40 protein-coding genes (2 of these 40 running past the window's edge) are annotated in these 57,671 nt (G+C 44.2%); 18 read left to right on the forward strand and 22 right to left on the reverse strand.

Translation table 11 applies throughout. The features are described from left to right. On the forward strand, positions 1–1,129 hold the 3' portion of the coding sequence (locus ACESPU_RS03215) for an SGNH/GDSL hydrolase family protein (RefSeq protein WP_048928395.1). Its footprint begins 611 nt before the window's first position; 1,129 of the gene's 1,740 nt are visible here — the last part of the coding sequence; its start codon lies off the left edge, out of view; its stop codon occupies positions 1,127–1,129. A 12-nt stretch (positions 1,130–1,141) separates the two neighbouring features. Here ACESPU_RS03215 and ACESPU_RS03220 read toward each other — a convergent pair whose 3' ends face one another. Together ACESPU_RS03220 and tsaD are read right to left on the reverse strand one after the other, a co-directional pair. Then, a complete protein-coding gene (locus ACESPU_RS03220; protein WP_081024263.1) occupies positions 1,142–1,678 on the reverse strand; it encodes a CinA family protein in 537 nt (178 codons plus the stop codon). 40 nt (positions 1,679–1,718) lie between these two features. Next, the gene (gene tsaD / locus ACESPU_RS03225; protein WP_005865403.1) at positions 1,719–2,738 is read right to left on the reverse strand and encodes a tRNA (adenosine(37)-N6)-threonylcarbamoyltransferase complex transferase subunit TsaD; all 1,020 of its coding nucleotides are present in this window, start codon (positions 2,736–2,738) and stop codon (positions 1,719–1,721) included. A gap of 139 nt (positions 2,739–2,877) precedes the next feature. On the opposite strand from tsaD, the gene ACESPU_RS03230 reads away from it, so the two are divergent. Further along, a complete protein-coding gene (locus ACESPU_RS03230) occupies positions 2,878–7,341 on the forward strand; it encodes a translocation/assembly module TamB domain-containing protein (protein ID WP_373133140.1) in 4,464 nt (1,487 codons plus the stop codon). On the opposite strand, the gene ACESPU_RS03235 is transcribed toward ACESPU_RS03230, so the two are convergent. Genes ACESPU_RS03235 through mtgA form a run of 3 tightly spaced genes read right to left on the reverse strand, consistent with a single transcriptional unit; the run spans position 7,298 to position 9,643 of the window. Continuing rightward, a complete protein-coding gene (locus ACESPU_RS03235; RefSeq protein WP_158532470.1) occupies positions 7,298–8,230 on the reverse strand; it encodes a tRNA-dihydrouridine synthase family protein in 933 nt (310 codons plus the stop codon). The two genes, ACESPU_RS03230 and ACESPU_RS03235, sit on opposite strands and share 44 nt — an antisense overlap. A 1-nt stretch (position 8,231) precedes the next feature. Then, complete coding sequence (gene lipB / locus ACESPU_RS03240; protein ID WP_008771720.1) at positions 8,232–8,897, reverse strand: lipoyl(octanoyl) transferase LipB; 666 nt, start codon at positions 8,895–8,897, stop codon at positions 8,232–8,234. Continuing rightward, positions 8,843–9,643 (reverse strand): monofunctional biosynthetic peptidoglycan transglycosylase, encoded by an 801-nt coding sequence (gene mtgA / locus ACESPU_RS03245; RefSeq protein WP_158532471.1) that lies wholly within the window; start codon positions 9,641–9,643, stop codon positions 8,843–8,845. Before mtgA ends, lipB begins: the two co-directional genes overlap by 55 nt. A 140-nt stretch (positions 9,644–9,783) precedes the next feature. Here mtgA and ACESPU_RS03250 point away from each other — a divergent pair, with 140 nt between their 5' ends. After that, positions 9,784–11,442, forward strand: a complete 1,659-nt coding sequence (locus tag ACESPU_RS03250; protein WP_005855687.1) for an AMP-binding protein — start codon at positions 9,784–9,786, stop codon at positions 11,440–11,442. Between the two features lie 50 nt (positions 11,443–11,492). Here ACESPU_RS03250 and ACESPU_RS03255 read toward each other — a convergent pair whose 3' ends face one another. Continuing rightward, positions 11,493–12,002, reverse strand: coding sequence for an RNA polymerase sigma factor (locus tag ACESPU_RS03255; protein ID WP_005855686.1), 510 nt, complete (start codon positions 12,000–12,002; stop codon positions 11,493–11,495). 265 nt (positions 12,003–12,267) lie between these two features. Here ACESPU_RS03255 and ACESPU_RS03260 point away from each other — a divergent pair, with 265 nt between their 5' ends. Further along, entirely contained in the window at positions 12,268–13,647 is a 1,380-nt protein-coding gene (locus ACESPU_RS03260; RefSeq protein WP_158532472.1) for a nodulation protein NfeD, read from the forward strand. A gap of 6 nt (positions 13,648–13,653) precedes the next feature. Here the strand turns inward: ACESPU_RS03260 and ACESPU_RS03265 are convergent, their stop codons facing one another. Continuing rightward, a complete protein-coding gene (locus tag ACESPU_RS03265) occupies positions 13,654–14,289 on the reverse strand; it encodes a helix-turn-helix domain-containing protein (RefSeq protein WP_005865390.1) in 636 nt (211 codons plus the stop codon). 70 nt (positions 14,290–14,359) lie between these two features. Here ACESPU_RS03265 and ACESPU_RS03270 point away from each other — a divergent pair, with 70 nt between their 5' ends. Both ACESPU_RS03270 and kdsB read left to right on the forward strand, forming a co-directional pair. Further along, on the forward strand, positions 14,360–16,630 hold the full coding sequence (locus ACESPU_RS03270; protein ID WP_044546197.1) for a cation:proton antiporter: 2,271 nt from the start codon (positions 14,360–14,362) through the stop codon (positions 16,628–16,630). Between the two features lie 17 nt (positions 16,631–16,647). Next, positions 16,648–17,400: a 3-deoxy-manno-octulosonate cytidylyltransferase gene (gene kdsB / locus ACESPU_RS03275; RefSeq protein ID WP_005865386.1), complete on the forward strand. Its 753-nt coding sequence runs from the start codon at positions 16,648–16,650 to the stop codon at positions 17,398–17,400. 16 nt (positions 17,401–17,416) lie between these two features. Here the strand turns inward: kdsB and ACESPU_RS03280 are convergent, their stop codons facing one another. The 3 genes from ACESPU_RS03280 to ACESPU_RS03290 all read right to left on the reverse strand — a co-directional run bounded on the left by ACESPU_RS03280 (position 17,417) and on the right by ACESPU_RS03290 (position 22,909). Further along, complete coding sequence (locus tag ACESPU_RS03280; RefSeq protein ID WP_036630262.1) at positions 17,417–19,141, reverse strand: DUF6057 family protein; 1,725 nt, start codon at positions 19,139–19,141, stop codon at positions 17,417–17,419. Positions 19,142–19,389: 248 nt separating this feature from the next. Beyond that, complete coding sequence (gene yidC / locus ACESPU_RS03285; protein WP_158532474.1) at positions 19,390–21,291, reverse strand: membrane protein insertase YidC; 1,902 nt, start codon at positions 21,289–21,291, stop codon at positions 19,390–19,392. A 10-nt stretch (positions 21,292–21,301) separates the two neighbouring features. Beyond that, positions 21,302–22,909: a CTP synthase gene (locus ACESPU_RS03290; RefSeq protein WP_005865380.1), complete on the reverse strand. Its 1,608-nt coding sequence runs from the start codon at positions 22,907–22,909 to the stop codon at positions 21,302–21,304. Between the two features lie 417 nt (positions 22,910–23,326). Between ACESPU_RS03290 and ACESPU_RS03295 the strand changes: the two genes are divergently transcribed. The 9 genes from ACESPU_RS03295 (at position 23,327) to galE (ending at position 31,525) form a co-directional block, all read left to right on the forward strand. Next, positions 23,327–24,871 (forward strand): DUF3078 domain-containing protein, encoded by a 1,545-nt coding sequence (locus ACESPU_RS03295; protein ID WP_008778497.1) that lies wholly within the window; start codon positions 23,327–23,329, stop codon positions 24,869–24,871. Positions 24,872–24,972: 101 nt separating this feature from the next. Further along, on the forward strand, positions 24,973–25,389 hold the full coding sequence (locus ACESPU_RS03300; protein WP_122115013.1) for a SoxR reducing system RseC family protein: 417 nt from the start codon (positions 24,973–24,975) through the stop codon (positions 25,387–25,389). 9 nt (positions 25,390–25,398) lie between these two features. Further along, positions 25,399–26,331, forward strand: coding sequence for a Fe-S cluster domain-containing protein (locus tag ACESPU_RS03305; RefSeq protein WP_122379115.1), 933 nt, complete (start codon positions 25,399–25,401; stop codon positions 26,329–26,331). Positions 26,332–26,342: 11 nt separating this feature from the next. Continuing rightward, entirely contained in the window at positions 26,343–27,674 is a 1,332-nt protein-coding gene (gene rsxC, locus ACESPU_RS03310) for an electron transport complex subunit RsxC (RefSeq protein ID WP_005865372.1), read from the forward strand. 12 nt (positions 27,675–27,686) lie between these two features. After that, positions 27,687–28,655, forward strand: a complete 969-nt coding sequence (locus ACESPU_RS03315; RefSeq protein ID WP_005855664.1) for an RnfABCDGE type electron transport complex subunit D — start codon at positions 27,687–27,689, stop codon at positions 28,653–28,655. A gap of 2 nt (positions 28,656–28,657) precedes the next feature. Then, positions 28,658–29,272: an RnfABCDGE type electron transport complex subunit G gene (locus tag ACESPU_RS03320; protein ID WP_008771710.1), complete on the forward strand. Its 615-nt coding sequence runs from the start codon at positions 28,658–28,660 to the stop codon at positions 29,270–29,272. A gap of 17 nt (positions 29,273–29,289) precedes the next feature. Then, positions 29,290–29,874: an RnfABCDGE type electron transport complex subunit E gene (locus ACESPU_RS03325; RefSeq protein ID WP_008771709.1), complete on the forward strand. Its 585-nt coding sequence runs from the start codon at positions 29,290–29,292 to the stop codon at positions 29,872–29,874. Between the two features lie 12 nt (positions 29,875–29,886). Further along, complete coding sequence (gene rsxA / locus ACESPU_RS03330; RefSeq protein WP_158532476.1) at positions 29,887–30,459, forward strand: electron transport complex subunit RsxA; 573 nt, start codon at positions 29,887–29,889, stop codon at positions 30,457–30,459. A 25-nt stretch (positions 30,460–30,484) separates the two neighbouring features. Then, complete coding sequence (galE, locus tag ACESPU_RS03335) at positions 30,485–31,525, forward strand: UDP-glucose 4-epimerase GalE (protein WP_005855657.1); 1,041 nt, start codon at positions 30,485–30,487, stop codon at positions 31,523–31,525. A 70-nt stretch (positions 31,526–31,595) separates the two neighbouring features. Here the strand turns inward: galE and ACESPU_RS03340 are convergent, their stop codons facing one another. The 8 genes from ACESPU_RS03340 to ACESPU_RS03375 all read right to left on the reverse strand — a co-directional run bounded on the left by ACESPU_RS03340 (position 31,596) and on the right by ACESPU_RS03375 (position 44,773). After that, complete coding sequence (locus tag ACESPU_RS03340) at positions 31,596–33,977, reverse strand: hybrid sensor histidine kinase/response regulator (protein ID WP_158532477.1); 2,382 nt, start codon at positions 33,975–33,977, stop codon at positions 31,596–31,598. Between the two features lie 38 nt (positions 33,978–34,015). Next, on the reverse strand, positions 34,016–34,648 hold the full coding sequence (locus tag ACESPU_RS03345) for an HAD family phosphatase (RefSeq protein WP_057327143.1): 633 nt from the start codon (positions 34,646–34,648) through the stop codon (positions 34,016–34,018). Between the two features lie 122 nt (positions 34,649–34,770). Next, positions 34,771–36,018, reverse strand: a complete 1,248-nt coding sequence (locus ACESPU_RS03350; protein WP_005865361.1) for a DUF1015 domain-containing protein — start codon at positions 36,016–36,018, stop codon at positions 34,771–34,773. Between the two features lie 72 nt (positions 36,019–36,090). Then, complete coding sequence (locus tag ACESPU_RS03355) at positions 36,091–37,014, reverse strand: NAD(P)-dependent oxidoreductase (protein WP_005855649.1); 924 nt, start codon at positions 37,012–37,014, stop codon at positions 36,091–36,093. Positions 37,015–37,031: 17 nt separating this feature from the next. Beyond that, the gene (serC, locus tag ACESPU_RS03360) at positions 37,032–38,099 is read right to left on the reverse strand and encodes a 3-phosphoserine/phosphohydroxythreonine transaminase (RefSeq protein ID WP_005855647.1); all 1,068 of its coding nucleotides are present in this window, start codon (positions 38,097–38,099) and stop codon (positions 37,032–37,034) included. 132 nt (positions 38,100–38,231) lie between these two features. Beyond that, positions 38,232–39,503 (reverse strand): replication-associated recombination protein A, encoded by a 1,272-nt coding sequence (locus tag ACESPU_RS03365; protein ID WP_005865358.1) that lies wholly within the window; start codon positions 39,501–39,503, stop codon positions 38,232–38,234. A gap of 481 nt (positions 39,504–39,984) precedes the next feature. Beyond that, a complete protein-coding gene (locus ACESPU_RS03370) occupies positions 39,985–41,553 on the reverse strand; it encodes a SusD/RagB family nutrient-binding outer membrane lipoprotein (protein WP_008771706.1) in 1,569 nt (522 codons plus the stop codon). Positions 41,554–41,575: 22 nt separating this feature from the next. Continuing rightward, entirely contained in the window at positions 41,576–44,773 is a 3,198-nt protein-coding gene (locus ACESPU_RS03375) for a SusC/RagA family TonB-linked outer membrane protein (RefSeq protein ID WP_122297420.1), read from the reverse strand. 692 nt (positions 44,774–45,465) lie between these two features. Here ACESPU_RS03375 and ACESPU_RS03380 point away from each other — a divergent pair. Further along, positions 45,466–48,639 (forward strand): SusC/RagA family TonB-linked outer membrane protein, encoded by a 3,174-nt coding sequence (locus ACESPU_RS03380; RefSeq protein WP_057327139.1) that lies wholly within the window; start codon positions 45,466–45,468, stop codon positions 48,637–48,639. Between the two features lie 15 nt (positions 48,640–48,654). Continuing rightward, positions 48,655–50,184, forward strand: a complete 1,530-nt coding sequence (locus ACESPU_RS03385) for a SusD/RagB family nutrient-binding outer membrane lipoprotein (protein ID WP_005865349.1) — start codon at positions 48,655–48,657, stop codon at positions 50,182–50,184. Between the two features lie 90 nt (positions 50,185–50,274). Here the strand turns inward: ACESPU_RS03385 and ACESPU_RS03390 are convergent, their stop codons facing one another. The 4 genes from ACESPU_RS03390 to ACESPU_RS03405 all read right to left on the reverse strand — a co-directional run bounded on the left by ACESPU_RS03390 (position 50,275) and on the right by ACESPU_RS03405 (position 56,859). Continuing rightward, positions 50,275–51,453, reverse strand: a complete 1,179-nt coding sequence (locus ACESPU_RS03390; RefSeq protein WP_373133128.1) for a site-specific integrase — start codon at positions 51,451–51,453, stop codon at positions 50,275–50,277. 188 nt (positions 51,454–51,641) lie between these two features. Then, on the reverse strand, positions 51,642–52,142 hold the full coding sequence (locus tag ACESPU_RS03395; RefSeq protein WP_008771702.1) for a lipid-binding protein: 501 nt from the start codon (positions 52,140–52,142) through the stop codon (positions 51,642–51,644). A gap of 43 nt (positions 52,143–52,185) precedes the next feature. Further along, positions 52,186–53,658, reverse strand: coding sequence for a SusD/RagB family nutrient-binding outer membrane lipoprotein (locus tag ACESPU_RS03400; RefSeq protein ID WP_005865342.1), 1,473 nt, complete (start codon positions 53,656–53,658; stop codon positions 52,186–52,188). A gap of 27 nt (positions 53,659–53,685) precedes the next feature. Beyond that, positions 53,686–56,859 (reverse strand): SusC/RagA family TonB-linked outer membrane protein, encoded by a 3,174-nt coding sequence (locus tag ACESPU_RS03405; protein ID WP_057327196.1) that lies wholly within the window; start codon positions 56,857–56,859, stop codon positions 53,686–53,688. Positions 56,860–57,259: 400 nt separating this feature from the next. On the opposite strand from ACESPU_RS03405, the gene ACESPU_RS03410 reads away from it, so the two are divergent. Next, positions 57,260–57,671, forward strand: partial view of a SusC/RagA family TonB-linked outer membrane protein gene (locus tag ACESPU_RS03410; RefSeq protein ID WP_087880993.1) — the start only. The gene runs 2,531 nt beyond the window's last position; only the first 412 of its 2,943 coding nucleotides appear in the window; it begins with the start codon at positions 57,260–57,262; its stop codon lies beyond the right edge, outside the window.

Raw genomic sequence — 57,671 nt, forward strand, 5'->3', positions numbered from 1 at the left:
TTGGGGCACGATCTTGCAGCGTTCTCTGGGATATCCGCTTATCAACCTAGGCTTCTCCGGTAACGGACGTTTAGAGAAAGAGGTATTGGATTTTATTTGTGAGATAGACGCACGCCTTTATATCCTTGACTGCCTGCCCAACCTCACGCCAAAGAGCAAAGATGAGATCACGCAACTCGTATCGGACGCAGTCAAGCAAATACGTGCCACCCACTCCTCTCCGATCTTATTAGTGGAGCATGCCGGATATAGCAACGCACCCGCCGACGATACGAAGTTACAAGATTATACACGCATGAACGAAGGAGCTAAAAAAGCATTCGAGGAATTGCAGGCACAAGGGATAAAGGATATCTACTACCTTACACGAGAAGAGCTGGGACCGCACCCGGACGCTTGGGTAGATTACGTCCATCCTTCCGACTGGGGCATGGAAACACAGGCGAATGCCGTAGAGCGGAAAGTACGGGAAATATTACGCATCCCCGAAGGAGACCTCTCTACTACAAAGCCTGTCACCCAGCGCCGGGAACCCAATAATTACGAATGGCAAAAACGTCACCGGGATATTCTCTCGCTGAATCAAAGCAACCCGCCTCGACGGGTGATCCTAGGTAATTCCATCACGCATTTCTGGGGAGGAGAGCCCAAAGGACCGTCCGTGCGAGGTCTGGAAACATGGGAGAAAATCATGCGTCCAGCTGGGTTCCACAATCTCGGATATGGTTTCGACCGTATCGAGAACGTACTTTGGAGAGTCTATCATGGTGAATTGGATGGATACAAGGCTGAGGAAGTAGTATTGATGATCGGCACGAATAACATCGGAATCAACAATGACAATGAGATCGTGGAAGGCATTCGTTTCTTGCTTTCCGCCATCAGGCAACGGCAGCCGGAGGCCAAGATCAAGGTAATCGGCATCTTGCCCCGCCGTAACCAAGAAGAACGGGTAAGGAACCTCAATCTCCGTATCCGTCAAATAGCCGAGACCGGATGGTACACGTTCAAGAACCCGGGTACGAAGTTGCTTCAAGAAGACGGCAAGATAAACGAATCCTTATTCTCAGACGGATTACACCCGAACGAGGAAGGCTATAAACAAATCGTGGACGAGATCGCCCATTAAGCGATAATCCCTTTACTCACGAATCAATCCGAGCAACATACGCAACGCCGCCTCTGCCGACAAGCGAATGTTCTCCATACGAGGATTCTCCCCGAAATGATAGCACTCGGAGAGAATCCTCTCCTTATAAGCGGCGGCAATCCATACCGTTCCCACCGGTTTCGAGGGAGTCCCGCCTCCCGGCCCGGCGATCCCGGAGGTAGCGACGGCACAATCACATTCCAATACCCGCATAGTTCCACGGGCCATCTGCTCCACGACCGGCTGGCTTACGGCCCCGAAAGTGTTCAAGTCCGCCTCGGAGACACCGAGCACATGATGCTTCACCTCGTTGCAATAGGCTACCACGCCCCCGGTGAAGTATTCCGAGCTGCCCGCCATGGAGGTTATCATGCTGGCAATCTTTCCGCCTGTACAACTCTCTGCCGTACCCATCATCAGGTGTCCTGATTTGAGTGCGTCCGCTACTTCTAACTCTATTGGTAAATCATCTACTTCCATTGTTATAATGATACTAGGAGTTTCATTATGGGAAAACAATAGTTTCATTAGGAAGAAACTTTTGTTTCTCTATAGTAAAACTATTTTCCTATAAGACAACCCTAGAAAAAGGAGCGGCATCCATCGGACAGAACTCCTTATCCATATACTTATAATATCCCGTGATAGCTACCATAGCGGCGTTATCCGTGGTGAACGAGAACTTCGGGATATGCACTTTCCAGCCATAACGTTTGGCGTGATCCAAGAATGCCTCACGCAAACCGGAATTGGCCGATACACCTCCGGCGACAGCTACTTCCTTTATATGCAAATCCTTCGCCGCCTTACGCAATTTACTCATCAAGATATCGATTACCGTAGCTTGCAAGGAAGCGCATAGGTCTCGCTTGTTCTTCTCAATAAAATCCGGATCATCTTTCAAATGATCACGCAAGGTATATAAAAAGGAGGTCTTCAGGCCACTGAAGCTATAATCATATCCGGGGATATGCGGCTTGCTGAACGTAAAGGCATTCGGATTACCCTCGTTCGCCAAACGATTCACGACTGGGCCACCGGGATAACCCAGTCCCATCACCTTGGCGCATTTGTCGAAAGCCTCTCCCGCAGCGTCGTCGATCGTCTGGCCGATCACCTCCATATCATTATAAGCGTTCACCTTTATGATTTGCGAGTTACCGCCCGAAACCAACAAGCAAAGGAAAGGAAACGAGGGAGCATGGTCATCGTCCGGAGTCTCCTTGATAAAATGAGCCAACACGTGAGCCTGTAAATGATTGACCTCGATCATCGGGATATCCAAGGAAGCGGCCAACCCCTTGGCGAACGAGGTCCCGACCAATAAAGAACCCATCAAACCCGGCCCACGAGTAAACGCCACGGCACTCAACTCGGACTTATCGATGCCGGCACGCTTGATGGCCTCGGCTACTACCGGAATGATATTCTGCTGATGGGCACGGGAAGCCAACTCGGGGACAACCCCGCCATAGGCCTCATGAACGGCTTGACTGGCTATTACGTTGGACAGCATCACGCCGTCACGGATCACCGAAGAGGAAGTGTCATCGCAAGAAGACTCGATTCCTAATATTGTTATACTCATATCTTCGTCTTTTTTTCCGCGAATTAACGAAATCTATCGCGATATTGTTGTAGATTTGCGCTAAATAAATAGAAAAGATATCAGAGGACTTAAATACATAATCATTACCCTACTTACGTTATTCTGGATATTCTATGCGCTGCCGGGCATCTTGCTGAGAATCCCTTACATTCAAACCCAAGTCTCGGAAGTAGCCACGACCCAGTTATCCAGCCATCTCGGTGTGCCCGTAAAGATAGGTAACGTGGATATCGAATGGTTCAATCGTCTGGTACTGGAAGGGCTTTATCTGGAAGACCAAGACGGGAAAGTCATGTTCGAGGCGAACCATGTGGCGGCGGGATTCGAGATCATGCCGTTACTGGAAGGGAAGTTCGTCTTCACGACGGTACGTTTGTTCGGTTTCTCCTTCAACCTACGAAAACATACGCCTGAAAGCCCTTTGAACCTACAATTCGTGATCGACGCTTTCGCCAGTAAGGATTCGATAAAGAAAGAGAAGAATATCGATCTCCGTTTCAACTCCATCATGATCCGAAGAGGTAATTTCAGCTATAACGTGGATAGCGAGAAAGAGACCCCGGGAAAGTTCAACGCCAAGCATATCGATATCAAGAACCTGAGTGCCAAGATATCCCTCAAGGCTTTTAACAAGGACAGCGTGAACGCCCATATCAAGAAGATGAGTTTCGATGAGGCGTCCGGTTTCTCCTTGAATAAGTTATCGCTGAACGTGGTCGGGAACCGGGATAGCGCTTTCGTGCAGGACTTCGAGGTACGCTTGCCGCAGACAGACTTGAAGATCGGGCGTGCCCGGATCGATTTAAGCGAGATCGATAGCCTTCCCGCTCTCTTGAACAACGCTCCGATCGATTTGAATATAACGCCTTCGCAAATCTGCCTGAAGGACTTATCCCCTTTCGTCCCGGCGTTCAAGAACTTCGCCGACACGATCGAGTTATCGGCCGAGGCAAACGGCTACATCAATAATTTTAACTTGAAGCGCCTCACCTTGAAGTATAGCGATAAGATGCTGTTTATCGGCCAGATGGAATTAAAGAACATCACCCATCCCGAGGAAACGTATCTTTTAGGGAAGGTGAATAAGATGTATATCACGACAGACGGCATCTCCAGTTTGGCCAATAACTTCAATGAGCGTCCGAAGAGTCTCCCGGCCCCGGTCGTCAAATTGGGGACGATCAATTTCACGGGCGAGATATCAGGCTTTTTTGATAACCTAGTCGCTTTCGGAAAATTATCGTCTTCCATCGGCTCCATACAGACAGACTTGATATTTGGTAGCAACAAGGATAAGAATATAGCCGCTTACCTACGGGGACGCATCGCCTCCAGCAACTTGCGGCTCCATGAGTTATTTGGCGAGAATAATCCTTTCGGGGAGGCTCGCTTCGACATCAATATCGATACCCGTAGACCTGTTGGCGGAAATTTCTCCGGAAATATCCAAGCACAAGTCAAGGAGTTCGATTATAAAGCTTATAAATACAAGGATATAAATCTTTCCGGTAATTTCAAGAAGAGTAGTTTCGATGGGACTATCCATGTAAACGATCCCAATGGCGAGTTATACGCCCAAGGTATCTTCCAGCACCAAGGGCAAAACTCCTTGTTTAATTTCACCGCCCGCCTCGATCATTTCCGGCCGGACCGATTGAACCTGACGGACAAATATGAGGCGCCGAATATCTCCTTGGCTTTAAACGCGGATTTCACCGGAGATAATATCGATAATCTGGAAGGTAGCATCACGTTGGACAGTCTTTCTTTCGAGACCACTCCCAGCAGCTTCTTCCTTAAGAAATTCGAAGTAGTTGCCTCGGGGCATAGTCTCGACCGGCAATTAACCATAACGTCCGATATCTTGAATGGAGAGGTCACCGGGTCTTACTCATTCAACACGCTAATCCCCAGCCTTATGAATACGTTCAAGGGATATGTGCCAGCCTTGATCAACACGACCCAGAAAAAACAAATCGTGAAGGAGAATAACTTCGCCCTCCTATTAACGATCGAGAATACGGAAGCGCTTTCTACGACATTGAAACTACCGTTCACGATGGTGCAACCCGGACGGATCACGGGACATTATAATAATATTTATAATAAGTTCCGTATCGAGGCGTGGCTTCCGAAGTTCAATCTCGGGAAATCCATGTTCGAATCCGGCTACTTGGTTTGCGACAATCCGAACGATAAGGTAAACCTCCAATTAAAAACGATTAATTACAACGACAAGGGACTGCGTAATTACCTTGATCTCAAGGCAGACGCTAAAGACAATCTGGTGAATACCATGATTGGGTGGGCGAATAATAAAGAGCGGTTATTTAAGGCCGACATCTCCGCCTCTACCCTTTTTGTCGAGGAGGAAAGCGAGAAAGGGCCGGCCAAGTTACGTACGGAAGTCACGTTGAATAAAAGCCCCCTCATTATTAAAGACACGCTCTGGACCATCAATCCAGCGAATATAACAATTCGTGAGGGCAAGATCGGTATCGAGCATTTCCGGGTAGATCATGAGACCCAGTATTTATCTATGGAAGGGACGATCTCGAAAGATCCGGCAGATACTTTATTAGTAGACTTGAAGCAAATAGAGCTGAGTTATGTCTTCGACGTATTGAATATCCCAGTCTTGCAATTCGGGGGTGAGGCGACCGGTAAGTTCTATGTAAACGACTTGTTCAATAGCCGCATGCTAAATACGGATCTGGAAGTAAAGAATTTCTCGTTCAATCAAGTCACCTTAGGTCGTCTCAATCTTTTCAGCGAATGGGACGACGCACAGAAAGGCATCCTTATGCTAGGAAGTATCTACAAGAACGACAGCACTTGGACGGATGTGAACGGTTATGTATTTCCAGTCGGGCCCAATGCGGGGCTATCCTTGTATTTCGATGCCAATGATATCAATCTGGCCTTCTTGCAACCCTTTGTCGATACGGTCGTAAAGAACTTGCAAGGCCGGGGATTCGGAAGTATACATTTGCACGGCCCCTTTAAGGAGCTGAATGTCGAGGGAGATGCCTATGTCATGGATGGAGGAGTCGGCGTTGATTTCTTGGATACTTATTATACCTTCTCCGATTCCGTCCACCTTGACTCTACGTCCGTCAATTTACGGAATATCACGGTCAAGGATCAATTCGGCAACTCCGGAAAAGTCAGCCTTAAGTTCAATCATCTGCATTTCCGGGATTATAGCTTCCTCGTAAACGTGCAGGGTAATAAGATGTTGATGTATAACGCCAACCAGAAAAAGAATCCGCTGATCTATGGAACGGTATTCGCCAGCGGAACGGCGCAAATCAAGGGCAACGGTAAGTTGATAGACTTTGATATTAACATGAAAAGCGAACCTAAGACCGCTATTTATCTGGACTTCATGAATAATAACTCGGCTACGGACTATGATTTTATCACGTTCGTCGATAAAAGCAAGTTGGCAGCTAACGTAGATTCCACGTCCACACACCCATTGAATATCGTACACGAGACAGACGAGGGAGCCGAGCTACGAATGAACTTCCTCCTTGATATCACACCCGATGCCGATATAGAGCTAATCATGGACCCGATAGCGGGAGACCGTATCAAAGGAAACGCCAGTGGAAGTTTACAAATACAATATGGAACAAGAAGTGATCTTCGTATGTATGGCGACGTGAATATCGTACAAGGAAACTATAATTTCAGCTTACAGCAAATCATCCATAAAGACTTTAAGATCAGAGACGGTAGCACGATCAATTTCCGTGGCGATCCCTTTAATGCCCATATGGATATCAATGCGATCTACAATCTGACCGCAAATATCGGAGACTTGGATCAGAGTCTCTTACTAGAAAGTTCTCGAACAAACATACCCGTCAATTGCGTCTTAAACCTTGAAGGCGCATTGCGCAGCCCGTCTATTTCCTTCGACTTAGAATTTCCGAACTCTAACGAGGAGTTAGAGCGTCAAGTCAAAGCGTTTATAGACACAGAGGATATGATGACCCGGCAAATCGTTTATTTGTTGGTGTTAAATAAATTCTATACACCCGAGTATGCCCAAACGACTTACAAGTCTAGCGAGTTAAACGCCGTGGCTTCATCCGCTATCTCAGCGCAATTATCCAATCTGTTAGGTAGTTTCACGGATAAAGTGCAAATAGGGACAAACATACGAGCGGGACAGGACGGTTTCAAGGAAGACACGGAATACGAGATGATATTATCCAGCCAGTTGCTAAACAACCGCTTATTGATCAATGGTAATTTCGGTATGAGAAATACGGTTACTACAGGCAAAAATAACACCTTTATCGGGGAGTTCGACCTAGAATATAAGTTGACCCCCTCCGGTGAGATCCGGCTAAAGGCTTATAACCATGCCAGAGATATGTATTTCGGCCTGAAGCAAGCATTAACCATACAAGGTGTAGGAATCATGTACCGGAAAGACTTTACAAATTTCTCTGAGATTTTCAGAAGAAGAAAGAGACCTCTTTTACCCTTGATCCCCAAAGACTCTACGAATGTCCCTCCCGTAGTCAAAGACTCAACAAATCTTTCACTGCCGACTGATAAGAAGTAAGGGAAGTACTTTTCAATACTTTCTTGCGAAGCCTTTTATCGGCCTCCGGCAAAAGATAATCCCAGATTGTCTTCATTTTAGATAATACCTGATGCTCGCCACCTTCCAACCGGGCAGCATATTCATCCATCAACGACTCATGGAACATGACTAGTTTATCCCGCCTCTCATTCACGGTCAAGACTTGTCCGGACACAAACTCAGTGGCCAGCCAAGGAGAGGCCAATAACCCTCGTCCTAGCATAAGCCCGGCAAGCCCCGGAAAACGCACCTTTATACCTCGGATATCTTCCAGCCCCACTAAATCTCCATTATAATATAAAGGAAGTTTACATTCCTCATAAAAACGGGAGAATCCATCCCAATCGATAGCTCCTTTATATTGCTGTATCCCTAACCGGGGATGCAAGGTTATATGCTTCAAAGGTAACTTATTTAATAAGGACAGAAGCACGAATGACTCGTCCGCACACTCCCACCCCAAACGCATTTTCACAGAAAAAGAAATATCCGGGAACTCCTCAATCGTACGTAATAAAGACTCGGCCTCTTCCTTGTACCGCAAAAGTCCCGAGCCTCTATGGGCACGGACCTGCATAGGGAAAGGGCATCCTAAATTAATATCCGCTTCCCGGTACCCATTCTCTTGGAATAAACGCACGATCGACCGAAACTCGTCTGGTGTGGAAGCGATCAATTGCGGTACGACATGTACCTGCCTATTTCTATCGCAAGCGATATCCTTCAAGTCCTTATTCCGGAAACCACCTTTCTCTATCCTTACAAAAGGAGTATAATAGGTATCTACGCCCCCGAATACTCGGGTATGCGCCTCTCTATAAACCGAATCCGTATATCCTTGCAAAGGAGCGAAATGAATGACTGCCATATCAAGCGAAGATTTCCATGAAAATCGATCTCAATTGACTTTTTGCCAACTCAAAGTCTTGGGGTGCCCCCAACTCCATAGCCAAGGAGGTAACGCCTTTATCCGTAAAGCCACAAGGGTTGATCAATGAAAAGTAACTCAGATCCGTATTTATATTCAAAGCAAAGCCATGCATCGTAACGAACCGGCTGCTTTTCACGCCAATCGCACAGATCTTACGGGCACGCCCCGGTACTTCAGGGTCTAGCCATACACCCGTCGCCCCTTCCAAACGTTCCCCTTTCAAGTCGTAAAGCGACAGGAAACGGATGATCGTCTCTTCCAGCATATAGATGTATTGTTTCAATCCCAGATTCCAATATTCCAGATCAAATACCGGATAACCGGTAATCTGTCCCGGCCCATGATACGTTATATCCCCCCCTCTGTTTATATGGTAAAACGAGACCCCTCGTTCCCGTAAAGTTTCCTCGGGGATAAGCAAATTAGAGTCCTTGCCACTTTTACCGATCGTCAAGACCGGTAAATGCTCACAAAAGAATAATTGATTATCCTCTTTCTTTCCCGTTGCCTTCGCATCCAATAAGACCTCGAAAGCAGCTGTCTGATATTCTAACGCATCGGCATAAGCGATTCGTCCCAAGTCATGATAACGGAAGCTCTCCATTTCTTTCTTTTTTTAACCTTTCCGGTACCGGGATCAACTTGCCCGGCACCATATCCCATTTCTACTTTTATCAGTTTTCCCATTAAGGAAATTATTTTCGCTTGTCGTTTCAGCATATAAGGTGACGGTTTAGCGGAATTAAACTTCCGGGGGTTTGGAAGTGTGGCCGCTATTAGGGCTGCCTCGCTTTTGGTCAATTGGTAGGCATGCTTACCGAAATGAGCCTCCGCTACCGCCTCCGCACCATAGATGCCCTCCCCCATCTCTATCGAGTTCAGATAGACTTCCATAATACGTTCCTTTCCCCATATCCATTCGATCAAGAAGGTAAAATAGACCTCGATGCCTTTCCGTAAATAACTTTTCCCCGGCCAAAGAAATACATTCTTAGCGGTCTGCTGGGAAATCGTGCTGGCACCTCTCACCCTTTTACCTTTCTCGGCCTCGGCCCGTGCCTTCTGGATTTGTTCCACATCAAAGCCATTATGCTCCATGAACAGGTTATCCTCCGACGCTATGACCGCTTGAACCAAAGGCTGGGCGATCTTGGATATAGGAACCCACGTATGATCGAGTTTCATTTTCTTCCCATCCTGATGCTGCTCATACATACGAATAAACATCAATGGCGTATAATATACGGGTACAAATTTATATACCACTACCGCCAATATACTGGATACAAACAGGAAGATCAACAGATTCCTGCACCAGATCCATATCCGTTTTACCAGAGGTGCTATCATATTCTTCTATTTGGAGAGACAAAGGTAAAGAATATTTCAGTTTCCGGCAGACTGAAACTCATAATTTACAGAAAAGGCACTATCTTTGGCTTTTGACAACTTTCCACCCTGTCATATGGTTATTTGATAAATAAATTAGTATGGAGAATCGTTTTTTAGGACTCATAGAGAATAGCATCAAGGAGCATTGGGATCTCCCGGCGTTCTCCGATTATAATGGACATACCTTCCATTATAAAGATGTAGCTCGTCGAATCGAGAAATTTCATATTATCCTAGAGCATGCCGGCATTAAAAAGGGGGATAAGGTGGCTTTAGTTGGACGGAACTCCTCCAACTGGGCGATCTGTTTCTTCGGGATCTTGGCTTATGGAGCCGTAGCCGTGCCTATCCTACATGAATTCAAACCGGATAATATACATCATATCGTAAATCATTCCGAGGCAAAGGCAGTCCTTGCCGCTTCCAGCAACTGGGAGAATATGAATGAACGCATGATGCCTGACGTGAAACTGTTCATGATGCTGGATAACTTCTCGATCATTCACAGTAAAAGCAAAGAAGTCCGGGTAGTAAGAGACCGGATCAATGAATATTTCGGTAAAAAGTACCCTCGTTCATTCACGTCGAACGATGTTCGGTATCACGTGGAAAAGCCGGAAGAATTAGCGGTACTTAATTATACTTCCGGAACCACCAGTTTCTCGAAAGGGGTTATGATCCCCTATCGAAGCTTATGGAGTAATACGCAATTCGCTTACGACAATTTACCGTTCATCCATCCGGGAGATAATATCGTATGTATGCTTCCGATGGCCCATATGTACGGATTGGCATTCGAGGTATTGAATTCCGTGAATAAAGGCTGCCATGTACACTTCCTCACACGTACCCCCAGCCCGAAAATCATAGCGGAAGCTTTTACGACAATCAAGCCGGCGCTGATCCTAGCCGTACCTCTGATTATCGAGAAAATCATCAAAAACAAGGTATTCCCCGAACTGGAGAAGCCTTTGATTAAATTGCTCTTGAAAGTCCCCTATATAGACCAGAAAGTGCTGGATACCATTTCCGCCAAGTTAACGGCGTCTTTCGGAGGGAACTTCGGGGAGATCGTTATCGGAGGAGCCGCTATCAATAAAGAAGTGGAGACGTTCCTTCATTCCATCCATTTCCGATATACCGTAGGCTACGGGATGACCGAATGTGGCCCGCTAGTCTCCTATGCGCAATGGGATGAGTTTAAGCCCGGTTCCGTAGGACGTATCGTCGACCGTATGGAAGTCCGCATCGATTCAGAGGACCCGGAAAACAAGGTGGGAGAAATATTGGTGAAGGGTATGAACGTGATGCTCGGTTATTACAAGAATCCGGAGGCTACAAAAGCCGTTATGATGCCTGACGGATGGATGCGTACCGGCGATCTGGGAACCCTCGATAAAGATGGATTTTTATATATCCGCGGCCGTAGTAAAACCATGATTCTAGGCCCCAGCGGACAAAATATCTATCCGGAAGAGATCGAGGATCGCTTGAATAATATGCTATATGTAGCGGAATCGCTCATCATCTCCCAAGGAGGTAAACTAGTCGCCCTCATCTATCCCGATTGGGAGCAAGTAGATAAGGCAGGTATACAACATTCCGAAATCGAGAAGTTGATGCAGACCAACATTGACCAAGTAAACGAGGAGATGCCGAATTACAGTAAAATCACCTGTTTCAAGCTGTATCAAGAAGAATTCGAGAAAACACCCAAAAGAAGCATCAAGAGATATTTATACCAACCGGCCGAATAAAAAGAAAGCCGTCTTTTGTTAAAGACGGCTTCTTTTATATAAAGTAAATTTTATCCTTGACGAAAATCTTTTAAAACTTTTTGTAATTCTTGTCGAGCGAAAAATATACGGCTCTTAACCGTCCCCAGAGGAACATCCAGTTTATCAGCGATCTCATTGTATTTATAGCCACTCAAAAACATAGAGAATGGAACCTTCAACTCATTGTTCAAACCGTTGATCGCTTTCGTGATCTCTTGAATTTGATAAGCGCCATCCGGAGAGTCAAAACCTGAATCGTTCACGACATCCAAGTTATATAAGTCGACACCTTGATCTACGACAGTTTGCGTGCGAACGATCTTGTGATAATTGTTAATGAAAATGTTACGCATCACAGTCAAGACCCAGCCCTTAAAATTGATATTGTCTACAAATTTTTCTTGATTGTCTAAAACCTTCAGCGTTGTGTCCTGCATCAGATCTTGGGCATCATCCCTATTCGCTGTAAGCATAAGCGCAAAATTCATCATGTTTTCTTGCATGCTCAATAATTTTTTCTGAAATTGCAACGCATTCATATTGTTACTAGTTAAATAAAGTTTAATACTGTATAAGTATTATCCCTCAAACATTGAAGGATGCAACAAATATATAAATTAAAAATGGAGATATACAGTTCTTTGATAAATATTAATATTAAAAATCGCAACTTAATATTTTTGTTGTAAATCTTACTGAAAATGAGTATTATTTACAAGTTGCACAAGTTACAAAAATCAACATTTACAACAAGCCAGTTACAATTTTCAACCAAATATTAAAAACGAATATAATACAAACAAGATGAAACGTTTATTAACAATGTTAACAGCTATAGTATTAATACTTGCAATCTCTCTTCAATCGGAGGCTAAAGAGAAGTCCTTAATATATACAATTGATATAAAAAAAGAGATCGATAACACCACGTGGATTTATCTCCATAACGGATTATCAGAGGCCAAGCAATTGAACGCCGATGCCATCTTATTGCATATGAACACATACGGCGGATTACTGGAATCTGCAGATTCTATGCGAACGGCTATTTTATATAGTCCCATACCGGTATATGTATTTATCGATAATAACGCAGCTTCAGCAGGTGCTTTAATTTCCATAGCATGCAAGAAAATCTATATGCGGAAAGGGGCGAATATAGGAGCGGCAACGGTTGTCAATCAAACGGGTGCGGCTCTACCTGATAAATATCAATCTTATATGCGTTCCATGATCCGTTCGACGGCTGAGGCGCAAGGGAAAGATACGCTTATACAAAACGGCGACACGATCTATAAATGGAAAAGAGATCCTTTAATCGCCGAAGCGATGGTCGATGACAGAGTGATCGTCCCCAACCTCATCGATAGTGGTAAAGTATTGACACTTACCTCTCAAGAAGCACTCAAATGGGGTTATTGCGATGGCATCGCCGAGAGTCCGGGTCAAGTAATCACAGAATATATCGGATGTAAGGACTATGAGATTAAAAGTTATGAACCCTCATGGTTCGATAATGTAAAAGGTTTCTTTATGAGTCCGGTAATACAGGGCTTATTAATCATCATTATCATCGGTGGTATTTATTTCGAGATGCAAACCCCAGGGCTTGGTTTTCCATCCGCTGCCGCGATAATAGCGGCTATCCTTTACTTCGCTCCTCTCTATATGGACGGGTTGGCTGAAAACTGGGAAATCCTGTTATTCATTCTCGGCGTTATATTAATAATGCTGGAGATATTCGTGATCCCGGGCTTTGGCATAGCGGGGATAAGTGGAATTATTCTCGTGGTCGGCGGACTTACAATGAGCTTACTGAACAATACTGTTTTTGATTTTCAAAACGTATCTGGAATGGATACGGGCAGAGCCGCTTTAACGGTTCTATTAGGTCTGGGTATCGGATTCACGCTAGTGATATGGTTATCCAACAAAATAGGACATAAAGGACCGCTAAAGAAAATGGCATTAAACGCTGATTTGGAAAAAGCGGTATCCAGCCCCAATTTGACACAACTGATCGGAAAAGAGGGCACGGCCGCTACCGTTTTACGTCCTTCGGGTAAGGTATCTATCGAGGGAGAGTTGTATGACGGCGTATCGGAGTCTGGCTTCATCGAGAAAGGGACTCCTATCAAAGTCGTCAGATTCGAGAGCGCGCAAGTCTATGTAATCAACCTATAAACGAGTCTATGCGATCCGTTTATAGGCAATACATTTATCGATCACGACATATTCCATCGCTCCCATAGCCATCAAATCACTTAGGATGTTACGGGCCGCATAATAATTGATATGGGCGATATGGCAAAACTGCTTTATGCTGATATACGGATGCTCGTCGAGCCAAGAAAACAGGATCTCGACGGGCTTACTTATTTTCAGCAATGTACCTTCTTTGGTTTTCTGCTTCTTCCATGCTTGCATGAGGACTTCGTTCGCTAATATATTCTCGTCCGCAACCCGGATATAGGCCTTGTATTTATCGTCTTTATCCGGTGCCGTATGCGGTTTCTCATCGCTTGGGGCGATATAGACCTCCAATACGGTCTTCCCGTTGACATCCCAGCGCTTAGCTGTAAACGGCACCTCGGGATGCGTATACATTTTAGAAGCAGCCTCGATCATATAATATTCCTCCTCACTTCTCACACCGGAAATAGCGCCGTTATCCTTCACTCCAATCAGCAGACGCCCGCCATCTGTATTCGCGAACGCACTCAACGTCCGGGCGATCTTCTTACTGTCGCTCACCTCAAACTTAAAATCAAGTTGTTGATGTTCCCCTTGCTCTATAAGCGCTTCAATCGGATGTTTCTTCTTCATTTTGGCTTCTGTTTTGAGACACAAAATTAAAATAAATACCTAACTTTGGCAATCGAAAAAACAATAAACGATGTCTCAGATACCTGCGCTAATATCAGATCTTGCGGTCATACTCATATCCGCCGGGTTGGTTACCCTGTTATTCAAAAAGTTAAAGCAACCGGTCGTATTGGGGTATATCGTAGCCGGAATACTCGCCGGGCCTTCCATCGAGCAAATACCGACAGTTACAGATGTGGAAAGTATCCGTATCTGGGCTGATATAGGCGTTATCTTCCTGTTATTCGCTTTGGGGCTCGATTTCAGTTTCAAGAAGTTGATGAAGGTGGGAGGAACCGCCGTCATTGGAGCCATAACCGTTGTTATAGGTATGATGACAGCGGGATATATCACGGGCTTATCACTGGGTTGGGGACATATGAACAGTCTTTTCCTCGGAGGTATGTTATCGATGTCTTCCACGACGATTATCTTCAAGGCATTCGACGACATGGGATTGCGTAACCAACGATTCGCCGGTGTCGTATTCGGTATCTTGGTAGTAGAGGATCTATTCGCCGTATTATTAATGGTATTACTTTCTACCGTAGCGGTAAGTAAACACGTGGAAGGCATGGAGATGCTGGATAGCGTAGTCAAATTAGGCATTTTCCTTTTATTCTGTTTCGTCGTCGGGATCTATTTGATCCCCTCTTTTCTGAAAAAGGCAAAAAGCTTCCTAAATGAGGAGACTCTGTTGATCGTGAGCATCGGGCTATGCCTTGGTATGGTTATGATCGCCACAAAAGCCGGATTCTCATCGGCTCTCGGAGCTTTTGTCATGGGTTCGATTTTGGCCGAGACCATTGACGCTGAACGGATCGAGCATTTGGTAAAACCCGTAAAAGACTTATTTGGAGCGATTTTCTTCGTGTCTGTAGGCATGTTAATCGATCCTCAGATGCTCTGGGAGTATAAAATCCCGATTTTCATTATCACGCTCGTAGTCATGGCCGGACAAATTTGTTTCGCCAGCTTCGGAGTATTACTGTCCGGACAACCGATAAAAATAGCCATCCAGTCTGGTTTCTCGTTAGCGCAGATCGGAGAATTCGCCTTCATCATCGCAGGTTTGGGACTATCATTAAACGTGACGGATCAATATCTGTATCCGATCGTTGTCGCCGTATCCGTGATCACGACATTCTTCACACCTTATATGATCCGGCTAGCGGAACCTACCTACAAATGGGCGGAGCGGATCATACCGGAGAATTGGAAACAGTTCTTGGAGCGATATTCATCCGGTTCCAATACGATCCGTCAAAAAAGCGCATGGAATAAGTTACTAAAAGCTTTGGTCCGCATCGTCGGTACTTATACCGCCGTCTGCCTAGTACTTATCTTTTTATGGCTACAAATCGTGACTCCGTTCATCTGCAAACATTTGCCCGGCATCCAAGGAAATCTAATCTCCTTGATCTTAATCCTAGCTCTGATCTCCCCGATGTTGCGGGCGATCATGATGAAAAAGAATCATTCCGTGGAGTTCCAGCAATTATGGAACGATAATAAATATAACCGGGGTCCCCTAGTCTCACTCGTGATCCTCAGAATCCTGCTCTGTATCGGTCTCGTCATGCTTCCAGTCGCACGGTTATTGAATGCTGCGCTAGGAATTATGCTAGCGGTCGCTTCCGCCGTTATCGTATTAATGATATTCTCCAAACGGCTAAAGAGGCAGTCGATCCTGATGGAACGGCATTTTTTCAGTAACCTTGTAGCGAGGGAAGTGGAACAAGAGCGAAAAGCCCCGATCAACCAGCGTTTCGCGAACCACTTATTAGAACGAGATCTCCATTTAGCGGATTTCGAGGTGAAGCAGAATTCCCCCAGTATGGGAAAAAGCCTGAAAGAATTAAACTTCAGGCAAAAGTGCAACGTAAATATCGTAACGATTATCCGGGGAGAGAAGCGAATCAATATACCGGGAGGAGACGAGCGGCTCTACCCGTTCGATAAACTGGTAGTAGTTGGCGCCGATGATGATCTGGAGCACTTTAGGAAATATCTGGAGGAACGCTACAAGAAATCATACGCCGAGCAATCGAACACAAGAAAGGAAGAGATGAACATGGAGCAAATCATTATCTCGGAAGGTTCCCGATTGATTGGCCGCTCCATCATAGAGTCCGGTATCCGTGATAAAGCCGCTTGTTTGGTAATCGGTATCGAACGTGGAAGTAGCTCGATCAAGAATCCGCCTCCCAGTACGGTTTTCGAGGAAGGAGATATCGTATGGATCGTAGGCGAACGGGATAAGTTGATCCAGTTAAGCGAAGGAAAAGTAGTAACCAGTTAACAAAACGATATAGAATGATGAAGTTTATAGGAATTATTCCGGCGAGATACGCCTCTACCCGTTTTCCGGGGAAGCCATTAGCGGATATGAACGGAAAGCCCATGATACAACGTGTATATGAGCAAGTAAAGGATGTCTTAGACTCCGTTTGCGTAGCTACCGACGATATCCGGATAGAGAATGCGGTTAAAGCCTTCGGTGGCCAAGTCGTCATGACCTCCGATCAACATCGTAGCGGTACGGATCGTTGCTACGAGGCTTATCAGAAAATAGGCGAAGGGTATGATGTGATTGTCAATATCCAAGGTGACGAGCCTTTTATCCATCCCGAGCAAATCCAGACGATCAAAACCTGCTTCGCCGACGCAAACACGCAAATAGCGACATTGGTAAAGCCTTTCCGTTCGGACGATGATTTCGAGAGTACCCTATTCAATCCCAATTCCCCGAAAGTCGTACTCAACAAAAACAACGAGGCTATGTATTTCAGTCGATCTATTATTCCTTATATCCGGGGCAAGAAATATACGGAATGGTTGCCGAGTCATACCTTTTACAAGCATATCGGGTTATATGCCTATCGTGCGCAAGTGCTGAAAGAAATCACCCAATTACCTCAATCCGCTTTAGAACTGGCGGAAAGCCTTGAGCAATTACGCTGGTTGGAAAACGGATATAAAATCAAGGTCGGCATCACAGAGCAAGAAACGATCGGTATAGATACACCGGAGGACATGGAGAAAGCCTTAGCCTTCCTCGCGAACCGCTGATCACTTACACTATTATTCAATGAATATAGTCAGAGTAGTACCAATAGGTGGAGGAATAACGTTCTCGTAATTCCTCCTTTGCTTTTCTACCCGATTTACAATGGATGTAATCTTGGTAATTCTCGATAACATCTTGAGGTATCTGATAACCGGCCACCTCCTCGTCCGAGCTTTTAGATAAGACTTGTACCAAAGCCTCCTCATACAAACGGGGTACAACCTCAAATTTTCCTTTATAATAAGTATCGAACGCATTCTTAAAACTATTCAAATTCTCGTTCAGTAAATAATAGCACAACAAATAATCCAATGCCTGTTTATTTTCCGGATATTCCGCCACCAAACTTGACAGTACGCCCGGATAATCGGATATGGACATTAGTATGTCGTGCTCTCGCTCCCAATCACTTTTCCTCGGCAAACGTTTCTCCATCGACAAGGTCTCCTCACCCTTCAACTGTTCCTCCTTCGACCTTGCCCATGAGTGATAAAATAACGTCGCGTCCAATAGGTTCAGGTATTTTCTAGCCTCCTCAATATCCCCTCGCCGCATATCAATCTCCACCAGCCGCTTGATCTGCCGTACACTTCTTTGTTTAGGGCTGAACAAGATTCCTTCGATCGCCCGGTGACGGGCCATATCCATATCTCCCAATTGATAATACACCTCATTACTGAAAAACACGGGAAGTATAGAAGACCTCAAATCGATCGGTAAGAACAAGGCGTCCGCCCCTCGTTGATAATGATCCATCAAATTCTGGGGCAACTCGTTCTTCTTGGAGAAAGCGATATTCCTATAATAACTTACCAAGATATCGGGAGAATCAAATCCGGCAGACAAATCCAAGACTCGCTCCCAATCACCCCTATAGATCGCTTGGTCTACTGCCAGAACCTTTTCCCGCTTCCGGTTCGTACCCGCTATAACAAATGAAAAGAATCCAAATACGACTAAAAAGGTTATAAGCAAGCTATGCCGGTTCAGACGTATCCTACGTATACTTTTAATCTCCAAAGCGAATATCTCTAGAATCAACGCTAAAGCGGGGAAATATACGCTCAAGCCATCCACATGGGAATATTTATAGGCCTCCTCAATGCTCAATCCATAAAAATGACGCATGAACAACGGATATAAATAACTCGATAACAAAAGAGAAAGCCAGAACCACCACCGTTTCCTATTCTTGGCTCCCTCATAGAATATCACCATCAAGGAGAAGACAAACAGCCGGCTACCGACCATGCTATAAATTATGGGAAGAAGTATAAAAGCCACCCAAACGGACGTTCTCTTATTCTTAATCCGGATGTATCCCAAGAAGAGCCATAGCACGAAAATCAACGTAAGCGTAGACGCTATACTATACGACAACCGGCAAATCAATCCCCACTCTAACGCTACCGGAAACAACGCATATATGGAGACCATATTACCATTCCCGAACTTGCGTAAAACCCGCATAGAGTAGTACCATAAGAGCAACAACACGCACGTCACGATTAACGGGCCTATCACAGTCAAATGGAAGAACTGTATCAAGAAATTCCCCACATAACAGCTCAACCAAGCCGGCTCATCCCAGAACGAGATAAAATAATCGGTGGTATACAAAAAAATCCTCATCTGCTCTTTGAAGAACAAATGGTTTGGGTAAATCCATTGAAAGAAAGCAAAGCATACTACGAAGAATATTCCCGCTATTACCCATTGAAGCGATCGTTCATTTTTTGTCATTGACAAAATCCCTTATTTATAACCTCCCTATTTCCTCAATATAGAAAAAATCAATTTCCTCATCAATCTTTTGAATACAAAACAATGCAAACAAACAAAAAGTTTTGAATAAATACAAATAAACAAATAGAATCATGATCAAGACGTCTTGTTTTTCAAGTAGAGGAGCCAAGATGTACAAAAAAGTCCCTTTATCTACCAATAAGCAGATAAAGGGACCTTTTTCAAGGACAACAATTACTATTATCCTATCGTTTTTTCTTAGCCTCTTGTTGTTTACGCAACGTCTCCTGCTGTGCTCGTTGAGCCTCTTCCAGACGTTTCATGAAACTGGATTTCTTCATCGGTTTCCGTTTGTTTGCCTCCAACTTAGCTAACAATTTATCCTCATTGATCGTATAGCGGAAGATCAATGTCTGCACGATTGTGATCAACGTAGAGATGAAATAGTAATACGTCAAACCGGAAGCATACTGGTTGAAGAACACCAAGAACATCAACGGCATCATGTACATCATGGCCTTCATGCCCGGCATCTGTTGCTGCCCGGTATTCGTCATCTCCATATTATACTTGGTATAAAAAATATTCGTGATCGTCATCAACAAACAGAACAAACTGATGTGATTTCCGAAATACGGAGTGATGATCGGAATATATTTATTCCAGCTAAAGATAGCGTCGTAAGTAGACAAGTCGTGCGCCCAAAGGAAACTCTGGTGACGTAACTCGATCGCCGACGGGAAGAACATGAATAAAGCGATCAAGATCGGCATCTGCAACAACATCGGCAAACAACCACTCATCGGGCTCGCCCCCGCACGGCTATATAGCTCCATCGTCGCTTTCTGCCGTTCCATAGCCTTATCCTGTCCGGGATACTTAGCGTTGATCTCCTCCACTTGCGGACGCAATACACGCATCTTGGCGGACGACATATAAGACTTATACGTCAACGGGAAAAGGATGGTTTTCACGATGATCGTCATCAAAAGGATCAAGATACCATAATTATGGATAAACTTACCCAAGAAGTCGAACAAAGGGATCACGAAATATTGATTCACCCAACGGAAAATACCCCAACCTAGCGGAACCAACTTCTCCAGATCCAGTTGCTGCTCGGCAACGACACCTTTATCGAAGGACTTCAACAAGGCGAACTTATTCGGTCCGAAATAAAAGGACAGGTTCGTGGCCTCCTTACCTTGCAAGTCGAAAGGTACGGAAGTGGTCGTCTTGAATTGTTTCAATACATCCCCCTCCGGAATCGCTTTCGAGTCTAAGGTAGTAGCCTCAAAGCCCTCTTGCGAGATCAATACGGTAGAGAAGAACATATCCTTATAACCGATCCATTTCAAGCGGTTCGGGATCTGCTTGCTGTCACTCTTCGACTCGCTCAGGTGTTCCACGTCGTCCGCCATGAACTTGTAGTTCAAGGTCACGTAGCGATCCTCAAACTTACGTCCTTTTTCCTGTTGACGGATATCCTGCTCCCACAATAAATCCAAGGCATTCGTGCTCGGTGCCAAGACACCGTTCAATCCCGTACCCAGAATCTGGTATTGCACCATATAATCATCCGGTTTCAAGGTATAGGTAAAATCCAGATGACTACCCTCGCCGGTGTTCAAACGCATGATCACGGAATTCGGGTCATTCCCTTTAACCGGGGTAAAATACAAATCGCTCGTATTCACGACACGGTTCGTAGCCGTGACCAACGTGAAATTAAAATTAGACTCTTTCTCGTCGAACAAAACGAGAGGCTCGTCATTATACGTATCATACTCCTTCAAGCGTGCGTAACAAATACGTCCGCCCTTATTGCTGATACGCAGCTCGACCACGTCATTTTGCAGGGTCGTGTAATCTTCCGTGCCCACCATAGCATCGCCGAATACACCGAAGCTCTGCTGCAAACGTTGCGCCCGTACCGAGTCCGGCAGGTTCTCCAACGAATCCTCCACTAAAGCACTCTTGTTCTCTTGTTTCTGCAATTCCAGTTGCTGAGCATACTCAATCTTCGCGATTGAATCTTGGTAACGGCGCTGTGCCTCCAACTGCTCAGGCGTTGGCCTGTTGAACCAGCTAAACGCGAATAATACGACACCGATCAGCAGAAAACCTATTAATGTGTTTTTATCCATTTATCACCAATTATTTTTTATTTTCGATAGCAGCTTTCACGAAGCTGAGGAAAAGAGGATTCGGATTCACCACGGTACTGTTGTACTCCGGATGATATTGAACGCCCACGAACCATTTCAAGGCGGGGATCTCTACCACCTCTACCAGATTTGTCTCCGGATTCTCACCCGTACACATCATACCGGCGGCCTCGTATTGCTTCTTATACTCGTTGTTGAACTCGAAACGATGGCGATGACGCTCTTGGATATGCTCCTTGCCGTATGCCTCCAATACCTTGGAGCCCTCTTTCAGCGTACAGTCGTAAGCGCCCAGACGCATGGAACCTCCCATATTGGTAACGTTCTTCTGCTCCTCCATCAAGTCGATCACCTTATGTGCCGTATTCGGCTCCATCTCCGTAGAGTTGGCATCCGCCAAACCTAATACGTCACGGGCAAACTCGATCACCATGCACTGCATACCCAAGCAGATGCCCAAGCAAGGGACATCATGCTCACGAGCGTATTTGATAGCGGCAAACTTGCCCTCGATACCTCTCTGCCCGAATCCGGGGGCGATCAAGATACCATCCATATCCTTCAATTGCTCGGCGGCGTTCTCGTTATTTAATTTCTCCGAATGGAACAAATGCAAATCCAGTTTATGATGATTGTAAATAGCGGCTTGCAACAAAGACTCGTCGATCGACTTATAAGCGTCTTGCAATTCCACGTATTTACCAACCAAACCGATCTTCACCGTATCCGTAGCCGTGCTCTTCAAGGCAAGGAATTCCTTCCAAGGCTTCAACTCCGGAGTCGGGCCGACTTCCATACCGACCTTACGCAAGACCACCTCGTCCATCTTCTGGCGTTGCAATACCAAAGGAACCTCGTAGATCGTCGGTACGTCGATCGACTGGATCACGGAATCCTCGGCCACGTTACAGAACAACGCCACCTTACGTAACAAGTTCGCGTTCAGCTCATGCTCCGTACGCAACACCAGCACGTCCGGCTGGATGCCTAATTCCTGCAATTGCTTCACGGAATGTTGCGTAGGCTTCGTCTTATACTCTTTCGCCGCGGCGATATAAGGCACGTAAGTAAGATGTACGCAAAGGCAGTTCTTACCCAGCTCCCATTTCAACTGGCGAACGCTCTCTATGAAAGGCAGAGACTCGATATCACCCACCGTACCACCGATCTCGGTGATCACGAAGTCAAATTTATACTTGCTACCCAATAATTTCACATTACGCTTGATCTCATCCGTGATATGAGGTACCACCTGCACCGTCTTACCCAGATAATCCCCCTTACGCTCCTTGTTGATCACGCTTTGATAGATACGTCCGGTAGTGATATTATTCGCACGGGTAGTCTGGACATTCAAGAAACGCTCGTAATGGCCCAAGTCCAAGTCAGCCTCATGTCCATCAACGGTCACGTAACATTCCCCATGCTCATAAGGGTTCAACGTACCCGGGTCGATGTTGATGTAAGGATCAAATTTTTGGATAGTAACCTTGTAACCTCTTGCTTGAAGGAGCTTACCTAAAGAAGCGGAAATAATTCCCTTACCTAAGGAAGAGACCACGCCGCCTGTAACGAAAATGTACTTTGTATCTGCCACGATAGTAATATTTTAGTTATCTTTTTAATTGCACACCTGCATTTCGAAACCGCAAAGTTAGCGATTTTCATCGAGACATGCCAAATTTAATGTTTTTATTTCTCGCTGAATATCTCCAGAACTGACCCGTGCTTCGGCAGGACTCTTCCGATTCCCGACCCGAAGCACGGCACTAAAGACAGTACTTCTCATGGAATTACTTCGGTACTCCGCAGGAAGTACTGAAGTACTTTGACCGAAGTATTCCAGTACTTCCTGCGGAGTACTGAGGCAAGTCCGTATAAGCCTCGCTAGACACACCTGCTTTGCCTCAGTGATCGTAACTTTTACCCAGATAAATATCAAATCGTATGTTGTATATCATTCTTTTTAGCTAATTTTGCGACCACTACAACTAATAGATGTAAATAAGGTATTATGATGATGAAGAGGCATGGTGTGTATGCGCTATTATTACTTTCACTAATTGGGAGCTCGGCATACAGCCAAGAGAACCAACTAGTTACCGGAACGATAGTTCAACGTCCCGCACAGCAAGTCGTATCGGATGATACGATTCCTGCGATCAATCTTGGCGAAGAGGAATTAGACAACATCGTAGACATTCGTAAACAATTCGAGAAACAAAACAAGACTTACTCGGCGCCCTTGGCCCCAAGCACGAATTTACTGCGTTTCTTGAAAAAAGACGAACTGGAGATCTCGGACGAGGCGATGTATTGGGCCCGTCTGGTACGAGACGCCTCCACGGCTTTCGATAATACGATGACCTTCCGAGACACCGTGATCGTAAACCCTTTATTCATGCCGATCGTTTTCCGGGGAGATTATCTACCCAAAAACTTGATATTCTATAACTTCGATTCATTGAAGGAGAGGACTCCCTATGATAACTTATACCGGACAGACTCCATCTTCAAAGATCTGGAGCGAAACAAACAGTTCGAGGAGATGGCTTACAAATATGTGCAGAACAATTACCCGACTTATTTCCGCTACTCCGAGAGGGATCTGCCCAATGAGGTGATCAAACCTAAATTCATCAAGAAGAATATTTATGAGGACTTGCCGATCAAGGTGGAGGCTGATGCCAATTTTGAGGACGTAGACGCTCCCGCCCGCTTTATCCCGGAGCGGAGATACTGGATATCGGCCTTCGAGAGCGCCGTCCAATTCTCCCAGAACTACGTTTCGGAGAACTGGTACAAGGGTGGAAGTAGCAACTTGAACCTGTTCACCAAGAACAATTTAAAATACGACTATAAGAAAGATAAGGTACAAGTAACGAACGAACTGGAATTCAAAGCCAGCGTATATACGGCACCGAAGGATACCTTAAGGAACTATAAGATCGGTGACGACGTATTCCGTATACACAGCAACGTCGGCTACCAAGCGTTCAACAAATGGTACTATACGTTCGACGCTGAGTTCAAGACCCAGTTCTTCACCAACTATCAAGAGAACGAGCACATCAAGCAGGCCGCGTTCCTTGCCCCGTTCTCTATCAACTTCGGTCTCGGTATGAAATACGAGCTGGAAAAACAATTTACCGACAAGCATAAGAAGATTAAATTCAGCACCAACTTGGCGCCGATCTCCTATACATATATGTATACGACACAAGAGATCGATTATAGCCGTCACGGTTTCAAGAAAAACGAGGAAACCGGTGAGTTCAATAATAAGCTAAGCCAAATAGGTTCCACGATCCGTGCAGACCTCGCCTTCGATTTCAACCGTAACGTAAGCTGGCAATCCCGTCTTTATTTCTTTACCACTTATGGCGATCATACCATCGGGGAGTTCGAGAACACCTTGGTTCTGGCCATCAGCCGCTTTTTCTCCACACGTATCTATTTTCACCTTAGATACGATGATGGAGTGGAAAAAACAGAGGATAACAAGAGTTATTTCCAGCTTAATGAGTTGTTAAGTTTCGGTTTTAATTACAAATGGTAAGCTAGGATTTAAGATTTCGAATAATAAACTTTGTTAATCGTGACATAGTTTCTAAATTATACTTACTTTTGCCTTGATTTTGCAATGTCGAGATTACAAATATGAGCGAAAGTATAAATCATACAGGATTTGTAGAGAAGATCGATGGCGACACCGTCTTCGTCCGCATTACCCAACAATCCGCATGCTCGGGATGCCACGCACAGTCTATGTGCTCGGCATCCGAGAAAAAGGATAAGATCATTGAGGTACCCGATCGGTCGGGACGGTTTCACGTAAACGAGGAAGTGATAATATGCGGACAAAATTCCATGGGGCTTCAGGCCGTATTGCTGGCATTTGTCATTCCTTTGGTGATAGTCGTGGGGGCCATCGTGATCGGTACGAATCTACAATGGGACGAGCCCACGAGCGGGTTAACCGGTTTATCGCTTTTACTGCCTTATTACTGTATACTATACTTAATGCGTGACAAACTAAAAAGACGATTTATATTTACTTTGAAAAAACTTAATTGATAATATATCATGATTTTAATTGCCGTTATTTCATTAGGAGCAATCGGGGCGGTCGGAGCGGTTTTCCTCTACGCTGCTTCCAAGAAATTTGAAGTCTATGAAGATCCTCGCATCGCTCAAGTACAGGAAGTCCTCCCCGGAGCGAACTGTGGAGGTTGCGGTTATCCGGGTTGCGCCGGATTTGCGGGTGCTTGCGTAAAAGCTGACTCATTAGACGGATTGCTCTGCCCCGTTGGTGGTGGCCCGGTCATGGCCAAGGTCGCTACGATACTGGGTAAAGAGGCGGGTACAGCCGAACCCATGGTAGCCGTTGTCCGTTGCAACGGAACTTGTCAGGCCCGCCCACGTACAAACTCTTATGATGGAACGAAAAGTTGCGCCATCGCCTCTACCCTTTACGGAGGCGAGACGAATTGTTCTTTCGGTTGCCTAGGTTATGGCGACTGCGTGAACGCCTGCGCTTTCGACGCCATCCACATCAACCCGGCTACGGGAATCGCCGAGGTAGACGAGGAAAAATGTACTTCCTGTGGTGCTTGTGTGAAGGCTTGCCCGAAGAATATCATCGAGCTAAGAAAGAAAGGACCTAAATCACGCCGGATTTACGTGTCTTGCGTAAATAAGGACAAGGGAGCCGCCGCTCGCAAGGCTTGTGCCAACGCTTGTATCGGCTGTGGCAAATGTGCCAAGGAATGTCCGTTCGAGGCAATCACCGTAACAAATAACGTAGCTTATATCGATTATACGAAGTGTCGGATGTGCCGCAAATGCGTGGCTGTATGTCCGACAGGAGCTATTCATGAGCTGAATTTCCCTCCTCGCAAGGAAGCCGCTCCCGCTCCGAAAGCGGAGACCGTGAAACCGGCGCCGAAGGCAGAGGCTACCGTGAAACCGGAAGCCGCTCCGAAAGCTACAAGTGAAGAAAAAACAAATCTAAATTAAAATCTAATAGTATGCTAAGGACATTTCGAATCGGAGGTATACATCCCCCCGAGAATAAACTGTCTGCCGGTAAGAAAATTACGGCTCTCGCTACGCCTAAACAGGTGATTATCCCCCTCAGCCAGCATATCGGCGCCCCGGCGCAGGCCGTGGTGAAGAAAGGGGATCTGGTAAAGGTGGGTACATTGCTAGCCAAGGCGGGTGGTTTCGTATCAGCGAACATCCACTCTTCCGTATCCGGCAAAGTGAACAAGATAGATAACGCTCTCGACGCTAGCGGATACAAACGTCCCGCTATCTATATAGATGTGGAAGGTGATGAATGGGAAGAGACGATCGACCGCAGCGAGACCTTAGTGAAGGAGTGTGCGCTGTCTTCCAAGGAAATCGTGGATAAGATCGCCGCTTCCGGTATCGTCGGTCTGGGTGGAGCGACTTTCCCTACGCAGGTGAAATTGATGCCGCCTCCCGGAAACAAGGCAGAGATCGTAATCATCAACGCCGTGGAGTGTGAGCCTTATCTTACTTCCGACCATTCGTTGATGCTGGAGAAAGGCGAGCAAATCCTAGTCGGTGTCACGATCCTAATGAAAGCGGTCAACGTGAACAAGGCCGTGATCGGTATCGAGAATAACAAGCCGGACGCTATCGCCCATCTGCAAAAGTTGGCGGTAAATTATAAAGGTATAGAGATCATGCCGCTTAAGGTACAATATCCGCAAGGAGGCGAGAAACAATTGATCGACGCCGTTATTCGCCGTCAGGTAAAAAGTGGTGCGCTTCCTATCTCGGCGGGTGCCGTGGTACAGAACGTAGGAACTGCTTATGCCGTTTACGAGGCGGTACAAAAGAACAAACCGTTGTTCGAGCGTGTGGTGACGATCACGGGTAAGGCGGTAGCTAATCCTTCCAATTTCTTGGTTCGTATGGGAACCCCGATCAGTTGCTTGATCGAGGCCGCAGGTGGCCTGCCCGAGAATACGGGTAAGATTATCGGTGGCGGACCGATGATGGGTAAAGCGTTGATCAGCGCCGAGGTGCCGGTTTGCAAAGGAAGCTCCGGCGTTTTATTACTGACGAAAGAGGAGTCTGTCCGCAAGCCGATCCGGGATTGCATCCGTTGCGCCAAATGCGTAGGTGTCTGCCCGATGGGATTAAACCCTACCCTATTGATGAACGCCACGGAATTCCAGAATTGGGAATTGGCGGAGAAGAACTATATCACCGACTGTATCGAGTGCGGGTCGTGTAGTTATACCTGTCCGGCCAACCGTCCGTTGCTGGATCAGATCCGGTTGGGTAAAGGAAAAGTTATGGGTATTATCCGGTCTAGAAAGTCATAAAACAAGAGCAACATGGAAAATAATTTATACGTATCGCCCTCGCCCCACATCCATGGTGGCGACAGCATAAGCAAAAATATGTATGGTGTACTGATTGCCCTTATCCCGGCTTTCTTGGTATCCCTTTATTTCTTCGGTCTGGGAGCGTTGATCGTTACGGTCGTATCGGTTCTGGCCTGTATGATATTCGAGTATTTGATCCAGCGATTCCTGATGAAAAAGGAACCGACCCTTTGCGATGGCTCCGCTATCCTGACAGGTGTATTGCTGGCCTTCAACCTACCTTCCAACCTTCCGGTCTGGATCATTATTATCGGAGCGTTGGCGGCGATCGGCATCGGCAAGATGTCTTTCGGTGGATTAGGTAATAATATTTTCAATCCGGCGTTAGTCGGACGTGTATTCTTATTGATCTCCTTCCCGGCACAGATGACGACTTGGCCGGTGGTAGATGCCTTGAACGTTTTCCCGATGACTTATACGGATGCCCAGACCGGCGCAACGGTATTGTCGTTGATGAACGAAGGCGTGACCGAGCTTCCGTCTTACGGGAACATGCTTGTAGGAGCTATGGGAGGTAGTCTCGGTGAAGTGAGCGCCGTGGCCTTGATCCTCGGTCTTTTATTCATGCTATGGAAAAAGATCATCACTTGGCAGATCCCGGTATCCATCTTGGCTACCGTATTCGTATTCACGGGCATCATGCACTTGGTGAATCCGGTACAATACGCCAGCCCGTTCGTTCACTTATTATCCGGCGGTTTGTTATTAGGCTCCATCTTTATGGCGACCGACTACGTAACCTCGCCGATGAGCAAGAACGGAATGCTTGTCTACGGCGTGGGAATCGGAATCCTTACCACGGTGATCCGTTTGTTCGGGTCTTACCCGGAAGGTATGTCGTTCGCTATCCTGATCATGAACGCATTTACTCCGCTAATCAACAGCTATATCAAACCTAAACATTTCGGAGGAAAGTAAGCATGGCAAAATTAAAATCAACATTACCCAATATGCTCCTTTCACTAACAGGCATTTGCTTGGTAGCAGGGGCGATCCTAGCCGGAGTGAACCAGTTTACCGCCGGCCCTATAGCGGTAGCCAAAGCGACCGCCTTGGAGGAAGCGATTAAAGCCGTTGCTCCCGAGTTCGACAACAAACCGACTGAGGACGTCTATATGGCCGTCTCCTCCGATGGTGATTCCCTCAAGATTTATCCTGCCAAGAAAGGCGGACAAGTCGTTGGCGGAGCCGTAGAGAGTAATACAAAAAAAGGCTTTAGCGGTGAGATACGGGTTATCGTAGGTTTCGATATGGATGGCAAGATATTGAACTATTCCGTATTGCAACACGCCGAGACTCCGGGCTTGGGAGCCAAGATGCAAGAATGGTTCCGTGCGGACAAGAACAAGCAAAGTGTCTTGGGACGTACGATTCCGGACGGAGGCTTAAAAGTAACAAAAGATGGTGGCGACGTGGACGCTATCACGGCAGCGACCATCTCCAGCCGTGCGTTCCTCGATGCCGTGAACCGTGCGTATAGCGCATTCGCAGGCGTAGACGGATTAACGGGTGCCACTTCAACTGATAACAAATAAAAAGGGAGGACAGAACAATGAGTAATCTAAAAATATTGATGAATGGTATCATCACGGAGAACCCGACATTTGTATTACTGTTAGGTATGTGTCCGACCTTGGGAACGACCTCTTCGGCCATCAACGGCATGAGTATGGGATTGGCTACGATGTTCGTATTGATTTGCTCGAATATCGTGATCTCCGCCTTGAAAAACGTAATCCCCGACTTGGTGCGTATCCCGGGATATATCGTTGTGATCGCGACGTTCGTGACCGTAGTGCAGATGTGCATGGAAGCGTTCGTCCCGGCTTTATACGCTAGCTTGGGATTATTTATCCCGTTGATCGTGGTAAACTGTATCGTACTAGGACGTGCCGAGGCTTTCGCCGCAAAGAACGGAATTATCCCGTCGGCCCTTGATGGTATCGGAATGGGACTTGGTTTCACGATGGCTCTTACGCTGCTGGGCGCTTGCCGTGAGTTCTTGGGAACCGGTAAGTTATTCAACGTAACCTTGATGCCCGAGGAATACGGTTCGTTGATCTTCGTATTGGCTCCGGGAGCGTTTATCGCCTTGGGTTATCTGGTAGCAATAGTAAACAAACTGCGTAAAGCATAATAAACGGATCATATGGAATATATATTGATATTTATCGCCGCCGTATTCGTTAATAACGTTGTACTGGCACAGTTCTTGGGAATTTGTCCGTTCTTGGGGGTATCTAAGAAAGTGGAGACTGCCGCAGGCATGGGAGCCGCCGTTACGTTCGTGCTTACGATCGCCACGATTGTTACATTCCTCGTGCAAAAATACATATTGGACGCTTTCGGATTAGGGTTCATGCAGACGATCAGTTTTATCCTGATTATCGCCGCCTTGGTACAGATGGTGGAAATCATATTGAAGAAGGTCTCTCCCGCCCTTTATCAAGCGTTGGGCGTATTCCTTCCGTTGATCACCACGAACTGCTGTATCTTGGGTGTGGCTATCCTTGTAATCCAAAAAGAGTATAATTTATTGGAATCTGTGGTATATGCTATCTCGACCGCTATTGGATTTGCGCTAGCTTTGATTATCTTCGCGGGTATTCGGGAGCAACTAGCCATGACGCATATTCCGGAAGGCATGAAAGGCACTCCTATCGCCTTGATAACGGCCGGTTTGCTAGCTATGGCTTTTATGGGATTCTCGGGTATCGTATAACAAACTTATCTAAATGAACACTAGAATGAAAAAGAAGATTTTAGTAGCGGGCGGAACCGGTTATATCGGCTCACACACCACAGTAGAATTGCAGAACGCCGGATATGAGGTAGTCATTATCGACGATTTGTCAAACTCGAATATCGAGGTGCTCGATGGTATCGAGAAAATCACGGGCATCCGTCCGGAGTTTATCCAATTGGATCTAAAGGATAAGGAAGGTACTCGCAAGGCATTGGAAGCTCATCCGGGCATCAAAGGCATTATCTTGTTCGCCGCTAGCAAGGCGGTAGGAGAATCCGTACAGCAGCCTTTGAAGTATTATCGCAATAATATTGTCACTTTGGTGAACTTGTTGGAGATGATGCCTGAATTCAATATCGAAGGTATCGTATTCTCTTCCTCTTGTACGGTATACGGACAACCGGACCCGGAGAACTTGCCGGTAACCGAGAATGCCCCGATCAAACCCGCTATGTCTCCTTATGGAAACACGAAGCAGATCAACGAGGAGATTATCCGGGATACGATCCACGCAGGAGCGCCTTTCAAGAGTATCATCTTGCGCTACTTCAACCCGATAGGCGCACACCCAAGCGCAGAGATCGGCGAGTTGCCGAATGGTGTTCCCCAGAACTTGATCCCGTACTTGACACAGACGGCTATGGGTATCCGCAAGGAACTAAGCGTATTCGGCGATGATTATGATACAGCAGACGGTTCTTGCATCCGTGACTATATCAATGTCGTAGACTTGGCGAAAGCACATGTAATCGCTATGGACCGTATGCTTGAGAATAAGTCTGATGAGCATATCGAGATATTCAACCTAGGTACCGGCAATGGTGTTTCTGTCCTTGAACTGATCAATACCTTCGAGCAGACAACAGGCGTTAAGGTTCCGCACAAGATCGTGGGCCGTCGTGAAGGTGATATCGAGAAGGTATGGGCCAATCCGGAGCACGCGAATAAGGTATTAGGCTGGACCGCCAAGGAGACTTTAGCCGACACCCTGCAATCCGCATGGAACTGGCAGAAACGTTTGAGAGAACGTGGCATCCAGTAAATAACACAAAAAAAGAGGCCGTATCTGATAGCGCTTAGCTAAGGATACGGCCTTTTTTATATCCTTATATCTACAAGTACTTCTCTAAGATCTCAAGAACCTTCCCGAAATCGATCGGCTTAGCGATATGCTCATTCATTCCGGATTCTTTACACAACTTGATGTCTTCCGCAAATGCGTTCGCAGACATGGCTACTATCGGCATGGACTTGATATCCGGACGTTCTAATGCCCGAATATGGCGAGTAGAGTCGTACCCGTTCATGACCGGCATCTGGATATCCATAAATACCAAGTCATAATATCCCGGACTAGAGTTTTTTACCATATTCACCGCGACAAGGCCATTTTCCGCCTCCTCTACCACCGCACCGGTCTCTTCTAGCAACACAGTCGCTATTTCCCTATTCAAGCTATTATCTTCCACCAGCAAGATCCGCTTACCCTCAAAGTTACCGAAAGGATATTGAGGCTTCTCCGTCTCTTCCTCTTTTTTCTCTTGCTTGATAGCGAAACTTTTCATCAAATAAAATAACTTGGATTTCATCAACGGCTTACTTATGAATCCATCGACACCGGCTCGTTGGGCTATCTCCTCAAAATGCGGACAATCATAAGCGGAAAGAATAATGATCGGAATATCCCGGCCAACGACTTTTCGGATACGGGTAGCGGTCTCGATCCCATCCATTCCCGGCATTTTCAGATCAAGGATAACGGCAAAATAGTCATCATTAAGATGATGTGCCCTCTCTACTTTCCCGATAGCCTCCTCACCAGAAATGGCATACTCGCCTTTCATACCGATCTCGTTAATCCTCATACATGCGTTCTCGCAACACACGATATCATCGTCTACCACGAGAACCGGTAAATCCCTTAAATGATCATCCTCAAAACACCCTTGATCCTGCAATTTCAACTGCATCGTAAATGTAAAAACGGAACCTTTGCCATATTCACTCTCCACCTGAATCTCACCATTCATCATATGAGCGATATTACGGCTTATTGCCATGCCTAAGCCGGTTCCTTGTATATTCCGCAGGGTTGCGTCTTCCGCACGTTCAAATGGCTCGAAAACCTTGTGTAAGAAATCCGGCTTTATCCCGATACCATTGTCTATAACCGTAACCTCAAATAAACCATAATTACCATTTTTAATTGGCTTTTCCCGTATCTCAAGTGTTATTTTCCCATAGTCCGGCGTATACTTTATGGCGTTCGACAGCAAATTCAACAATACTTGCTGAATCCGTTGCACATCGCCAATCAGCTTTTCATGTTTGACTTGAAACAAGTGAACCCGGAAATCCTGAAACTTCTGACTGACCGAAGTCTGAACCATAGTAATTACGCTTTGCAATAACTCGCCCATATCGAACTCCTCGTCTGTCAGCAAAATATGTCCGCTCTCTACCTTAGACATATCCAAGACCTCATTGATCAAGTTCAATAACAATTTGGAAGAAACCATAATCTTCTTCAAGCAATCTACTATACGCTCCCGATCGTCGATATGCATACTGGCGATAGTGGTCATACCGATAATGGCATTCATCGGAGTACGTATATCATGGCTCATACGGGATAAGAAATCCGATTTAGCCTGATTTGCCGATTTAGCCACTTGTAGGGCATCTTGAAGTAATTGCCTTTGCCGCTCTTCCTCACGAACCTCCATAATATCGGTCCGGGTCAAAAGAAGTATATTCCTCTCCTTATCGAAAAAGCTAAAACGCATCTTCTTATCCCTAAAAACGCCATTCTCCATCACCTGACAGAACAAGACATACTCACGGGCATTTCGTAAGACAGATAAGACATGATCTAGGGAAAGATTTCGGGTTAACTCATCTCGCTGATCCTCCGGCACATATTTGTGGTGGAACTCGGCTACCTCTTTTTCATAGTCATTACTCGCTATCGGGGGGACCGGCGTCCCACTTTCACGATTGGAAGTATACATGACATAGCTATTCGTGTTTGCCTCTATATAAACGACATAATCATACTCAGTCTGAACGGCAGCCTCTACGATCTGTGCCTTGCGACAATGATTCACATAGCGGCTGAAAAGAATGACACGATCCGGAATTCCACTCTCATCTTTCAAGATACGAATAAAAGCCTCATGCCACTCAAAACCAAACAAATCATTACAGAAACGCATGTCGAACTTCTTATTCGCTACGCCGCTAGCCGCCATTTGCCGCAATGAATTCAAGGATAAGATCTCCTCCCATTTCCCTAAATCCGCAGGATATACATATTCTTGAATGTAAGTCTGGCAAAGTTCTGTATAATCCAAACATTCTCCTTCCCTTTCGGGAGTCATCGAATCTTTGATTATCTCAACCTTTTCATTACCTAATGTGACGATCCAAAGCGTATCGACTAGCTCGTTTACACCACAGAGTAGTTCTTCCAAATTTAAAGTAGTATTTGTCATTTTCAATGATATAGATTTAATTAAGAGGAATAGAGATCCTATGATTTTGAGAGTATTTCATCAAGCCTCCCTCTCCAATCCTCTCCATTCAAAGGCTGATAGGTATGGAACCCTAGTTCCTGCCCCACTACGATATTATTCTTACCATCATCTACAAATAATGTTTCCTCTGGTTTGATTCCTGAATCCAAGACCATGCGATCAAAAATTTCACGATCCGGCTTCGTGACACCGATCTCATAAGAGAGATACAATTTATCGAAATAATCATTTAATGGACGGCCCGCCGGCGTAAACTCTTTTGTCTGTGCCCATTCAAGCTGTATGATCGGATTTGTATTGCTCAATAAATAGACTTGATATTTCTCACGGAGTTTTAATATGTAGTCCAATTTATATTGGGGAACGCCGCCAATGAAGCCAAACCAAGCCCAACAAATATCCTCATAAGAAAGGTCTTTACCCGTATACTTCCGTAAATAGCGACAAAACTCCTCTACTCCGATCTTTCCGGTCTCCAGATCTTGAAAAACCCCTTTTTGTTCGTAAGGATCTATCAATCCATCGGCATCTTTGACCCCAATCTCTATTAAACGGCGAACAGGTTCATCCCGGTCCAAATCTATGATAACGCCCCCCAGATCGAATACTATATTTTTTATTTTACCCATTGCGATACTATTTAAGTCCCAAAGATACAATTTATTCCGTATATCTAGGTTACAAGGATAAAAAAGGGTATAATCTTCAACGATTATACCCCAATCCAAAGCTATATTTATGTATATAAGACTTAATCCAATTTATGGATCACCAAACCGGAGCGAAGCTTCGGTTCGAACCACGTCGTCTTCGGCGGCATGATATTACCCGTATCGGCGATATCCATCAATTGCTTCATCGTAACGGGATACAAAGCCAAGGCAACCTTCATCTCACCGCTATCCACACGGCGTTTCAATTCACCCAGGCCACGGATACCTCCCACGAAATCGATTCGCTTGTCCGAACGTAAATCCTTAATGCCTAAAATCTCATCCAGAATCAAGTTCGAAGAGATCGTGACATCCAATACGCCTATCGGGTCATTGTCATCGTACGTACCGGGCTTAGCGGTCAAAGAATACCATTTCCCTCCTAAATACAGGGAGAAATTGTGCAAGGCACCCGGTTTGTAAATAGCAGAGCCCTTCTCCTCTACCACGAAGTTTTTCGTTAATCTCTCAACGAATTGTTCCTCGGTCAAGCCGTTCAAGTCTTTTACCACACGGTTGTAATCGATAATGGTCAATTGGTTGGCCGGGAAGCAAACAGCCATGAAATAGTTATACTCCTCGTCTCCCTTATGACCCGGGTTTTGCTTGGCCTTCTCCGCTCCTACCAAAGCAGCGGCGGCGGAACGATGATGTCCGTCGGCAATATACAACGCAGGCATCTCCCCGAATAACTCCGTGATGCGAGCGATATCCTTATCCTCATCGATAATCCAGAACGTATGGCCGAAACCGTCTAATTTCGCCACGAAATTATATTCGGGCTCACGAGCCGTATATTTCATTACGATAGCGTCTAGCTCTGAGTTGTCGGGATAAGCGAAGAATACCGGCTCGATATTAGCGTTGTTGACACGTACGTGTTTCATGCGATCCTCCTCCTTGTCACGGCGGGTCAGCTCATGTTTCTTGATCGTGCCATTCATATAATCGGGAACATAAGCCCCGACTACCAACCCATATTGAGTCTTGCCATTCATGGTTTGGGCATAAACATAATAGCATTCTTTCTGATCCTGAACCAACCAACCTTTTTCCTGAAAATTATTGAAATTGGCGGCGGCCTTCAGGTAAACAGCCGGATCATGCTCATCCGTCCCTTCTGGGAAATCGATTTCCGGTTTAATGATATGGTAAAGGGATTTCTCGTTTCCTTCCGCTTCCACACGAGCTTCTTGCGAGTTCAATACGTCATAGGGGCGGGAAGCCACCTCCTCTATAAATTCTTTTGGCGGACGAACTCCCTTGAAAGGTTTTATTTTTGCCATGGTAATTAAATCTAATTGGTTTATGTATCAATGTAGAGACGGGGCGTGCCCCGTCTCTACAACCGGATATTCTTATTTATTAACCCGATACTTTTCATTGCCATTCACCAAGAAATCAACGATCTGCTTGGCGGCGGCGATACCAGCGTTGATATTAGCCTCGGCGGTCTGGGCACCCATCTTTTTCGGGGTGCTGAAATAACGACCGGCATATTTCTCGGCCAATTCCGCATGGATAGCGGGCATAATATCTGTCAAGTACTTGAAGTCCGGACGCTCTTCCAACATCTTAGCGAGGCCAGCCTCATCCATCACCTCCTTACGAGCCGTATTCACTACGATAGCTCCCTTCGGCATGGAATTCATCAACTCGAAATTGATAGAACCCTTCGTCTCGGCCGTAGCTGGAATATGCAAAGAGACGATTTGGCAAGCCTTAAACAAATCGGCTGTAGAAGCTACAGCCTTCACACCATCGGCCTCAATCACGGAAGCCGGACAGAACGCGTCGTAAGCGTAAACCTCCATACCGAAGCCTTTAGCGATACGAGCCACGTTACGGCCCACGTTTCCATAAGCCAAGATACCCAATTTCTTTCCTTTCAACTCTGTTCCGGAAGTACCGTTATAGAAATTACGAACCCCGTACACCAACATACCGAATACCAATTCGGCGACAGCGTTAGAGTTTTGTCCCGGCGTATTCATCACGCATACCTTATGGGCAGTAGCCGCATCCAAGTCCACGTTATCATACCCCGCACCGGCACGAACCACGATCTTCAGGTTCTTAGCGGCATCCAATACCTCAGCGTCCACCTTATCGCTACGGATAATCACGGCATCGGCATCCTTAACCGCATCCAGCAATTGCGCCTTCTCTGTATATTTCTCCAAAAGAGCCAGTTCCATGCCAGCGCCTTCCACTACCTCCCGGATGCCTTTCACAGCGACAGCGGCGAAAGGTTTCTCTGTAGCAACTAATATCTTTGCCATGTCTGAATCCTCCTTAATTAATGTTGTTTCTCGAACTCTTTCATGCAAGCTACCAAAGCCTCCACGCTGCTCTTCGGCATCGCGTTATAAAGAGAGGCACGGAAACCACCTACAGAACGGTGTCCCTTGATACCTACCATACCAGCGGCAGTAGCATATTTACTGAACTCGTCCTCCAACTCCTTATACTCATCATTCATCACGAAACAAACATTCATGATCGAACGATCTTCCTCCGCTACCGTACCACGGAACAACTTATTGCGATCGATCTCATCGTATAAGATCGCCGCGTTCTCAAGATCCTTCTTCTCCATAGCGGCGATACCACCTTGTTCCTTATACCATTTCAAGGTCTGTAAAGCCGCGTAAATAGGCAATACAGGAGGTGTATTGAACATGGAATCCTTTTTAATATGGGTAGCGTAGTTCAACATGGTCGGGATCGGACGGTCTACATGTCCTAAAGCGTCCACACGAACGATAGCCAAAGTCACGCCGGCAGGAGCCAAGTTCTTTTGAGCACCCGCATAGATAATATCATATTTGGAAATATCGATCGGACGAGAGAAAATATCGGAAGACATATCGCAAACCAAACGTTGCTTCACATCCGGATCCTTACGCATCTCTGTTCCGTAAATCGTATTATTAGAAGTAAAATGGAAATAATCCGAGTCATCAGCGATCGCATAACCCTTCGGGATGTAAGTATAGTTCTTGTCTTTGGAAGAAGCGACAACATCTACCTCCCCAAACAACTTAGCTTCCTTGATAGCGTTCGAAGCCCATGTGCCGGTATCCAAATAAGAGGCTTTCTTATTCAACAGATTGTAAGGAACCATACAGAACTGCATGCTGGCGCCACCGCCCATGAATACAACCTCATAGCCTGCCGGAACATCCAGTAATTCCTTGATCAACGCACGTGCCTCGTCGTTTACGGCTACAAACTCCTTACTTCTATGAGAGATCTCAAGAAGTGATAACCCCATACCCGCAAAATTTTCTACCGCAGCGGCTGTATTCTTAATTGTATACTCGCTCAAGATAGAAGGACCTGCATAAAAATTGTGCTTCTTCATACCAATGTCTTTTTAGAATGTTATTATAAATAAAGTAACTATTTTTTCAAAAACAGGCGGCTAATGTAACTATTTTTTCTCATTTGCCGACACTTTTCGAGCATTTTTTAATTTACAATCAGAATATGTCAATTAAAAACGATCTCCCCAAAGGCGCCTCATTTGCTCAATTAGTTTGTGCTCGGCCGGATTTTCCTGTCCTTTCCACAAACGTTCGCCCAAAATTTCCTTCGGAAGATACTCCTGCTTTACAAAATGATTTTCGTAGTCGTGCGCATATTTATATTCCTTGCCATACTCCAGTTCAGCCATTAATTTGGTAGGCGCGTTGCGTAGATGAAGCGGTACGGGTAAATTCCCAGTCCGGTTAACAAGTGCCAAAGCGTCGTTGATCGCCATATAGGCCGAATTACTTTTCGGGCTGCAAGCCAGATAAACGGTCGTCTCGGCCAGGATGATCCGGCCCTCCGGCCAGCCGATCTTCTTCAAGGCATCGAAACATGCGTTCGCCAGCAAAAGCGCATTCGGATTCGCCAATCCGATATCCTCAGAAGCGGAGATCACCAACCGCCGTGCGATAAACTCAGGGTCTTCTCCCCCGGCCACCATACGGGCGAGCCAGTAAATGGCGCCATCGGGATCGCTACCCCGGATCGACTTGATAAAAGCGGAGATTATATCGTAATGCATCTCCCCTCCCTTATCATACGCCGCAGGGTTCTCCTGCAACCTCTCCACTACCTTCTCATCCAGAATCTCAATATCGTCACTCTCCTCGGCAGACACCACCAGTTCCAGAATATTCAGCAACTTCCGAGCGTCTCCTCCCGAGTAACGTAACATGGCATCCGTTTCCGTCAGCCTTATGTTTTTATCCTTCAGAACGACATCCTCGGCGATCGCCTTATGCAATAGCGTAAGCAAGTCATTCTTGTCCAGCGATTTCAACACGTACACCTGACAACGGGATAACAAAGGACGGATTACCTCGAACGAGGGATTCTCCGTGGTTGCCCCAATCAGCGTCACCACGCCCGTCTCTACGGCGTTCAGCAATGAGTCTTGCTGCGACTTACTGAACCGGTGTATCTCATCAATAAACAATATCGGTGATACCGTATTGAAGAAGCGGTTGCTCTTGGCCTTCTCTATCACCTCCCGCACGTCCTTCACTCCCGAACTGATCGCGCTTAACGTATAAAAAGGCGCATCCAACTTATTCGCTATGATCTGCGCTAAGGTAGTCTTCCCGACTCCCGGCGGCCCCCACAATATAAAAGAGGGAACCCGTCCCGCATCAATCATCTTCCTCAACACGGCTCCCTGGCCTACCAGGTGCTTCTGTCCGATATAATCATCCAACGTCTTCGGACGTAATCTCTCTGCTAATGGTTGACTCATCATGGAAGCAAAAGTCGGACATTTTATTTACTTTTCAAAGGATAAGTCAAGAAATTTATCGTATAAAAAGAATGTTAAACAACAGGAAATAGTGACATAATGAAAGAGTAATCATCACAAACACACTTTTACCCATATAATATACTAACATTATGACAATAAAAATTTAACATTCCCTTAGTTCCCTATCCTTTTTATCCCATACTTTTAGCGATATCTTCTTAACACATTATACCTTCTTTCTTGAAGCATTAAATATCTATCAACTGGTGCATGATCGTCCAACAGTTGGTGCATGATCATGCAACGACTGTTAGATGATCATGCACCAATTGTTAGATGATCTATATTTCCATATAAAACCAATAAGCCTTCCAAGGAAATGGGATAAGGGAAGCTATCAAAACATGTAAGATATATAACAAAAAAAGATGCCCCTCCATAATCGGAGAGGCACCCTATACATTATATTATATATGTTAGATTAGCGAGTTCCGCCAGCCCACCATACAGGCTCTGAATATACGTATTGACCGTCGCCATAAGCGGCTTTTACTTCCGGATTTGATACCACGTCACTATTACCATAAGGCATACGAAGAGGGAATTTTTTCGTATTCGCCAATGTCACGAAATTCTCTCCTAATCCTTTCATTCTACGGATATCATTAAAAGTCTCGGTAGCCTCTCCCGATGCCCCCCACAAAGCCAGATATTTCTGGATCATGGTCTCTTTCAAAGGATTTACAGCAAACAGCGGTTTAACTTGGTTATCGAAATATGTATTGGCCGTCTCCTCTGTCATTTTTTCTGAATTCACGACCATTTTGCTACCCATATAAGTGATAGCAGAAGAGACACTTCTTTCAGCATTTGCGATTCCGGCAGCTACCGCCTCTTTCAACGCTTTCTCGGCGTCAGACGTACGGTTTAAGCGACATAACGCCTCAGCTTGCAAGAATTTCAACTCATGATAACTCATCAACATCGTAGGAGCCGTGTTTGAATATACAAAGGCGGAAACACCATATTTCTGCATATTCTGCTCAGGAGTACCATTCGGGGCCGGAACTAAGTTCTTATCAGCAGAGCCTGTAACCTGTACGCGTTTCTTGTCAGCCGTAGTAGGAGAAAGCATCACTCTTTCCAATCGAGGATCTTTACGCTCAATCAACTTGTCCGTCAAGCTCTGGCTATTGGCAAAACCAGCGCGAGAATCGAAGTAACCAAAGAATGGGTTGATATTATTCGCATCATAGACAGCGTATGCAGCCTCGTCATCCGCAGAAGTAAAAGATTTTGATACATAGTCCAAAACCTTATTCAAATCAGCTTGCTTATCCGTGGAACGATTGATCAGACGCATCGTATAACGAGCCTTCAAACCATAAGCGAATTTAATCCATTTCTCGGCATCTCCATTATACAAATAATCATACGTACCAACCGGTGAACGATCAGACTGATTCAAATCCTCGATCGCCTTGTCCAAGGAGGCCATTATAGAGACATAAATCTCCTCTTGCTTATCTATTTTAGGATTCATATTCACCGGTGAGCCATTCTCATCCAATAAAGAAGCTTCACTATAAGGTGTATCTCCAAATATATCCGCCAATAGAGCGCCATTGTAAGCTTCCATGACCTCAGCGATACCTCTCGTCACTAAATTTCCCTCATCACGCTTACCTTCTTGACATTGACCGATAATAACACGAGCGTTCTTCAAGCTTGTATAAACATTTCCCCACGTATTCTCAAACGTAGAAGAGGCAGAAGGCTCATTCAAACGAATTTCCGCGTTATATAACTGGTTTTCGATACCCACTTCATATTCCACGTAGGAAGATGAATAGGTATTGAAGTCTCCGCTAACGTTGGAAAATGCAGTAGAAGTAATCAAGTCGGCCAAGATAAATTTGCCATCCACGCTATTTGTATGGCTCGTATCTTGGTTAATCCGATCCATTACATCCTCGGAACATCCAGCCAATGCCAAGGATACGGCCGACATAACAGCCAACCCTTTAAATGATTTTATTATTGTATTCATATATATCTGTCTTCTTTATAAATTAGAAATTTACGTTGACACCAAAACCGTAGCTAGATGTACCCGGTAAGGAGAAACGCTCGAAAGCGCCAGCCATATTGTTATTTCCTTGAGTAGCCTCCGGATCGAAGCCTTTTATCTCAGACCATACAATGATATTACGGGCGAAAACATTCACGTTTACATTCAAGTTATCTTTCTTATATACAGGATATGACAATGAAAGTTCACGCAATTTCAAGAACGAGTTGTCATAGACATAGGCTTCGTCAATGCCCCTCACGCTTTTGAAATACTCCTCTGCATCTGATCCTTTCACTCCACCCGTATAGGGAACATAGATAGGTTTACCATCCGCATCTACGCCCTTCTGTTCAACAGCAGCATAGTCAAAATGATATTTATCACTCTTACGAACCTCTCCAGATAACTTACTTGTACCGTAGAAGTTTGTCTCACCAGCCGTACCACTATACATTTGTCCACCTTGCTTCCAGTCAAATACAGCAGCCAAACGGAATTTATACAACTCGATATTCGTATTGAAACCCAAACGGAAATCAGGAGAAACCTTACCGATTACTTGGGTCTCACCAGCCTCTGGTATACCTTTTTCGTTTACTACAATTCGTCCTTCGCCATCACGTTTGTAACCAACACCATAGATTACCGGGAATTTATCGCCGATACCTGCACGTACTTGAGGAGTCACGAAACCACCCAACATAATGCTCTCTACGCCCGGAGCCAACTCGTCTACATAATTGTCGATCTTTGAGAAGTTAAAAGCGAAGTCCAGCTTGAAATTCTTCGTATCAACCGGAGAGATACCTAATGTAATCTCATGTACGTTTGAGTGCATCTTTCCACCATTCATCATCATACTGGAAGCACCTGTGGAGCCAGCCAAAGGCACCTCGAAGATTTGGTCTTTCACGTTCTGACGAGAATACGTATAATTCAATGAAACTAAACCATTCAAGAAAGTCAAGTCAGTACCAAGCTCATAAGACTTCGTGTTCTGAGGCTTCAAGTTCGGATCATAAACCACGAAATAAGGAATATACGCCATATTTCCATTAATCGGATACATAATAGGTGTTCCCTGGAAGAAACCACCACCATAACCTGGCGTATAATAATAAGACGGCACATATTCTCCTGCCATACCTACCTCTGCGTAAGAGCCACGGATCTTACCAAATGTCAAGATATCATTCTTCAAGGCTTCCACTTCCGTGAATACCCATCCAAGGGATACGGAAGGATAAAAGAACGAACGGTTATCTCTCGGCATAGAAGACACGATATCGTTACGTCCCGTAACATTCAAATAAAGCATATTCTTCCAAGCCAAAGATAAGCTAGCGAAGTTACCTACCGTACGTTTTCTCTTATACTCATGAGAGCTGTTAAATACAGAAGCGTTGTTCAAATGGTTCCAGCCCGGGAAGTTGAAGCTATATCCCACGGCTTGAGTATTACTGATTCGCTTATCTACAAGCTCATTACCCAACAAAGCATCGAATACGAAGTCCTCATTGATATTCCAGTTATACGTAAACGTCAACAATGAGTTCATCTCATTTACCGTAAAACCGTATTCGCTAGCATAACCATTCGTATAACCAGTTGTACCGTAGCCGTAAATATCAGAGTAATTGGTCGTATAAGCGTCATCACCAATTTGGTATTTCACATCCAATTTATGATTGTCCGTACCAAATTTAGTAGAATACTTCAAGAACGCATTCCCGAAGAAACGTTGAGATCTCTCCGTAAAGCTATTATTGTCGCACGCCCAGTTTCCATCATCGATCCAGTTCTCACGGAACGTATTCTGAGTATAAGGATCACCTTCGATATGGGAAGGTATGCCCGCCATAGTATAACTGATAGGAGCCGTATAAACCGTAGCGGTAACACCGTCATTAGCGGTTCCTTGCTTCTTGATCTTTGATGTCACGAAGTTTCCGTTAAAACCAGTCGTCCAGTTATCATGCAATTGTGCCTCACCCGACAGCTTCACGTTATAACGATCCATTCCCGTAGAACGAACGATACCATCAGAAGTCGTATTACCCAAAGAGAATGAATAGTTTCCTTTATCGAAAGACTGAGCTACATTTACAGAGTTACTCCAAGTAACGCCAGTCTGGAAGAAATCTTTCGCATTATTATAAGCTTGGGGAGTAGCCCATGGATCCAATCCTGCCGCAGCACGCTGAGGCACATAGTATTGTCCATTATGCAATCCACCTTTCGTATATTCATTTTGTACATTACCGCCATATACAGGATCATTCGCCAAGTCAGAGATAGACGGTCCCCAGCTAAATCCCGAATATGGGTTATAAGCACCTTCATTACCTTGTCCATATTCAGTTTGTAACTCAGGTAATGTAGAAACCTTATCAAACGCAAGATTCGTGTTGAATGAGATCTGAGGTTTTCCTTTACGAGCACCTTTTCCGCTCTTTGTAGTAATAACGATCACACCATTAGAAGCACGCATACCATACAACGCAGAAGCAGCTTGTCCTTTCAAGATGTTGATACTCTCGATATCGTTCGGATCTAAGTCTACGGCACGGTTCGCATAGTCAGCTCCACTAACACTACCATTATTCATCGTATCCGTATTAACATCCGCCGTAGAAGCGATCGGCATACCATCGATCACATACAAAGGAGAGTTATCCCCTGTAAATGAACGGGCTCCACGGATCATGATCTTGGAAGATGCGCCTGGCATACCCGATGAGGAAGCGATATCGATACCGGATACTTTACCTTGCAAAGCCCCAGACAAACTAGTGTTAGCACCTTGTGTTAACTCATCCGATTTTACATCTTGCACGGCATAACCTAAAGCTTTCTTTTCCTTTGAGATACCCATAGCCGTAACCACGACCTCATCCAAGTTTTGGGTATCAGACATCAATGTTACATTTACATTGGGAGACACAACTACCTCCTTGGATTTCATACCGATGTATGAAATAACTAATTGCTTACCATCACTAGGAACATCCAAAGTAAAATTACCGTCAAAATCCGTAACTGTTCCCACAGTCGTTCCTTTTACGATAATGGACGCACCGATCACCGGCTCACCATCTTCTCCGACTACCTTACCGGTAACCTTCGAGGTCTGTGCCGAAACTACTCCTACGCTCATCGCAAGAAATAGTAGCACAGAAGTCAACTTTTTCTTCATAGACACATTCTTTTTATTTAAACTAAACTAGAAATTCAATTAAGCTTTCGTGGACTATAGTTCATACAGAACTACCAATTTTCAATATTTTATTTAGTGTAGTCATATGAAAAAAAAATTATCATATAAGTTTAGATCTATTAAAATTCTGTAATAAATATATTGGATTTGAGAGATATTGTTTATCAGCCATATTGGGAGGATAAGAAAAGCCAGCCGTTTTTCACAAATATCTACATAAAATAAAGTTGTAAATATTTTTAGTGATAAGCTATATGCTATAAAATATCCAGAATAAGTTGATATCAAGTCCAATATCATGCCTATAAAGAGTAAGCTCACTATTTGTTACGATAAAATTAAGATAAAAATAATTTTTTTATTTGTCAAAAAGAAACTATCGGCAGTGATAACTCATTGATTTGTGATACGATCATGTTACCTGAGTCGATTTAGACAGTGGTTATATTGCAAATTGACAGATTTAACAATTAAGAAAACAAAGGAAATATATCACAATAATAATAATTTGTTGTTTTTTTCAAGTATAATTTATAGTTTTGCAACCGTTTTTCATTTAATAGGTATGTCGTAAAACATAAAATGGAGTAGTTCTGTATGAACTTAGTTAATCAACCATTAAAATGCAGAGAAAACATTTTTAAGTATATAGTTAATAAATAAGTGTGTTTATGAAGAAAAAGTTGACTTCTGTGCTACTATTTCTTGCATTGAGTGCAGGTGTGGTTTCAGCACAGACCTCGAAGGTTACCGGTAAGGTAATTGGGGAAGATGGAGAGCCGGTGATCGGTGCCTCTATTATCGTAAAAGGGACAACCGTGGGAACAGTCACGGATTTTGATGGAAACTTTGAACTAGAAGTACCTGCGAATGGTAAACAATTGGTTATTTCATACATCGGTATGAAATCTCAAGAAGTTGCGGCCACTTCTAATGTAAATGTAAAACTATTAGCCGATACCCAGAACTTGGATGAGGTCGTGGTTACGGCTATGGGTATCTCAAAGGAAAAGAAAGCTTTAGGTTATGCGGTTCAAGATGTGAAAGCGGATGAGTTGACGAAAGGAGCTAATACTAGTTTGTCTGGCGCATTACAAGGTAAGGTTTCTGGAGTGGAGATCTCTCCTTCTTCCGGTATGCCGGGTGCCTCTTCTAAGATCACGATTCGTGGTTCCAGATCTTTTACAGGGGATAATACTCCTTTGTATGTGATTGACGGTATGCCTGTCGCTTCAACGGCTGATGTGGACACCGGTAGTTCTGTTTCCGGTACGGACTTTGCATCTCGTGCGGTGGATATCGATCCAAACGATATTGAAAGCATTAATATATTAAAGGGACAGGCCGCATCTGCCTTGTATGGTATGCGTGCAACAAATGGAGTAATTGTCATTACGACCAAAAGTGGAAAGGGAGCCCGTAAAGGTAAACCTCAGGTCGCTTTTAATACCAGCTTATCTTTTGATAAGGTTTCAACGATGCCTGAATACCAAAAAGTGTATGCGCAGGGTACAAATGGCAAGTATAGCCCGTATGCTTCAACTTCTTGGGGACCACTAATCAGCGAATTGCCTAACGATCCGACTTATGGAGGAAATACGGATAATGAGTTTACCAAGCAATATGGTAAGCATGAAGGTATGTATTATGTACCTCAGCGGGCCGCTGCGGGATTAGACCCTTGGGCTCAACCACAAGCTTACGACAATATCAAGGATTTCTTCAACGTGGGTACGACATGGAGTAACTCCGTGAATGTAGCTCAAGCTTTTGATAAAGGTAACTATTCCTTCTCGATCGGTAATACTACGCAAGATGGTATTATTCCAAATACAGGCATGGACCGATACAACGCAAAAATGAGTGCCGAAGCTCAATTACACAAGAACTGGTCTACTGGATTTAACGGTACCTATGTAAATTCGAAGATCAGCAAGCAGTCTAGTGCCAATAATGGAATCTTAGCTACTGTTTACGGAGCTCCTTCTAGCTACGATTTAGCCGGTATCCCAAGTCATGTTGAGGGTGACCCGTATACACAAAATACATTCCGTAGCACATCAGGTTTTGACGGAGCTTATTGGGCGGTAGATAACAACGAGTTCTTGGAACGTTCACAACGTTTCTTTGGAAATACTTATTTGAAATATTCTACGAAGTTCAATACCGATAATCACAAATTGGATGTCAAGTATCAGTTGGGTGTGGACTCTTATACGACTAATTATACGGATTCTTGGGGTTATGGACATGCAAATGGTTATGGAGAGATTGATCACTATGGATATTCAATCACGGAGTTGAACTCTTTGTTGACCGCTGCATATACTTGGAATATCAATGAAGATTGGTTGTTCGATGCCCTTGTTGGTAATGAATTGGTAGAGAATCAGCGGAAATTTTACGAGTCTTATGGAGCGAACTATAACTTCCCGGGTTGGAATCATATAGATAATGCTACAACTATGGTAGCATCCGAGTCATTACGCCGGAAACGCACAGTTGGTAACTTTGCTAGCATTTCATTGTCTTACGCTAACATGGTTTACTTCAACGCAACTGTTCGTAACGATATCGTATCTAATATGCCTCGTAACAACCGCTCATTCACTTATCCATCTGTTTCCTTGGGCTGGATTTTCACAGAATTAGAACCATTGAAGAATAATGTCTTGACTTATGGTAAATTACGTGCTTCTTACGCCGAAGTAGGACAGGCTGGAGATTATTATGATTCTTATTATACTACACCTGTTTACGGTGGTGGTTTTTATGGTTCTACGCCTATACAATATCCTATGAGTGGAATTACGGCGTTCACTCCATATGCTCGTGTGTATGATCCGAATTTGAAACCTCAGAACACGAAGTCTTATGAGTTAGGTGTGGATTTGACCTTCTTGAATGGTCTTTTCTCATTGAACTATACCTTCTCTCGGCAGAATGTGAAGGATCAGATATTTGAGGTTCCTTTGGCTGGTTCTACAGGCTCTGCAGAATTAGTAACCAATGGTGGCGCTATCCATACGAACGCTCATGAGATTACTTTGGGAATCAATCCGATCAATACGAAGAATTTTAAATGGGATATGGCATTTAACTTCTCTAAGATCGATAACTACGTAGATGAGCTGGCTCCGGGTGTAGAGAGTATTTTCTTGGGAGGTTTCGTTGATCCGCAGGTACGTGCGAATATTGGCGATAAATTCCCTGTAATCTATGGTACGACTTTCTTGCGTAATGACAACGGTGATATTGTCGTAGACGAAGATGGCTTGCCTCAGATCGGTAGTGAGGGTGTGATCGGTAAGGTTTCCCCGGATTTCCTCTTGGGTTTTAATACTAATTTTGAGATTTACAAATTCCGTATCGGCGCTACGTTCGATTGGAAATGTGGTGGACAGATGTATAGCGGTACATTGAACACGTTGAACTATTATGGTACAAGTATGGAGTCTGTTGAAAGTCGTACGGCCGAGACTTTCCGTTTTAGTCATCCGGCTGTAAAGCAGTTGGAAGATGGTTCCTATGTAGCTAATGACATAGATATCAAAGGCGAAGACGCTTTATCATATTATGACCGCATGACGCTTATTTCCGAAGCTGGTATCTATGACAGTGGTTTCTTGAAACTACGTGAGTTGTCCGTTAGTTATCCGGTATGGGATAAGAATGGAATCAACGTGAACTTAAATGTTTTTGCCAGAAATATCATTCTTTGGTCTGAGTTGAAAGGTTTGGATCCTGAGGCTTCTCAAGGTAATAATAATATGGGCGGTGGCTTCGAGCGCTTTTCTATGCCGGGTGCTTCGAGCTATGGCTTCGGTTTAAATGTGAAATTCTAATAAAGGAAACAAAAGATGAAACTTCAAAATATCTCAAAAAAATTATTGACGGGAGTTGTTTTCACCGCAGCCTTGGTCTCTTGCTCTGAGGATAAGATGGATGAGATCAACAAAGATCATAATCATACCACAGCAGTTCCCGCAAAGATGATCCTTACGGATGTCATGACTTCGACTGCGTTTAGCGTGGTTAGCGGCGATTTCAATTTATATGGTGGTATGTATGTGGAACATGAGACAGGTTCGCATAATCAATTCTACTATGCGGAAACCCGTTCTTCTTGTACATCGGCTTCTACCTTTAATAACTCATGGGGGGGAACCTATTCGACACTGAAAGATGCTTTGATCTCTGTCAAAGTCGCAGAAGAAGAGCAGAACTTCATAACAAAAGGCATTGCGGAACTTTTCGTGGCTTACAATTTGGCGATCTTGACAGATATGTATGGTGATACACCTTGGAAAGAGGCTTGTGACTATACAGTATCTATGACTCCCGCTATCGATAAACAAGAGGAGATTTATAAGGATATCATGGCCTATGTGGATGCCGCAATTGAAGATCTTCAGAAATCAGATCTGACGAGCCTGTCTAATCAAGATTTGATTTATAAAGGTGACGCTTCGGCTTGGCTAAAGACAGCTTATGGCTTGAAGGCTCGTTATACGATGCGCTTGATGGGACGTAGCGCTGATGTTAAGGGCGATATGGAAAAGGTGTTGGATTATATTTCCAAGTCGTACACCTCGGCAGCCGAGCAATGTAGCTATGCTATGTATGGTGTGGGTGTTAATATCAACCCATTTTTCGGAGTATTCTATTCTCGTTTAGGTGAAGTAGCCAGCCGAAGTATGTTTGATAAATTGAATGAGCGTAATGATCCGCGTATCAGACGTTGCTATGTGGAGGCTAACAGCCAAACGATGATTGCTTCTAAGGATGATCCATTATTGAATCTTGCTCATAATGGTGATTTAGTGCAAAGTCAGTTAGAATATACTGTTTCCATGTTCTGTGCAGCTCAAACCGCTCCGACTCACATCTTAAGTTATCATGAGGTATTGTTCTTAAAGGCAGAGGCTTTGTGTCGTTTAAATCGTAAGGATGAGGCAAAAGCAGTGTTGAAAGAGGCTGTTGTCGCAGGTATGGCTAATATGGAGGTTAATATCAAGTCTGCCCTCGCTTCTGATTATTGGGGAGGTTTCTTGAATGTAACAAACGAGGTGACACCGGAGGAGGCCGCTTCTTACTTTGATGAGAATGTCGCTCCCTTATTCGATGCTAATCCTTTGAAAGAGACGATGATTCAGAAATATATTTCTTTCTGGAACGCGGATGGAGAGTCTACCGAGTGCTATAATGACGTACGTCGTTTGAAGAGCTTGGGTGAGGATATTTATGGCTTGCAAAATCCGGGTAAGTTCCCGTTAAGATGTCCGTATGGTAACGATGATACTACGACTAATCCTAATATACAAGCTGCTTATGGTGATGGTCAGTATGTGTTTACCGAAAACGTATGGTGGGCTGGCGGAACTCGCTAATCAAGATATAAAAGCATAACGAGTGACAACATTCAAAAAAGGGGAAGAATATCTTAATGATATTTTTCTCCTTTCTTATAAATCCACATTCTAGCCGAACTTCAATCGTGTCTCAATCTTCTCAAGATCGCGGACAATCGTCATATCCATGATATTGCTATAGATCTCGGTAGTACGAACACTTTTATGCCCTAACAACTTTTGTACCGTAGTTATATTCGCTCCATTATATAATAATAAGGTAGCATTTGTATGCCGAGCCGTATGAAAAGATACCTTCTTATCAATACTTGCCAATTGGCTGATTCGGCGTAATTGCTTATTCACGTTTGAATTAGAGGATAAGGGAACACCAAACAGGGTTCTCGGCGCATTCTTATATCGCTCATAGATAGGTAAAGATTTACCCTCGAACAAGAGAAATAGCGGCAAACGGACACTCACGTCTGTCTTCACCGATGAATAAACCAGCCAAACCTTATCATCAATAATCAAAAAGTTCTCTTTCGTTATACTTACTATGTCTGAGAAACGTAATCCCGTGTAGCAACTAAATAAAAACATATCCAGACACCGGCGCAATGTACGCTGCCCATCCAGCTTTAAGTTTTCCAAACGACCTAACTCCTCAGGCGTTAAATGAGTACGCTTACTCTCTTGATATTTAATCTTATATTTCCGAAATGGATATTTGTGCAACTCGAACAACTCCTTATTAATCGCCAAGTTGATATATCGTTTCAAATGCTTCATATGTTTAGCGATCGTATTTCGATGATACTCCTGCTTCAATAAAAAATATTCAAAATCGCAAAAGAAATTGAAATTAATATCCTTAAACAGAACGTCCTTCTTGTATAAGGATAGAACATGCAAAGTGGACAAATGGTTTTTTAACGTCGATTCTTTTAAATTACTATGTAAAATCTCCTCACGCATGAAAACAAGAAAAGAGGAAGACGTAGATATCGAAGAGGTCTCCTCACGCAGATCCTTCAACGAAAAACCGTTATTCGCTTGTCTCTTCTCCAGCTCATCTCTCTCCAACTCCATAACATAGTTCTGAAGATACAGGTTTAACGCATCCATATTCGGATGATTCTTTATGGAACGTCTCTTGTTGTCCCATTGACAAGGTTTCACATAAACCTTCGTTGAAAAATACCTCTTTTGCCTATTCAAATAGGCCTCTACTTGAATCAAAGCTTTTCCTTCCGCATTCAATTGCTTTTTTCGATTAAACACTAAGTTGTAAATTACTTTTTCCATGATACATTTATATATTATCTGATTGTAAACACGAAGGAACAATAATAAGTTCTTTGTAGCACAATCTACAAACTAAAAGTTTGTTATCACGGATTACCAACTAATAAAAAACCATATATCAAAGTAAATAAAAAGGGCCTGCCAAATACATGGCAGGCCTCTCCTACTTTTCAAGATATTAAATCATATCAATAATCTTCACCTTCCCAACCTGTTTTACGGAATCCTTTAACCGTCATCGACTTTCCATTTTGAGTCAAGGTAAATTCAATGGCATCCACTTTTGTATTGGCTTGAGTAGTATAACCATCCACAATTACTTTACCAGAGATATTGAAGGTTACAGTAGAATTTATACCATCATCCGCATGGAGCAGATTAGCGATACCATCCCCATCAAAAGATTTAGAAGCTACATCGCAATGAATCTTGCCACGTACTCCCCAGTCGTTTGTGGCAACACTCATTTTTATCCACATCTTATCCGTGGCATCATCAGTCGTATTGTAAGTATTGCAGGTCACACCTTCCGCCAAGACACCACCATCCTCACCTGTAACATTAACTACCCATTCGCCACATAAAGGATAAATGGCCGTGTATTCTATCTCGTAATCACCATAGGTCTCACAAGAAGAAAAGGTGACCAACGCCAATAAGATAACCAGTAATTTATTTATCTGTTTCATATTCAAAAAGCTTTTCTGATTAATATACATTTATAACACCCATTTATTTATGCCACCATTGTTTTTCCGCTAACGGAACTACCGCCGGAGTATTAGGGTTATAGTCTGAAGATGACTTCGGATACAATAAACGACGAGGATATTCACCCGGAGCCAACGCAGAACCAATGCAAGGAGTCAACTGCCCCCAAATATATCCTTCCTCATCCACATGCTTTGTCCCTAAAACAGGAATACCGGTACGATTGATATCAAACCATGCGTCCCATGCTTGACAACGAGTGGAAGCGATCCACTTCTGGGTCAAAATAGAGGTAAGCATTGAATTTTGGTCCGTACTATCGAAAGCATAAGGAGCACCTTCCGAAATAAACTCGGCAGCAGAATATCCCCAACGTTCAAACGCATAGTTCACACCTTGTTCATAAGCCACTTTCGCTTTAGCCACATCATTCAAACGAGCGTAAGCTTCCGCTTGCAGGAACGCTACCTCAGCAGCAGACATAAAATAAACAGGATCCGTAGGACCTAGCTTAGCCACAGAGATCATACGAGTTGTTACCGCTACCGAGTTTGGGCGGTCACCATACTTCAAAGCTGTTGTCTCGCCGGAGCCATCCGTATTAGGTGAATAAAAATCATTTAAACGAGGATCCTCATATTTTTTCAAATAATCGCAAACCGTAGCGCACGCACGAATATTTACAGTTGAATTCAATTTACGACGGTCATTCTCATACAATGGATTTGATTTATTTTCCAAATCTTGAAAACAGTCCATCTTAGCGTCTACACTCAGCAAATCTCCTTCGTCGAGCAATGCCTTGATAGCAGCTTTATTCGTATCGAAATCACGCATCAACAATTTTAGCTTTAAACTCTTCGCAAATTGAATCCACTTATTCACGTCACCAGCGAACACCAAGTCTTGTTTTGTAACCGAAGGCAAACCACCTGCGGTAGCCTCCGCCTTTTTAGCGATAATCTCATCCAACATCGCTAATAATCCCGGATAAACCACAGTCTTACTGTCATCATACTTTGGTGTAGTATTCTCATTTCCAAGGATAGCTTCTGTAAAAGGAATAGAGCCATAAGAGTCCACTAGGATATGATACATAAAGGCAGTCATAGTCTTACCCATTACCCAATAATTCCATTCTTGAGCCGATTCAGAGCTTTTGATAACCAAATCCAAGTCTGGCAGTGCTATTGAATAAGGTATAGACCACAAACGAGAATCGGATGCGTTAGTTATCGTATAGTTAACCAATGTATTATACTGGTTGGATGTATGTCCCTGCGTACATTGCTGAGACCACATGCTACCATATAATTCGTAAGTACCACCTACAATACTTGCTACTCCTGCGATACCAGAAGGAAGCAAAGTAGAAGAAGAGGCTTCCGTTGGATATTCCGGATTCTGGTTAATATCCAAATAATCGGAACAAGCTGTAGTCGCCATCAACAAGCAGCTAACCAGTCCTGTATATATTAAATTGTTTCTTTTCATACTATCTTTACTTTTTAAAGTTACTTATTATAATACGACTTTAATACCACCACCAAACGTACGGTTTGTCGGAGCCGCACCAAATTCACCAATTTCAGACAAGATGTCATTACCATAATTCGTACCTTCCGGATCTACGTAGTTGTTCTTTTTCGGGGTCCACATAAATAAATTACGTCCGATCAAACTAACTTGAACCATAGAGAATGGGGTTTGTTTCAACCATGCTTTCGGCAAAGAGTAAGAAAGTGTAATCTCTCTTAATTTCAAGTAATCTTTAGGTAAAATCCAATTTCTATACTGAGCGTAGTTGGAGGCGTTATTATAGTAGGTATTAACAGCGCTAGAAGCACCTCCCCAATGTACGATAGGTATATCATTCTCTACGTATTGACCATTTACGACTTTCACGGAATTAGGAACCACAAATGGTTCACGATTATTAAACACCGTATAAGTAGAGTTTCCGGCAAATGTAAGCAATTGAGAGGTATATGAATAGAACTCACCGCCATTACGCCAATCTAATACCGCTGATAAAGTAATCCCTTTCCATGTGAAATGCGTATTAAAGCCCATCAAGAAATTAGGAGTAGACGTTCCTACGATCTCTTTCTTGCTAGCATCAATTGTCGGCATACCGTTATTATCAACGATCACCTTACCATCATCGGTCGTGGCCAAAGCCGGAACCTTGAAAACGCCCAAAGGCTGACCTACTTCCGCAACGAAATCCACTTGATAGGAACTTGTCAATTTATACTCAGTTACATCATCCCATAACTCTTTCACCTCACTCCAGTTCTTACTGAAAGTAAAACCTAATCCCCACTCGAAATCTTTCGTACGAACAGGAATGCCATTCACTGCCAACTCGACACCTTGATTCGCAATCTTACCTACGTTGCGGGTCATAGACGTATAGCGAGACTCCGGAGCCAGACTAGCAGATATTATCTGATCTTTCGTACTCTTATTATAATAAGCAGCATCAATATCCAAGCGATTGTTAAACAGATGCGTTGTTAAACCGAACTCCCATTCTGTCGTGATCTCCGGACGAAGATCCATACTCGGCAAACGATTATACTCTGTCAAGCCTAATGTATTATTAATAGGTAAATATAAATCTCCAAAACCTAAACTGATTTGAGTCGGTGTAAAATAACTGCTAGTACGGTAAATCGGGGCATCGTTACCAGTCTGTCCCCAAGCTGCACGAACCTTCAAGAAATTCAGATAATCAGATTTCAAATCCTCAAACATATCCGTGATGATCAATGAAGTATTCACGCCACCATAGAAAAAGCTATTATTTCCTTGAGGTAAAGTAGATGACCAGTCGTTACGAATAGAAGCATTCACAAACCAGAAATTCTTGTAACCAAACTCACCTTGAGCGAACAAACCAACCAAACGGCGTCTATCAGAGTAAGTCGTAGTCATGGGCTTATCAACACCATTCGCTAGGTTAAACCATCCCGGTTGCTCCAAACCATACAGATAAGATTTCAAATAAGAACTCGTTTGTTGATTCAAGTTCCATCCAATCATACCATTCAAAGCGATATCCTCACCGATTTTATAATCCGCGTTTAAGAAAGCGGTCGCATCAATTTGCTCCACCTTGTCACGACGTTCCGTATAAGTACCGGGCTGCTGCTTCTTACCACCTAATTCACTCCAAGACCCTGAAGCGAAAGTCACTTTTTCATTCCATCTCTTTTGAGTAGCGTTCGTAAAGTCACCACCTAAACGTCCAACTGCCTTCAAACCTTTCATAATCTCAAAAGCAAGCTCGATCTTACCATAGACACGGTCGTCTTGATATTTATTACGATTATGATCTAACACCCAATATGGATTCTCCGCATAAGCTGTATAGAAGTTATCCGTATTAAAATAAGGATTCGTATAATCTTTCATTGAGCTAATATCTACATCCACGGCATGTTGCAAAATCTCAGAAAACATCGTTGCACCATCATCTCCTTGGCCAGCAGCAGCTTGTGTGATATCTTTACGGACATAGTTCAAGTTTAATTCCGCAGAAAAACGTTTATATTTCATATTACCTCTTAACGAGATTGTATTACGAGCATATGAATCAGCGTCACCCGGTAATACACCGTCAGACTTCACATTACCATAGGAGGCAACAAAACCAAGTTTATCATTACCCATACGAATCGAGACGTTATTATTCGTCTCAAAACCAGTTTCATAAAAATCACGAAGATTGTTCTTTACATACGAGAAAGGCTTAGAAAGCGGAGTTAATAAACCTTCTGAGCCGTCTGAGTAAGGTCCCCAGATATGATCACGACCATCCAAAACCGGTCCCCAAGAACCATTCTCCATAGGTCCGAAAGATCCCCATCCTTGTCCGAAACGATCTTGTGTTTGAGGAACACGCAATACGCTAGATCCCATAAATGAGCCATCGTACGTAACAGAAAGCTTCTCAGCCCCAGCCCGTTTTGTTGTCACCATGATAACACCATTAGCAGCCCGGCTACCATAAAGGGCAGTAGCGGAAGCACCCTTCAAGACTGTTACAGACTCAACATCCTCTGGGTTAATGTCATTAGCTTGGTTACCAAAATCCACGGAGTTAGAGAAAGAATCCTCACCTTGGAAATCATTCATAATAGGCACACCATCCACCACATACAAAGGTTGATTAGCACTGAAAGAACTGATACCACGCACGATTACTTTCTGAGAAGAGCCTGTAGCACCACCGCTAGTAATATTCAAACCCGCAACCTTACCAGTCAAGCCTGACATCACTGATCCAGACTTAGCGGCATTCAAATCTTCACTCTTCACAGTAGAGGCTGCATAGCCCAACGCCTTTTCCTGCTTTTTCATACCAATCGCAGTTACGACAACCTCCTCAAGATTCTGGGTACCAGACTGAAGGACTACCCTCAACACATCTTGTACCGGAACCTCACGAACAATCATGCCCACATAAGAAATTACCAGAGTCTTCGCGGAACTTGGTACATCCAAACTGAACGCACCATCAAAATCCGTTACTGTTCCTGTAGTAGTACCTTTGACTATTACAGACGCACCAATAATCGGTTCACTGTCTTCGGCGGAAATAACAGTTCCTGTTACTTTCCTCGTCTGAGCTGTGGCCAATCCAATGCCTAAAACTAGGCAAAGTAAAAGATAAGTCAACTTCTTCATAGACACACTCTTTTTTTGTTTAACTTACATATAATTAATTCGCAATAGATTTATAGCAACATGGAAATTAAGGTTCGGACAAATGCAAATGTAACAATAAATTTATTATAACAAATAAATAATTAAAAAATTTCAATAAAATAATAAGAAAAGATAAACGGGGTAGAAAATTTGGAGACTTTTTTAGCCCCTAATTTAAATATTATAATATATACACAAGAGATTACGGCTTACATCAAGTATAAAGAATTACATATTTAACACTTTGAGAGATAAAAATATACATAAAATAACAGCGAACGATTCCTGCGTACATCATGATTTTCAGACTATAACGAGGTTCCGCGAAAACTAAGTAATAATAAAAAATAACATATTGTTCATAGGTTCCGCGAAGACTCTGGTATTCTCTTATGTGGGAATGGTGGCGAAAGAAGTTCCTATCGAGCCTGTAATGAAAGTGGAGCTACAATCAGGGGCACAGAACCTAAGTGAAGTCGTTATTACAGCCATGGGTATCTCCAAAGAGAAAAAAGCTTTAGGTTATGCGGTACAAGATATAAAGTCTGATGAGTTAACGCAAGCGGCAAACTCCAGCCTATCGGGAGCCTTACAAGGAAAAGTCTCCGGATTAGAGATTAAACCATCTAGCGGTATGCCCGGTGCTTCTTCTCAGATAACGATTCGTGGAGCCCGTTCATTTACAGGGGATAACTCTCCTCTATATGTTGTAGATGGCATGCCTATTTCTTCTGCCGCAGACATGAGTACTTACGATAGCGTTAGCGGAGCAGATTATGCGAACCGAGCAG

It is taken from the genome of Parabacteroides sp. 20_3 (assembly GCF_964238835.1).
Classification (GTDB): domain Bacteria; phylum Bacteroidota; class Bacteroidia; order Bacteroidales; family Tannerellaceae; genus Parabacteroides; species Parabacteroides distasonis.

What these genes read in the sequence shown, in the direction of transcription:
- ACESPU_RS03220 (WP_081024263.1), bottom strand. Translation starts at nt 1,678, where the DNA reads ATGAAACTATTGTTTTCCCATAATGAAACTCCTAGTATCATTATAACA.
- tsaD (WP_005865403.1), bottom strand. Translation starts at nt 2,738, where the DNA reads ATGAGTATAACAATATTAGGAATCGAGTCTTCTTGCGATGACACTTCC.
- ACESPU_RS03235 (WP_158532470.1), bottom strand. Translation starts at nt 8,230, where the DNA reads ATGGCAGTCATTCATTTCGCTCCTTTGCAAGGATATACGGATTCGGTT.
- lipB (WP_008771720.1), bottom strand. Translation starts at nt 8,897, where the DNA reads ATGGAGAGCTTCCGTTATCATGACTTGGGACGAATCGCTTATGCCGAT.
- mtgA (WP_158532471.1), bottom strand. Translation starts at nt 9,643, where the DNA reads ATGATAGCACCTCTGGTAAAACGGATATGGATCTGGTGCAGGAATCTG.
- ACESPU_RS03250 (WP_005855687.1), top strand. Translation starts at nt 9,784, where the DNA reads ATGGAGAATCGTTTTTTAGGACTCATAGAGAATAGCATCAAGGAGCAT.
- ACESPU_RS03255 (WP_005855686.1), bottom strand. Translation starts at nt 12,002, where the DNA reads ATGAATGCGTTGCAATTTCAGAAAAAATTATTGAGCATGCAAGAAAAC.
- ACESPU_RS03260 (WP_158532472.1), top strand. Translation starts at nt 12,268, where the DNA reads ATGAAACGTTTATTAACAATGTTAACAGCTATAGTATTAATACTTGCA.
- ACESPU_RS03265 (WP_005865390.1), bottom strand. Translation starts at nt 14,289, where the DNA reads ATGAAGAAGAAACATCCGATTGAAGCGCTTATAGAGCAAGGGGAACAT.
- ACESPU_RS03270 (WP_044546197.1), top strand. Translation starts at nt 14,360, where the DNA reads ATGTCTCAGATACCTGCGCTAATATCAGATCTTGCGGTCATACTCATA.
- kdsB (WP_005865386.1), top strand. Translation starts at nt 16,648, where the DNA reads ATGAAGTTTATAGGAATTATTCCGGCGAGATACGCCTCTACCCGTTTT.
- ACESPU_RS03280 (WP_036630262.1), bottom strand. Translation starts at nt 19,141, where the DNA reads ATGACAAAAAATGAACGATCGCTTCAATGGGTAATAGCGGGAATATTC.
- yidC (WP_158532474.1), bottom strand. Translation starts at nt 21,291, where the DNA reads ATGGATAAAAACACATTAATAGGTTTTCTGCTGATCGGTGTCGTATTA.
- ACESPU_RS03295 (WP_008778497.1), top strand. Translation starts at nt 23,327, where the DNA reads ATGATGATGAAGAGGCATGGTGTGTATGCGCTATTATTACTTTCACTA.
- ACESPU_RS03300 (WP_122115013.1), top strand. Translation starts at nt 24,973, where the DNA reads ATGAGCGAAAGTATAAATCATACAGGATTTGTAGAGAAGATCGATGGC.
- ACESPU_RS03305 (WP_122379115.1), top strand. Translation starts at nt 25,399, where the DNA reads ATGATTTTAATTGCCGTTATTTCATTAGGAGCAATCGGGGCGGTCGGA.
- rsxC (WP_005865372.1), top strand. Translation starts at nt 26,343, where the DNA reads ATGCTAAGGACATTTCGAATCGGAGGTATACATCCCCCCGAGAATAAA.
- ACESPU_RS03315 (WP_005855664.1), top strand. Translation starts at nt 27,687, where the DNA reads ATGGAAAATAATTTATACGTATCGCCCTCGCCCCACATCCATGGTGGC.
- ACESPU_RS03320 (WP_008771710.1), top strand. Translation starts at nt 28,658, where the DNA reads ATGGCAAAATTAAAATCAACATTACCCAATATGCTCCTTTCACTAACA.
- ACESPU_RS03325 (WP_008771709.1), top strand. Translation starts at nt 29,290, where the DNA reads ATGAGTAATCTAAAAATATTGATGAATGGTATCATCACGGAGAACCCG.
- rsxA (WP_158532476.1), top strand. Translation starts at nt 29,887, where the DNA reads ATGGAATATATATTGATATTTATCGCCGCCGTATTCGTTAATAACGTT.
- galE (WP_005855657.1), top strand. Translation starts at nt 30,485, where the DNA reads ATGAAAAAGAAGATTTTAGTAGCGGGCGGAACCGGTTATATCGGCTCA.
- ACESPU_RS03340 (WP_158532477.1), bottom strand. Translation starts at nt 33,977, where the DNA reads ATGACAAATACTACTTTAAATTTGGAAGAACTACTCTGTGGTGTAAAC.
- ACESPU_RS03345 (WP_057327143.1), bottom strand. Translation starts at nt 34,648, where the DNA reads ATGGGTAAAATAAAAAATATAGTATTCGATCTGGGGGGCGTTATCATA.
- ACESPU_RS03350 (WP_005865361.1), bottom strand. Translation starts at nt 36,018, where the DNA reads ATGGCAAAAATAAAACCTTTCAAGGGAGTTCGTCCGCCAAAAGAATTT.
- ACESPU_RS03355 (WP_005855649.1), bottom strand. Translation starts at nt 37,014, where the DNA reads ATGGCAAAGATATTAGTTGCTACAGAGAAACCTTTCGCCGCTGTCGCT.
- serC (WP_005855647.1), bottom strand. Translation starts at nt 38,099, where the DNA reads ATGAAGAAGCACAATTTTTATGCAGGTCCTTCTATCTTGAGCGAGTAT.
- ACESPU_RS03365 (WP_005865358.1), bottom strand. Translation starts at nt 39,503, where the DNA reads ATGATGAGTCAACCATTAGCAGAGAGATTACGTCCGAAGACGTTGGAT.
- ACESPU_RS03370 (WP_008771706.1), bottom strand. Translation starts at nt 41,553, where the DNA reads ATGAATACAATAATAAAATCATTTAAAGGGTTGGCTGTTATGTCGGCC.
- ACESPU_RS03375 (WP_122297420.1), bottom strand. Translation starts at nt 44,773, where the DNA reads ATGAAGAAAAAGTTGACTTCTGTGCTACTATTTCTTGCGATGAGCGTA.
- ACESPU_RS03380 (WP_057327139.1), top strand. Translation starts at nt 45,466, where the DNA reads ATGAAGAAAAAGTTGACTTCTGTGCTACTATTTCTTGCATTGAGTGCA.
- ACESPU_RS03385 (WP_005865349.1), top strand. Translation starts at nt 48,655, where the DNA reads ATGAAACTTCAAAATATCTCAAAAAAATTATTGACGGGAGTTGTTTTC.
- ACESPU_RS03390 (WP_373133128.1), bottom strand. Translation starts at nt 51,453, where the DNA reads ATGGAAAAAGTAATTTACAACTTAGTGTTTAATCGAAAAAAGCAATTG.
- ACESPU_RS03395 (WP_008771702.1), bottom strand. Translation starts at nt 52,142, where the DNA reads ATGAAACAGATAAATAAATTACTGGTTATCTTATTGGCGTTGGTCACC.
- ACESPU_RS03400 (WP_005865342.1), bottom strand. Translation starts at nt 53,658, where the DNA reads ATGAAAAGAAACAATTTAATATATACAGGACTGGTTAGCTGCTTGTTG.
- ACESPU_RS03405 (WP_057327196.1), bottom strand. Translation starts at nt 56,859, where the DNA reads ATGAAGAAGTTGACTTATCTTTTACTTTGCCTAGTTTTAGGCATTGGA.